The sequence below is a fragment of the Rhizobium sp. BR 249 genome (assembly GCF_047445895.1).
Classification (GTDB): Bacteria; Pseudomonadota; Alphaproteobacteria; order Rhizobiales; family Rhizobiaceae; genus Rhizobium.
The window spans coordinates 1-54,862 of sequence record NZ_JARWKX010000017.1 but is presented as its reverse complement, the minus strand read 5'-3'; the positions used below and the strand labels follow the sequence as shown (position 1 = coordinate 54,862).

The following is a 54,862-nucleotide window of genomic DNA, read 5'->3' as shown; positions in this document are numbered from 1 at the left end:
GTCCGGCCGCAAGGCCGGCGTCAAGGTCAAGTCGGTCGCCGAACTCGTCGACAAACTCAAGAACGAAGCCGGCGTGCTCTAATCGGGTTGGAATAGGAGTAATTATCAATGACCATTCTTCTTCTGGCCGATCATGACAATGCCAGCCTTTCCGACCAGACCGCCAAGGCGCTGACGGCTGCMAGCCAGATCGGCGGCGATATCCACATTCTCGTTGCCGGCAAGGGCGCCAGGGCTGCGGCCGATGCGGCGGCCAAACTYTCCGGCGTCTCCAAGGTGCTGCTCGCCGAAAGCGACGAGCTCGCCAACAATCTGGCCGARCCGCTTTCCGACCTGATCGTYTCGCTSGCCGGTTCCTACGACACGATCCTCTCGGCCGCGACTTCGGTCGGCAAGACGGTGCTGCCGCGGGTGGCCGCTCTTCTCGATGTCGCCCAGGTCTCGGAGATCATCGAAGTCGTTTCATCCGATACCTTCAAGCGTCCGATCTATGCCGGCAATGCCATCCAGACGGTGCAGGCAAGCGATGCCAAGAAGGTGATCACCGTGCGCACCGCTTCCTTTGCCTCCGCTGGTGAAGGCGGCTCTGCCTCCGTCGAAGCAATCCCGGCTGTCTCCGATCCCGGCCTGTCGCGTTTCGTCTCCGATGCGCTGTCGGCCTCGGAACGTCCGGAACTGACCTCGGCGAAGATCATCATCTCGGGCGGCCGGGCGCTCGGTTCTGCCGAGAAGTTCAAGGAAGTCATCCTGCCGGTTGCCGACAAGCTCGGCGCCGCCGTCGGTGCAAGCCGTGCCGCCGTCGATGCCGGCTATGCGCCGAACGACTGGCAGGTCGGCCAGACCGGCAAGGTGGTCGCGCCCGATCTCTATATCGCCGCCGGCATTTCCGGGGCGATCCAGCATCTGGCCGGCATGAAGGACAGTAAGGTGATCGTCGCCATCAACAAGGACGAGGAGGCGCCGATCTTCCAGGTCGCCGACTACGGCCTCGTCGCCGATCTCTTCGACGCACTGCCGGAATTGCAAAAGGCGCTCTGAGCGGGCTCCATGCTTTTCTTTCGCACTTGCGAATGACTGGAAAATTGTCTTTTATCTGCTGCCGGGCGATCTTTCGTCCGGCAGTAATGCTAAAATAATGCGGCAACGCGGGGGCGGCTGCCGAGCGGGGGTTTGGAGATGAGTGCGGTGTTGAAGAATATCGGGATTATCGGTGCCGGCCAGATGGGCTGCGGCATCGCGCATGTTTCGGCCGCCGCAGGTTACAGGGTTCACATCTACGATCTCTCGCAGGACCGCATCGAATCCGGCCTCGCCACCATCAACGGCAATCTCGCCCGCCTGGTGACGAACGGCAAGATGACCGACGAGGAACGCAAATCGACCTTGTCGCGCATATCAGGCTCCGCCGATGTCAACGATCTCGCCCCCTCCGATCTCGTCATCGAAGCCGCCACCGAGGACGAAAGCGTCAAGCGCAAGATTTATACCCAGGTCTGCCCCGTGCTGAAGCCGGAGGCGCTGCTTGCCACCAACACCTCTTCCCTTTCCATCACCCGGCTTGCCGCGGCCACCGACCGCCCCGAACGCTTCATGGGCATTCATTTCATGAACCCGGTTCCGGTGATGAAGCTGGTCGAACTCGTGCGCGGCATCGCGACCGATGAGAAGACTTTCTCCGCCGCCAAGGAATTCGTCGGCACGCTGGAAAAGACCATCACTGTCGCCGAGGATTTCCCCGCCTTCATCGTCAACCGTATCCTGCTGCCGATGATCAACGAAGCGATCTACACGCTTTACGAAGGCGTCGGCACGGTCGATGCCATCGACACGGCGATGAAGCTCGGCGCCAACCACCCGATGGGACCGCTTCAGCTTGCCGATTTCATCGGTCTCGACACCTGTCTCTCGATCATGCAGGTGCTGCATGACGGTCTGGCGGACTCGAAATATCGCCCCTGCCCGCTGCTGGTGAAATATGTCGAAGCCGGCTGGCTCGGACGCAAGTCCGGCCGCGGCTTCTATGACTATCGCGGCGAAGTGCCGGTTCCGACGCGCTAATGCACGTCATCGCCTAAAAAGGCGAATGGAACAAACGCCGGCGAAATGCTTTCCTTGCCGTGAACGGGAGGAAACGCCATGTCGACCGAAACACCCATGTTCCTGCTGCAATGCTGCGTCCTGATCGGAATCGCGGGCGTCTTCCTCATAAGGGGAGATGGGGACTCCTGAGCGATATCCTTACGATCCGATCGCCCCCTTGATCAGCGCCTTGGCATCTTCGCTGTCCCAGGCGGCGGGGCCGTTCATGGCGGAGATCAGGCATCCCTTGTCGTCGAGCAGCAGCGTCACCGGCAGACCGAAGGCGAGGCCTTCCTTCTTCAGGCTGTTGAAGACGCCGATCGCGTTGTCGCGATAGAGCTGCAGCGCGTCGACGCCGGTCTCGGCGAGGAAAGTCTTCGGCTTTTCGTCGTCGCCGCTGTCGATATTGACGGTTACGACCTGAAACTTTTCGCCGCCCATCTCCTTTTCCAGCGCGTTCAGCGCTGGCATTTCCTCGCGGCAGGGAACGCACCATGTCGCCCAGAGATTGAGAAGCACGGTCTTGCCGGCGAAATGATCGAGCGCCATCGGCTTACCATCAGGTCCGTTGAAGGAAACCGCGGTCAGCTTGCGCGGCTCATTGGCGGCAACCATGGCGGCAACCTGCCCCTTCATCAGCGGCGTCAGATTGGCGGCGCGCTCCTTGGCCAGCGAGCATTCGGCCGAAGCCGTATTGCCGGCACCATTGCCAATCCCCGTCTCCTTCACGTATACCGCTGCCGCACCGGCAACGACGCCTGCGACGGCGGCGATTGCGATTAGTTTTACGGACGGCAGGCCGAAAGGTTTTTTCGTCGTCATTTCATTCTCCAGGACGGGCATCTTCCATGGCCGAGAGCAACACGGACACCAAATCCTCCAACCAGATGTGGGGTGGGCGCTTCGCCTCCGGCCCGGACGCGATCATGGAGGAGATAAATGCCTCGATCGGTTTCGACAAGAAGCTATTCGCGCAGGATATCCGCGGTTCGATCGCCCATGCGACGATGCTCGCCCATCAGGGCATCATTTCTTCAGACGATAAGGACAAGATCGTTCACGGGCTAAACACGATCCTGTCAGAAATCGAAAGTGGCAATTTCGAATTCTCCCGCCAGCTCGAAGACATCCACATGAATGTCGAAGCGCGCCTGGCGACGCTGATCGGCCCGGCAGCCGGACGACTGCACACCGCCCGCTCGCGCAACGATCAGGTGGCGCTCGATTTCCGCCTCTGGGTGAAGGAAGAACTGCAGAAGACCGAACAGATGCTGACCGGCCTGATCGCGGCCTTCCTCGACCGCGCCGAGGAACATGCCGAAAGCGTCATGCCGGGCTTCACCCATCTGCAGACCGCCCAGCCCGTCACCTTCGGCCATCACTGCATGGCCTATGTCGAAATGTTCGGCCGCGACCGCTCGCGCGTGCGCCATGCCATCGAGCACCTGGACGAAAGCCCGATCGGTGCTGCCGCCCTTGCCGGCACCGGCTATCCGATCGACCGCCACATGACGGCCAAGGCTCTCGGCTTCCGTGAGCCGACCCGCAATTCCATCGACACGGTCTCCGACCGCGACTTCGCCATCGAATTTCTGTCGATCGCCGCGATTACGGGCATGCATCTGTCGCGCCTGGCCGAAGAGATCGTCATCTGGTCGACCCCGCAATTCGGCTTCGTGCGTCTCTCCGACGCCTTCTCCACAGGCTCCTCGATCATGCCGCAGAAGAAGAACCCCGATGCGGCCGAGCTGGTGCGCGCCAAGACCGGCCGCATCAACGGCTCGCTGGTGGCACTGCTGACGATCATGAAGGGCCTGCCGCTCGCCTATTCCAAGGACATGCAGGAAGACAAGGAACAGGTCTTCGACGCCGCAGAGAGCCTGGAACTCGCGATCGCCGCCATGACCGGCATGGTGCGCGACATGACCGTCAACACCGCGCGCATGAAGGCTGCGGCGGGCTCCGGCTATTCGACTGCGACCGACCTTGCCGACTGGCTGGTGCGCGAAGCGGGCCTGCCCTTCCGCGATGCCCATCACGTGACCGGCCGCGCCGTGGCGCTTGCCGAAAGCAAGGGCTGCGATCTTGCCGAGCTGCCGCTCTCCGATCTGCAGGCGATCCATTCCGCGATCACCGACAAGGTTTACGACGTGCTGACGGTGGAGGCCTCCGTCGCCAGCCGCAAGAGCTTCGGCGGCACCGCCCCCTCCGAAGTGCGCAAGCAGATCGCCTTCTGGCGCGCCCGTAACTGACAAATTGCGGGCGGGTGAAAGCCCGCCTCGCCCTTCCCGCCGACGCGGGAGGACCGCCCAACAATCAGGGTGCACAAGGCGGATAAACTTCGCTATGAAGATGCCCATCGTTCGAAATGAAGTCTGTCATACGCCGCACAAGAGGATATCCATGCAGAAGAGCTTGCCGCACCTCATCCGCCTGACGGCGGTGCTCGCCGTCATCGGCCTTGCCGTTGCCGGATGCGGGCGCAAGGGCGATCTCGATCCGCCGAGTGCTGCGGCAACGAAGGAAGGCGACGTTTCCAAACCGACGAAACAGCCCGGAACCGTCGACAAGCCCTTCCTTCTCGATCCCCTTCTTTAAGGCATGAGCCCGTGAACCATTTCGAGTACCGCGACGGCATCCTTCACGCCGAGAATGTCCCCGTTCCCGAGATCGCCAAGGCGGTCGGCACACCTTTCTACGTCTATTCCACGGCGACGCTGGAACGCCATTACCGCGTCTTCTCGGAAGCCTTCGCCGATGTCGACTCCATGGTCTGCTACGCGATGAAGGCGAATTCGAACCAGGCGGTACTGAAGACGCTCGGCCGCCTCGGCGCCGGCATCGACGTCGTCTCGGAAGGCGAACTGCGCCGCGCGCTCGCCGCCGGCATTCCGGCAAGCCGCATCATGTTTTCGGGCGTCGGCAAGACGCCGCAGGAAATGGATTTCGCGCTCGAGGCCGGCATCTACTGCTTCAACGTCGAATCCGAGCCTGAGCTCGAGATCCTCAACCAGCGCGCCGTCAACGCGGGCAAGAAAGCTCCGGTCTCCTTCCGCATCAATCCGGATGTCGACGCGAAGACGCATTCGAAGATTTCGACCGGCAAGAAGGAAAACAAGTTCGGCATCTCCTGGGAGCGCGCCCGCGCCATCTATGCCCATGCCGCCAAGCTGCCGGGCATCGAAGCCACCGGCATCGACATGCATATCGGCAGCCAGATCACCGAGCTGCAGCCCTTCGACGACGCCTTCAAGCTGTTGCGCGATCTCGTCGCGACGCTGCGGGCCGACGGCCACACCATCCATCACGTCGATATCGGCGGCGGCCTCGGCGTTCCCTATAAGGACGACAACAATCCGCCGCCGCTGCCGGATGCCTATGCGGCGATCGTCAAGAACCAGCTGCGCGGCCTGGATTGCAAGATCGTCACCGAGCCCGGCCGCCTGATCGTCGGCAATGCCGGCATCCTGGTGACCGAAGTGCTCTACGTGAAGGACGGCGGCGAGAAGACCTTCGTCATCGTCGACGGCGCGATGAACGATCTCATCCGCCCGACCCTCTACGAGGCCTATCACGAGATCCGCCCGGTGACGATTTCGGCGGCCAACGCCCCGCGCATCCGTGCGGACGTGGTCGGCCCCGTTTGCGAGACCGGCGATTACCTGGCGCTCGACCGCGAGATGGCGATGCCGAAGCCCGGCGATCTGATGGCCGTCAGCACCGCCGGCGCCTATGGCGCGGTGCAGGCCGGCACTTATAACAGCCGCCTGCTGGTGCCCGAGGTTCTGGTCAAGGGCAGCGATTTCCATGTGATTCGCCCGCGCAGGACCTATGCCGAACTGATCGGTCTCGACTCGGTTCCGGCTTGGCTCGACTGACAAAGCCATCACTTTTTGGCGAACGAACGTGAAAAGCCGGTATTGCCGGCCGCTCGCCCTCGCCTTCGCCATAAAGAGTGTTATCCTTGTCAATCATGAGCGTATTGCCCTGCAATCGCCGGAAGCGCCCTCTGTACCAGAACGCCAGATCGCGGAGACCGGACCGATGACAAGCCCCTCGAGGCAGAAGAAAGGTGCATTTGCGCTCCGCCCCTCGCTTGCCCGGCTGGTAACGACGAAACGCCTGCTGGCGCGCATCGTGCTCTTTTTCGAGCAGTTGCTGCCGCCGCTGATGCCTGTTTTCTCCGTCGTTGCTTTCTATCTCTCCGCCTCCTGGTTCGGCATCTTCCGCAGCGTGCCGGACTGGCTTCGCATCCTGCTGCTGATCGCCTTCGCCGCCGCCTTCCTCGTCTCGCTCGTCCCCTTCCGCCATCTGCGCTGGCCGAAAACCGCCGAAGCCGACCGTATGCTGGAAGAGCGCAACGGCCTGCCGCACCAGCCGGTTACCGTCCAGGAAGACGACCCGGCCTTCGATACGCCCTTTGCCCGCGCGCTCTGGCGCGAGCACCAGGCGCGCATGGCCGAGAAGATCGCGGCGCTCGATGCCGGCATGCCGAGGCCTGACATCGCCGCCCATGACCGCTTCGCTCTTCGCGCCATTCCCGCGCTGCTGCTCGTCACCGCTTTCGGCTACTCCCTGTCGATCAACGGCGGCTCGCTTGGTGATGCGTTGCAGTCAGCTCCCGAGCAGGTGACGGTCGATCCGGCGGTGCGCATCGATGCCTGGGTGACGCCGCCCCCCTATACCGGCCGTGCGCCCGTCTATCTCACCGCTGACGGCAGCGAGCAGGCACCGATCGGCATTCCGCAATTTTCAGGCCTCACCGTGCGCGTCAGCGGCGGAAAGACGGCCGAAAAAGTGGTCTTCCGCAAGGCGAACGGCGAGGCGCAGGATATATCAGTGCAGGCGGACACGAAACCGCAGCAGGCGGCAGCGCCGACAGGCGAGCAGCCGGCGGCGGGCGCACCTGCCAATAATGCCCTCGTCGCGCAGACGCATGTGATGAAGCTCGAGGAAAACGGCGCACTCGAAGTCAACGGCCGCCGCTGGAGCTTCGAGGTACTGCCCGATAAGGCGCCTGAGATCGCCTTTGACGGCATGCCGAAGCCGAGCGTCAACGGCGCGCTGGAAATCGGTTTCACCGTCAAGGACGACTACGGCGTCCAGGAAGCCCATGCGGAGATCGTTCCTCTGGAAAACGATCCAGCGGCGACGCCGCTCTATCCCCTGCCGGAATACCGCCTGGATATTCCGCGCCGCAACGCCCGCGATGCCAAGGGCGTGACCAGCCGGAACCTGACCGAACATCCGCTTGCCGGCAAGCGCGTGCGCATCACCCTCGTCGCCAAGGATGCCGCCGGCCAGACCGGCCGCAGCCCGCCTTATGAAATGATATTGCCCTCGCGGCCCTTCAACGAGCCGCTTGCCGCAGCCGTCGCCGAGGAACGGCAGGTTTTCGCGCTCGATACACGCAAGATGCCGCAGGCAATCGCGCTGAACGAGGCGCTGACCATCCGTCCCGAGGAGACGATCCCCAAGCTCACCAACTACCTGCTGCTGGAATCGGCCTTGGTGCGCATGAAGCTCGCAAAGGGCGAGGACGCGCTGAAGGATACGGCCCAGTATCTCTGGGAGATTGCGCTTGGCATGGAGGACGGCGATCTTTCGCTCGCCGAGCGCAAGCTGCGTGAAGCCCAGCAGAAGCTTGCCGACGCGTTGAACCGCAACGCGCCCGACGCGGAGATCAAGAAGCTGATGGACGAACTGCGCAAGGCGATGCAGGAGTACCTGACCGAGCTCGCCCAGCGCATGCAGAGCGCGCCGATGATGCAGCCGAACCAGAATGCGCAGAACATCCTGCGCCAGCAGGATTTGGAACGGATGATGGACCAGATCGAAAATCTCGCCCGCTCCGGCAATCGCGACGCGGCCCAGCAGATGCTCTCGGAATTGCAGCGTATGATGAACAACCTGCAGGCGGGCCGCCCGCAGCGGGGTCAGCAGGGCCAGGAGAACAGCGAAGCCCGCAAGCAGATCGACAAGCTCGGCGAGATCCTGCGCGACCAGCAGAAGCTGATGGAAGAGACCTTCCGCCTCGATCAGCAGCTCAAGGACCGCATGCAGCGCGGCGAATCCGATATGGGCGAAAACGATCCGCTGCTCGACGAGATGACGCCGGGAGAGAACGGCGAGCCGCAGGACCAGCAGCAAGGGCAGCAGGGCCAGGGCGAGCAACCCTCCGACCAGATGACGGCCGAGCAGCTCAGGGAAGCGCTGAAGCAGTTGCGCGCCCAGCAGGATGCGCTCGGCAAGCAGCTCGGCGAATTGCAGAAGAAACTCGGCGAAATGGGCATGAAGCCCGGCCCGGGCTTCGGCCAGGCCCAGCGTGAGATGGACGGCGCCGGCCGCGAGCTCGGCCAGGGCCGCGGCGACACGGCCGTCGAGAACCAGGGCCGCGCGCTGGAAGCCCTTCGCCAGGGCGCCCGCGACATGATGAACCAGATGATGCAGGCGCAACGCGGCCAGCAGGGACAGGGCCCGGGCGGGCAGGTGGGCCAAGGCGACCAGACCGGTCGCGACCCGCTCGGCCGGCTGCGGCGGACCACGGGGCCTCTCGAAGACGACGGCGTCAAGGTGCCCGATGAAATCGACGTTCAGCGCGCGCGCGAAATCCTCGATGCGATCCGCGAGAAGCTCGGCAACAATCCGCCGCAGGAAATGGAACGGCGGTATCTCGAACGGCTCCTGGACATCCAGTAGGCCTCGTACCGCCGTGCAGTGGTGAGAGCGTTGCTTTAAGCGACGAGCGCGCGGGCGACAGCCTTGCGTATATCGGGAAGCGCGAATGGCTTAGCGACGACGTCGATGATTTTTTCTGCCAGATCGTCGGCCCGCTCGCGTTGTTCGGCATAGCCGGTCATCAGCAGGATCTTCAGGCTCGGGAAAGCGTCTTTTGCCTGATGGGCGAGCTCGATGCCGTCCATCACGGGCATGCGGATATCCGAAAGCAGGAGATCGTAAACCCCGTCCTTCAGCTTCTCCAGCCCCTCGGCGCCGTCGGCCGCTTCATCGGTCTCATGACCGTCGAGCCGCAAGGCCCGGGCTACGAAAGACCGCAGGGAGTCCTCGTCTTCCGTAATCAGAATTCTTGCCATATGTGCATTGCTCCGTCTTCAGCCCCGCGACGGAAATCACCAGACTTTCCTTTTCGATCGGTAAAGATGACGAAGCGATGGACGGGATGGTTAACAACCCGTCTTGATCACCAATGGTCAGGCGTCGCCCGTAACGACGCCGACGAAGGGCAGTTCGCGGAAGGCATAAGCGACATCCATGCCGTAGCCGACGACGAAATAGTCCGGGCATTCGAAGCCGACATAGTCGGCCTCCAGCTTTTCCTTGCGCTTGACCCGCTTGTCGAGCAGCACGGCGATCGTGACGTTGCGTGCGCCGCGCTCGAAGAGCAGTTCCTTGGCAAAAAGCAGCGTCCGGCCGGATTCGAGGATATCGTCGATCAGGAGGACGTCGCGGCCATGCACGTCGCTGTCGATATCCTTGACGATGCGCACGCCCTGCGAAACCGTGCCGATACCATAGCTCGACAGCGTGATGAACTCGACCTCCGGGGCAAGCCCGGTGTCATGCAGGGCGCGGATCAGGTCGGCGGCGAAGATGAAGGAGCCCTTCAGCACGGCGATGACGAGCAGGTCCTTGGTCGGACCGTTGGCGATCTCCCGCGCCATCGAATGATTGCGCTCGGCGATCTGCTCGGCGGTGAAGAGCGGCTCGATGTTTTTTCCGCGCACGACAGGCATAGGGGCTTGCTCCATGAAAAAGAAGGGTAAGCCGTTAGCACATATGCGGGCCTGAAACAGCCTCGCCGGGCATGAAATTAACGCGATTGATGCAGCCTGTGGCCCGAAAGCCGGCCATCACTCGGCCCGATGCGCTAGGGCAGGAAGGACAGCCGGACCTCCGGCATCTTTCCGCCGGCATGCTGGACGCGGGCCGAGAAGCCTCGGCTTTGGCCGGCATAGACGACGTCGGCGGGCGGATCGATGACGATGCTTGCCGTCAGCCGTTCGTCGGTCACGAGATCGGCGCGGATCGGATGCACCGTCTGCGTGGTGCCGCTTTCGTTTTCAATGATGCCGTTGATGACGAGCACGCGCATGCCGTTCGCATCCCGCGGCGTCACGGTCACATGGGTGAAATGCAGCGGCGCTCCTGATGAGGCGCCCTCGGCGGAAAGGCCGGAAAAGCCGCCCGTGAGGCCGAAGACGAGCACGGCGAGCGCCAGCACCAGTATCGCGAAGCTGCGCAGCGAAGCGCGCTGCAGCCAGGATTCCGCCGTCCGCAGAGCGGAAGCAGCGATCGCCAACGGGAGCGGCGGGGGTGCGGCGGCCATGCGCCTGCGGTTGTCGTTATGGATCCTGGCGCTGAATTCCTTCGGCCAGGCTTTGCCCACCGTCACGAATTCGGCGTCGGAAATATCGGCAGGACGTGCCGAGCGATACTGGCGGCGTGCGGGCTCCGGCGGCAGGAAATCATAGGCCTGGCCCGGTGTCCGGCGGCTGAAGGAGGATGCTTCCATGGTGGCTGCCTCGCAGATGTCCACATGGTTTCGATGCCGCAAGCAATCTTGGCATTGAAACGAATCCTTCTCAGTCGTAAATTTTAATGGTTAATGCTTCGCAAAGATTGCCATCAAACGGGCGTCTTTCCGGCAAAATTTACCGGCTGTTAACGGTGTTGGTTAACAAGTCATGCGGTGAAACCAAGAACAGACTGAGCTGCCCGTTGATCCACTTCGAGAATGTCGGTTTGCGCTATGGCATGGGCCCGGAAATCCTCCGGGACCTGACCTTCGACATTCCGAAGAAATCCTTTCAGTTCCTCACAGGCCCGTCGGGCGCCGGTAAGACCTCGCTTCTGCGGCTGCTTTTCATGTCGCTGCAGCCGACACGCGGCCTGATCCGCATGTTCGGGCGCGATATTTCCGAAATCCCCCGTCCCGAATTGCCGCTGCTGCGCCGCCGCGTCGGCATCGTCTTCCAGGATTTCCGCCTGCTCGACCATCTCACCACCTATGAAAATGTCGCCCTGCCCTTACGCGTGCGCGGCAAGGAGGAAAGCTCCTACAAGACCGACGTCCTGGAACTGTTGAAATGGGTCGGCCTCGGCGAACGCATCAACGTGCTGCCGCCCGTCCTTTCCGGCGGCGAGAAGCAGCGCGCCGCCATCGCCCGCGCCCTGATGGACCGGCCGGAAGTCCTGTTGGCCGACGAACCCACCGGCAATGTCGATCCGCCGATGGCGAGACGCCTGCTCAATCTTTTCCTCGAGCTGAACCGGCTCGGCACCGCCGTGGTGATCGCCACCCACGACCTGGCGCTGATGGAGCAGGTGGAAGCCCGCCGCATGATCCTTTCGGGGGGGCACCTCGATATCTATGACTGAGCCCCCGTCCAGAAACAAGGAAACGGCGCCAGCCAAGGCTGAGCCAAAGCGGCCGGAAATGCGGGTGCGGCCGACCGCGCCGATCCTGCCGCCCTCCAACATCCAGGGCAATGCCCTGATGGTGGTCATATCGATCATGGCCTTTCTCGCCTGCCTGACGCTCGGCGGCGTCAGCATGGTGCGCTCGACGGCGGCAAGCTGGGAGAGCCAGATTTCCCGCGAGATCACCATCCAGATCAAGCCGGACGACAATCTGGACATGGAAAAGGCGCTGACGCAGGCGCGCGATCTGGCGCTGACCTTCGTCGGCACCAAGAGCGGCCAGATCGTCGACGAGGCGGCAACCGCCCGCCTGCTCGAACCCTGGCTCGGCCCCGGCCTCGATCTCAAGGATCTGCCCGTGCCCCGCCTTGTCGTCATCACCATCGACGAGAGCAATCCGCCGGATTTCGATGGAATGCGGGCGATGCTCAAGGACAGCATCCCCCAGGCCAGCCTCGACGACCACCGCACCTGGGTCGACCGGCTGGTGTCCATGGCGCACACGACGGTGCTGATCGGCACCGGCATCCTGCTGCTGGTCTTCTCGGCCATGGTGCTGACCGTCGTCTTCGCCACGCGCGGCGCGCTGTCGGGCAACCGCCACATCGTCGAAGTTCTGCATTTCGTCGGCGCCGAAAGCTCCTTCGTCGCCACCGAATTCCAGAAGCATTTCCTGAAGATCAGCCTCAAGGGCTCGGCGATCGGCAGCGCGCTTGCCGCTCTCTTCTTCGCCACCGCCGGCTTCTGGCAGAGCCGCACGCTGGCAACCCCGGAAACGGATCAGGCGACGGCACTTTTCGGCACCTTCTCCGTCGGCGTGCTCGGTTATGCCGGCATCTTCGCGACGATGATCGTCATCGCGCTGCTGACCACCTTCACCGCGCGGCTGACCGTCATGCGGACGATCTACGAAATCGATACATTGCGTTCGGACCCGACGCGCACCGACGGCATCGCAAGTTGATCCCAACCATGCCGTTTTGTCATGAAAGCGTCTGTTCTGCGCCGCAATCAGCGTATAATCACGATTCATGACCATGGGCCAGACGACACGCAACCCGATTCGGCAGGACCCGGAGCTTCATCGCCCGGCGGGTCTGCCGCCGCGGCGCGGCCCGATCCGCCGCCTGCTGCGCTGGGGCGGCTTTGCCTGCGTGCTGGCGATCGCCCTGGTCTTCGGCGGCTTCCTGCGTTTTGCCGATTCGGTGACGACGCTGAAGCCGCCGGTCGAGCCGAAGGCGGACGCGATCGTCGTGCTGACCGGCGGCTACCAGCGTATCGACCAGGCCGTGGAACTGCTGCAGAAGGGCGCCGGCAAGCGGCTTCTGATCTCAGGCGTCCACCCGACGACGACACCGGCGCAGATCCGCAGGATGACGCAAGGGTCGGCCGATCTCTTCTCCTGCTGCGTCGATATCGGCCACGACGCCATAGACACGATCGGCAACGCCGAGGAGGCCTCCAACTGGATCCACGCCAAGGGATACAGGAGCGTCCTCGTCGTCACCAACAATTACCACATGCCGCGAAGCCTCGCCGAGCTCTCCTATGTCGATCCCGACATCGAATTCATCCCCTATCCCGTCGTCAACTCGGACCTGAAGACCCGCAACTGGTTCACCGATCCGAATGCGATGCGCGTCATGCTCGCCGAATATGTGAAAGTGCTGCTGGCCGGCGCCCGCAACATCACAGGCTTCGGCCGCCACACCGGGCTGCGCTCGGCAAGCGTCGCCTCGGACTGACGCATTTACATCAAGCTATCATCAAACGCTTTTTATGACGGGCAATATCGTGTAGGCCGGTCGCGTGAGCATGCCTCGGGAAAATTTCATGATCGCCCTGCGTTCCATTCTCTTCAACACGGTCTTCTACGCCAACCTCATCATCCGGATGATCGTGCTCTCGCCCTATTATTTCGTGGCGCCGCGCCTGACCGCCTATGCGATCCCGAAGAACTGGGCGCGTTCCAACCACTGGCTGATGCGGGTCATCGTCGGCACGACCTTCGAGATCGAGGGTCTGGAGAACCTGCCGGACGGCAGTTACATCCTGGCGCCGAAGCACCAGTCCTTCTGGGACACCTATGCGCTGCTGCCCTGGCTGAAAGACCCGGTCTACATCCTGAAGCGAGAGCTGATGTGGATTCCGCTGTTCGGCTGGTATGCCAAGAAGCAGCGGGTGATCCCGGTCAATCGCGGCGCCCGCGGCAAGGTGATGGTGGAAGTGCTGAAGCGCACCAGGGAAGAGCTTTCGACCGGCCGCCAGCTCATCATCTATCCCGAAGGCACGCGCCGTCCGCCAGGCGCCGAGCCGGTCTATAAATACGGCATCGCCCGCATGTATCGGGACCTCAACATTCCCGTCGTGCCGATCGTCATGCATCCCGGCCTCTTCTGGCCGCGGCGGAGCATCCTTCGTTATCCCGGCCACTTCAAGGTGAAGATTTTGCCGCCGATCATGCCGGGGATGGATCCGGACGCTTTCTTCGCCCATCTGGTCGAGGTGACGGAAGGGGCAAGCGACGAACTCCTCATCGATACCGTCGAACGCAATCCGCATCTGCCCTTGCCGCCGACGGCAGTCGAAAGGTTGGCCGAGCTGCGCAAGGTGAAGGCGGCAACGGCGTGACTAGAGCATGTCGCGCAAAAGTGTGCAGCGTTTTTGCGATAACGACATGCGTAAAAACAAAGACCTAAAGCGCGAGGAGCGAATCTGAAAGATCGCGACGCGCTTTAGGCGGCGCGCAGCCGCTCCACTTCGTCGACGACCTGCTCCAGCCAATGGTCCCGGATGCCCATCTGCTTCAGATGGGCGAGCGTGTTGAAGACATAAGCATCGTTCGGGCCGGATTGCCCCTTGGCCTCGTTCACCACCCGCGCCGCCGCAAGCGCGTCGAGCGTACCGGCATATTGCTCGTGGTCGCGATCGGCAATGTAGGTAATCGCCTCCATCCTGCGGCCGCCGGCAAACTGCAATCGCACCCGGCGCTCCAGATAGACGTTGGTGACGAGTTCGCGGGCGCGGAGGTAATCGATCACCTCATCCCATTTTTCCGGGGAAATACGAAAAGCCATGCCGCGGCAGGCTCCACCCCTGTCGAGGCCGAGAACCAGGCCCGGATTGTCGCGCGTGCCGCGATGGACGAAGGAGCGAACGCACAGCGAACGCCTGTAACCATGCACCAGGGCCTCTGCCCGCTCCAGAAATTCGAAGCCCGGATTCCACATCAGCGAGCCGTAGCCAAACACCCAAAATTCGTCCATATCGCACGCCAGACCGGAATCACTTTGCGATTCACCATTGGAGAACATCATGGCAGCGTCAAGCCGATCCGGCAGCGGCCAATCAGGCAGTAGCAAGAAATTCTGGTTGCTGGGCGGAGGCATCCTCCTGGTGATCGCGCTTTATACCGGCGGCTGGTTCTATGCGGCGTCGGCGCTGAAGACCACGGTGCTGCAGGCGATCGCGCCAGGCAATCCGGCGGGCGTCAGCGGCGAATGCGCCGATATCGAATTCCGCGGCTATCCCTTCCGCATCGGCCTGTTCTGCTCGAAGGTCGATGTCGACGACAATGTCAACGGCGTCTCCGCCACCTTCGGCGCGCTGCGTTCGGCCGCACAGGTCTATGCGCCCGGCCATATCGTCTGGGAGCTCGATTCGCCGGCCGAAATCCGCACCACCAACGGCCTCTCGATCTCGGCTCAATGGGCGAACCTGCAAGCGAGCCTCACAACCAGGCTGAAAGGCATCGATCACAGCTCGACGGTCATCGAGGGCCTGAAGGCGACGGCGGTCTCCTCCTTCACCGGCCAAACCGTCAGCTTCGATGCGGCCCGCACCGAAATTCACCTGCGCCAGAACGGCGCCGATCTCGACGGCGCGATCTCGGTGCAGGATGCGAACACGGCAATCAAGGACTGGCCGCAGATCTTCCCGAAACTGTCCGCCAGCATCGATCTGACTGTCGCTGGCAAGGCCGGCCTCATCGACGGCAGCGATCCGAACGGCCTCAATGGTTCTGCCGGCGAACTGCGCCGCATCGTTGCCGATATCGGTGACGGCAAGGTGATGACGCTGACCGGCCCCTTCTCCTTCGACGAGCAGGGTCTCCTCTCCGGGAAATTCAAGCTGGAGATCGAACAGCTCGGCCCCTGGGGCGACAGCCTGAAGCAGGCCTTCCCCGATATCGCCTCGACCGTCAACACGGCGACGAAGCTCTTGAAATCGCTTGCCGGCGGCAAGGACAAAGTCTCGGTCGATCTCGTCGTCGATCGCGGCAACGCCACCGTCAGCGGCTTCATCCCGCTCGGCAAGATTCCGCCGATCTAACCGATCCGCTTGATGAAGAACACTTCTGGCACGGATTGCAGGCCAGGCAGATCGATCGCACCGGTTTCGGTAAATCCGTTGCGGCGATGCCAGTCCTGCGGCCGGCTCTCATCGCATTCGCTCGACGTCATCAGCAGCCGGGCGCCCTCGCCGCGCATGGCTGTTTCCCAGGCGAGAAACAGCGCGGTGCCGACACCCGACCGCCTGTGGCCGGGCAGAACGCGGATCATTTCCATATAGGGAACCCTGCCCCAGAAGCGGGAGAAGCGCAGGAAACCGACGATCTCGCCGGCCTCCCTGGCAACGAGATATTCGCCAAGCGCCACGCACCGCGAGACCCACGCCTTGCCGGCACTGGCATCCTCGCGAGCCAGCCAGTCGATATCCGCCTGACTTGCGCTCGCCACCTCCACCATCGCCAGAGGCTACTTCTTCTCTAGCGCGTGGGGACGGCCGAAATCGGGTGCGTCCACATCCTGGCCGGCCTGGATGATCGAACGGCGGATGGCGCGTGTGCGGGTGAAGAGTTCGAAAATCTTGTCGCCCTCGCCCCAGCGGATCGCGCGCTGCAGATAAGCGAGATCCTCCGAGAAGCGCGCCAGCATTTCTAGGATCGCATCGCGGTTGTGCAGGCAGACGTCGCGCCACATCGTCGGATCGGAAGCGGCAAGACGGGTGAAATCGCGAAAGCCGGAGGCCGAATATTTGATGACCTCGGACTCCGTCACCGTCTCCAGATCGTCGGCGGTGCCGACGATGTTGTAGGCGATGATATGCGGCAGATGCGAGACGATCGCGAGCACCTTGTCGTGGTGTTCCGCATCCATCTCGTCGACCTTCGAACCCAGCGCCTCCCAAAACCCACGCAGGCGCTTCAGCGCCGTTTCATCGGTGCCGACAACCGGCGTAAAGATGCACCAGCGGCCTTCGAAAAGGCCGGGGAAACCGGCATCCGGGCCGGATTTTTCCGTGCCGGCCAGCGGATGGCCGGGGATGAAATGCACGCTGTCGGGCATATGCGGCTGCATCTGCGCGATGACGGACGCTTTGGTGGAGCCGACATCGGTAACGATAGCGCCAGGCTTCAGGCTGCCGGCGATTTCCTTCGCCACGCTTTCCGAAGCGCCGACCGGCACCGAGACGATAATGAGATCGGCATCCCTAACGGCATCCGCCGAAGACGTCGTGTAGCGGTCGCCGAGGCCGAGTTCTTCCGCACGCTTCAGCGTATCGGCGCTGCGTGTCGCGACCACGATCTCTTTCGTAAGCCCGAGCCGCCTGATGTCGTGGGCGAGCGAGGAACCGATCAGGCCGATGCCGATCAGCGCGATGCGATCGAACAGCACGCTCATGCCTGCCGTCCCATGAATTCGCGCAGCGTGGCAATGACGCCGTGATTGGCGTCTTCGGGACCGATGCTCATGCGCAGCGCATTGGAAAAGCCGTAGCTGCGCACGGCGCGCAGGATGTAGCCCCGGCTCGTCAGGAGCTCGTCGGCATCGGCGGCGCGCTTGCCGTCGATGTCAGGGAAATGGATGAGGACGAAATTGGCGACGGAGGGCGTCACTTTCAGCCCGATCGCTTCGAGAGCCTCCGTGAGCGTCTCCACCCACATCTGGTTGAAGGAGACGGCCTGCTGGACGAAAGCCTGGTCGCGGATGGCCGCGGCACCGGCGGCAATCGCCGCCGCGTTCAGGTTGAACGGAGCGCGGACACGGTTCACGGCGTCGACGATCTCCGCGGGCGCATACATCCAGCCGACGCGCAGCGCCGCAAGACCGTAGGCCTTCGAAAAGGTGCGGGTCATCACCACGTTGGAATTGGAAGACACGACCTCGATGCCGGCTTCGTAATCGTTGCGGCGCACATATTCGGCGTAAGCCGCATCGAGCACGAGGACGACGTGTTTCGGCAGGCTGGCCTGCAGGCGGCGGATCTCGCTGACGGGAACGTAGGTGCCTGTGGGATTGCCGGGATTGGCGATGAAGACGATCTTCGTCCTTTCCGTCACCGCGGCAAGGATCGCGTCGACGTCGACGGTATAGTCCTTCTCCTTGACGACGACGGGCGTGGCGCCCGTGCCCAAAATCTGGATCTTGTAGACGAGGAAGCCGTGCTCGGTGATGATGCCTTCGTCGCCGGCGCCGAGATAGACATGGCAGAGCAGGCCGAGCAGTTCGTCGGAACCGTTGCCGCAGAGGATGTTTGCCGGATTGAGGCCATGCACGGCGGCAATCGCCTCGCGCAGTTCGATCGCCTGCCCGTCGGGATAACGCCCCAGATTGTCCGCGGCCGCCTTGAAGGCCTCGATCGCCTTCGGGCTGGCGCCGAGCGGCGTTTCGTTGGAGGAAAGCTTGTAGACGCGGGCGACACCCGGCGCATGTTCCTTGCCCGGCACATAGGCTGCGATATCGAGAATACCGGGACGCGGAACGGGCTTGCTCATCTCAACGCTCATGGGTCGACCTTGGATTTTCCGGAAAATGACCAAGTGGCATTAAAGCGGAATGCGGTTCTTGTCGAGAGCCGGGAGCGGTGTCACCGGTTGCGCGTCGTCGGTACGCCGTGAGGTGCCAGAACCGGCACGAAGACGCGGCGGGAGGCGCGCGCGGCGACCGGCAGGCCCTGATAGAGCCGCTTCTGCGCCTCGACGATGATGACGCCCGAGAAGGCCGGCCACAGCGTCCGGCCGATCCGCTCGAAGGCGCGGCGAAGACGCAGGATGGTTCGGAGCTTGGAGGGCGGGAAGAACAGCGCCTCGGCCGTCGCCCCCGGCGTGAAATTCGTCTCCCGCAGCAGATGCGTCAGCTGGCCGCGCGAATAGGGCCGGCCCGAACCGAAGGGCGTGTGCTCCATGCGGGCCCACACACCGCGCCGGTTCGGCACGACGATAACGAGCCGTCCGCCCGGCGCCAGCACCCGCCAGAGCTCTTTCAGCGTCTCGCGCGGGCTTTCGGCAAATTCCAGCGAATGCACCATCAGCACGCGGTCGATGGACGAATCCGGCAGCGGCAATTCCTCGTCGAAAACAAGCGTCGTCGAGGAAAGCGAGCCCATCGGCCAGTTCACTGCGCCCTGCCCGGCCGGCATGAAGGCGAAGGTGCGCTCGGTATCGGCCTGAAAGCGGTCGAGGAAGGGCACGGCATAACCAAGGCCGACGAGACGCTCCTGCGGCAGCCGCACCCAGAGCGAGGATAGCGCCATGGCGATCGATTGCTCGGCGAGACGCCCGAGATCGGAATGGTAGAACTGACGTAGGTCGACGATATCGGCGTGCATTGCGATAAATGTTATCAGCGGGCGGTTGGACTTCAAGGCCGGACCCTCTACATTCCCGCAAGACTCGCATGACAAAGGATTATTTGACGATGAAACCTTTGGAATTAGACGTTTTTCTCTGCCGCACCGACAATTTCGGCGTTCTCGTGCATGACGTGGAGACGGGCTTTACCGCGGCGATCGACGCGCCGGAGGAAGCGCCGATCCTGGAAGCGGCGACACGCCGCGGCTGGAAGATCACCCATATCTTCACCACCCATCACCACACCGATCATGTCGCCGCCAACCTGGCGCTGAAGCAGCAGTTCGGCTGCGAGATCATCGGCCCGATCAACGAGGCGGTCGCCATTCCCGGCCTCGACCGCACGATGGCCGATGGCGACAGGTTCCTCTTCGGCGACCATACGGTCAACGTCATCGAAACACCCGGTCATACCGCCGGCCACATCTGCTATCACTTCGCCGACGACAAGCTGCTCTTTGCCGCCGACACGCTGTTTGCGCTCGGCTGCGGCCGCCTGTTCGAACGCCCGGCCGCCGACATGTGGCATTCCCTGCAGAAGCTCGCCGTGCTGCCGGATGAGACCGCCGTCTATTTCGGCCACGAATATACGCTCTCCAACGCCCGCTTCGCGCTGACGGTCGATCCCGGCAATGAGCGCCTGAAGAACCGTGCCGCCGAGATCGAAGCCCTGCGGGCGGAAGGCAAATTCACCATTCCGACGACGCTGGGGCTGGAAAAGGAAACCAATCCGTTCCTGCGTGCCGCCGATCCGGCGATCCGCCGCAATCTGGTCATGGAAGGCAAGACCAACGAGGAGGTCTTTGCCGAGATCCGCAAGCGCAAGGATAATTTCTGATGTCTCCCGAGGAGATCATCCGCGAACTCGGCATGGAGCCGCATCCGGAAGGCGGCTGGTACGTGCAGACTTTCCGCGACACCTCGGGAGGCGCGCGTGGCCATTCGACGGCAATCTATTACCTGCTGACGCGGCGACAGCGCTCCCACTGGCACCGCGTCCATGACGCCGCCGAGGTCTGGCACTATTATGCCGGCGCGCCGCTTTCGCTGCACCGTTCGGAAGACGGAACGACGAGTGAAACGCTGACGCTCGGAACCGATCTTTCCGCCGGCGAGCGGCCGCAGGCGATCATTCCCGCCAATTGGTGGCAATCGGCCGAAAGCCGCGGCGATTTCACCCTGGTCGGCTGCACCGTCGCGCCCGGCTTCGAATTTTCGAGCTTCGAAATGGCGCCGCCCGGCTGGAAGCCCGGCGGCTGAAGCTACTCCGCCGCGACGGTCGACACCGCAGTCTTGCGGCGGAACATCTCCTGAGCCGCCAGCACCGCCCCGCCGGTGACGAGCAGGCAGGCCAGTGCGATCCGCCAGCTCGGCTCGGCAAATCCGAACAGCGTCAGGATGAGCGTCGAAAGCAGCGGCGCGGCATAACTTGCGGCGCCGAGGATCTGGATATCGCCGTTCTTGACGCCGTAATCCCAGGCATAGAAGGCGGCCCCGACCGGCAGAAGCCCGAGCCCGATGACGGCGATCCATTCGAAGCCCGTTGTCGGCCAGACCGTCGCCTCGAGGCCGAGATGGCAGAACAGCGACAGGATCGAGGTTGCAAGGCAGAAGCCGGTGACGACATCCGTAGAGACGGCCTCGAAACGCCGCGTCAGCAGCGAATAGCCGGACCATGTGAAGGCGCAGAGCAAGGCGGCGCCATAACCGATGGCATAAGCGCCGTCGAAGTCGATGCCGTTGCGGCCGACAATGAGGAAAGTGCCGCAAAGCCCGGCAAGCGCGCCCGCCACATGATACCAGCGCAGCCGCTCTCCCGGCAGAAGCGCCGAGCCGACGACGATCAGGAGCGGCCAGAGATAGGCGATCAGCCCCGCCTCCACAGCCGGCGCGTTCCTGAGTGCGGTGAAATAGAGGAAATGATAGCCGAAGAGCCCTGCGATGCCTGTCACCCAGACCCTGGCCGGCTGCTTCAGCAGCACGAACCGCGCGGGATTGCGGACGAGCACGACGAGGCCGGGAATGCTGCCGATCGCAAAGCAGATGGCCGAAAGCTGGAATGGCGGCATCTTGCCGGACGCCGCCGTCAAGAGCGCCAGGAACGACCACATCAGAATGGCCGTAAAACCGATCGCCGTCGCCCGAAGCTTCATCTGTCCCCCTTCACGGAGGCGAAAGCTCCGTCAGCTGACGCTGCCGTATTTGACGGCGGTGATCGTCACCATTCCATATTCTGTGGGAATGCGCACATAGACGGGAGCATATACATTTGCCGCCTGCGACTTGGCAAACCAGATTTCCATCCGGTCGCTCTTGCTGAGATAGTCGATATCCTTGCGGCCCTTCTTGTAGCCTGAGCGCGGCACGAATCGCACACCGCAGACGAGCGCCTTGCCCTTGAAGCCGTCCGTCGAGAAATCCTCGTCGCCCTTCGGCGAGAGCACCAGATCCATGCGCGTCTCGCCGTCGAAGATCGGCAGCGTCTGCGAACAGACCTTGGTATCCCCGGTGAAAACGAGGCCGGAGATCGGATCGAGCACCGAGCGCATGTCGCGCGGCGTGACGTCGATCCAGTTCTTCGGCCGCTTCGGCGTCGGGGTCGTGGTCGCCGATATGATGTCGCCGTTGCGGTAGCTGACCTCGTAGACGCGGGCCTTCTTGCCGGTCTTATAGTAGAGCGAATACTTCACCGCCTGCAGCCGGTCGTTGCGGACGACGCCGGTGACGCTGGTCTTTGCCGAGATGGTCTTGATGAGATCGGCAAGGCCGGCGGATTTGATATCGCCCGCGATCTTGTAGCTGTGATCGTCCTCGATCTGCGTCAGGAACGCGGCGCGCGCGATCGGCAGGCCGGCGAGCGTCACCCGATATACCGTCTGATGCTGGACCTCGGCCGCCGATGCCGGTATGGCAAGGAGTGCGGCGATGACCGAAATGAAAATGCGTCTGCCCGAATGAGCCATGAGTGAAGCCTTGTCTTGCCCTGCGCCGGCAGCCTTGCTGAGCGCTCTATACTCCTGCCATGAAGGGAAGAAAACAGCAGCTTTTTGACAGAATTGCGGGAAAGGCCAAGGTTTGGCTTGACGCGCGCGGCCTGTCTGACTATAGAACCGCAACTTTCCAATCATGCCTGTTGGATTGCGAGCCCGGTTTTGCCGGGGATGGCAATTCGATGGCCCGAGAAAAACAAGAATAGGTGTTCCATGTCCCGCGTGTGCGAATTGACCGGCAAGGCCGTCCTGACTGGTAACAATGTCAGCCATGCCAACAACAAGACCAAGCGCCGGTTCCTGCCGAACCTGTGCCAGGTAACGCTGATCTCCGACGCCCTCAACCAGCGTTATCGTCTTCGTGTTTCGGCTGCGGCTCTTCGCTCCGTCGAACATCGTGGCGGCCTCGATGCGTTCCTGATCAAGGCAAGCGAAAACGAACTGTCGATGCGCGCACGCCTGCTGCGCCGCCAGATCGTCAAGAAGACCGCCGAAGCCGCTGCTGCGTAAGCTTCTGCCCTTCTTCAATACGGCTTCGAAAGGCTTGCACGGATGATCTCCGTCAGGCCTTTTGCTTTGCCGGCCTGTCTCTCCAACTGGTGGCATCACCCAGGATAAAAAAATGCTGAAGACCCGCTATACTATTGCCTATGTCGCTCTGATGACGCTTGTCGTCGTCGCCTCCAACTTCCTCGTCCAGTTTCCGCTGAACGCCGAAGTCGCCGGCATCAATCTCGCCGACATCCTGACCTGGGGCGCCTTCTCCTATCCGGTCGCCTTCCTGATCACCGATCTGACCAATCGCCAGTTCGGCCCGCAGGCAGCCCGCAAGGTCGTCTTTGCCGGCTTCGTCGTCGGTGTGACGCTGTCCTTCTTCACCTCCGTGCCGCGCATCGCCATCGCCTCCGGATCGGCCTATCTCGCCGGCCAGCTGCTCGATATCGCCGTCTTCAACCGCCTTCGCCGCCAGGCCTGGTGGCGCGCGCCGCTCGTCGGCTCGCTGATTGGCTCGGCGCTCGATACGGTGATGTTCTTCTCGCTTTCCTTTGCCGCGTTCTTCGTCTTCCTCGGCCCGAACGAGCCTTTCGCGCTGGAAGCCGCTCCCGTCCTCGGCGTCTTCGCCACCGAGGCGCCTCGCTGGATTTCCTGGGCGCTCGGCGATTTCGCCGTCAAGATGATCGTCGGCCTCGTCATGCTGCTGCCCTATGGCGCGCTGATGAACGTGCTGCGGCCGATGCAGGCCGCGCGCGCCAGCTGAGCAACAAGATCACCGACGCCGCCGGACAGCACCGGCGGCGATCGCAGGATGCAGAAGCACCTCTGCCGTCAGATCGTCGATCTCTCGCGATGAATCGAGCAGCAAGACCGGCGCCGTCTGCGTTTCCAGCCATTGTCCATGGGCCGCAAGACTGCGCCGTTCAGGACCCGCAGTATCGTAGCTTGCCGCCCATTCCATGAACTCTCCGCTTTTGACTTCCATGTCGCCGCCAGGACCGATCCTCTCTCCATATCGGGCGATCTCCCGCGCACGGATACGCGCCATCCGAAGTTCCCGCTCGATTCTCAGGAACACGATCAGGTCATAGAACGGCTCGATCTGCCTCCCCCATTTCAGCGCGGAGCCGGAGAGGACCCAGCCGTCATGCCGCGCCGCCGCCTCAAGGAGCATGCGGATGCGCTCATCGGCGTCCCTCGGCGTCGTGAACGGCGGATCGGTCGGCATCCAGAAGAAATCGTCGGTGTCGAGATGGGCGATATCGAGCTTCTCGGCAAGCGCAAGGCCGAGCGATGTCGTGCCGGAACCGGACGCGCCCATGACATGGATATGCACCATGATTTCCCTCCGATAGCGGCTACGGGACGAAGGCTCAGATCGGCCGACTGCGGTTCAATCCGATAGCCAAAGCTTGTGACATCAGTCTGACGCAGCCTGCTTCACACTGTCGGAAAGTCGGAATTCCAGCATCAGATTGCGCTGCAGGATCGAATGGTTGTCGTCCGATATCAGGATGAGATGGGTCGTGCCGTCGGCGGCCTGGAAAGTGTCGAGCCCTTCCATATTGTCGATCTGCGAGTTGAAATCGCCTTCGAGCAGCAATTCGCCGTCGACGACGGCGCCGGGCCGGATATCGGCGCCCTTGATGCGCCGAAGGCGCATGCCGATGCCTTCGGCCATATTGAAACGCCGCTCCAGCAGCAGCAGGTCGCCGTTCGGCAGGAAGGCGCCGTCGGTGACATCGAAGCTGCCATCCCGCGCGACCGCGAACTGCCCTTTCAGCGGCCCGCTCAGAATGGCAGCCAACCGGTTGCCGTCGCTGTCGAGACCACGTTCCGAGACGATGACCACGCCGCCCTTGAGCGGGCTCGATGCCGGCGCGACAGCGATGGTTTCGATACCGCGGTTGTAGCTCAGCATCTTGCGCGGGATGAGGATCGGCAAAGTGGCGATCGCACGCGATTGGGCAAAGCCGGGATCGGGATAGACGTCGACGCGATGTTCCTGCTCGAAGGAGACCAGGATCCGGTCGCCGTCGAGCGCCAGGCCCTCCGCGTCCATATAGCCCTTGCCCTCGAGGCTGCGTCCGGCGCTGTTCTTCATCGGCGTGATCTCGACATTGGAAAGGCCTGAAAGCCTGCCCTTGACGTCGCGCTCGATGCTGCCGGTCAACCACTGGCCGGTATCGAGCACCACGACGAAATGTTTTTGATCCTGCCGGAAGCGGATGGAGGAGAGCGAGCCGAACAGCGCTCTGCTGGAGACCATCTCCAGCCCGCCGAGAAATTCCAGCGAGCCGAATTGCATCTGCGAAGAGCCGATCCTGAAATCGGATATTTGCCGGCTAATGACCGACACGTCGTCGCCGGCCCATGACGGGCAGGTGCCGGCGGCGATGCAGAGAAGGATCGACGCCACACGGCGGAGGCGCTTGCCTATCATCCCCGACGGTTCCCTGATTGGCGTCAGCCGGCGCGACGGAGCCGGCCGCCGCGTGGCTGGGTGGATTGATCTTCGAACAGAGAGGCAAGCTGCTCGGTCATCGCGCCGGCAAGCTCGTCGGCATCGACGATCGTCACGGCGCGGCGATAGTAGCGCGTCACGTCATGACCGATGCCGATCGCCAGCAGTTCCACGGGCGAACGCGTCTCGATCTGCTCGATGACGGCGCGCAGATGCCGCTCGAGATAGTTGCCCGGGTTGACCGACAGCGTCGAATCGTCCACCGGCGCCCCGTCCGAGATCATCATCAGGATGCGGCGCTGCTCGCGGCGTGCGAGCAGGCGATTATGGGCCCAGATCAGCGCCTCGCCGTCGATATTCTCCTTGAGCAAGCCCTCGCGCATCATCAACCCGAGATTGGCGCGTGCCCGCCGCCACGGTGCGTCGGCGGATTTGTAGATGATGTGGCGCAGGTCGTTGAGGCGGCCCGGCGTCTGCGGCTTGCCGCCGGCAAGCCAGGTTTCGCGCGCCTGCCCGCCCTTCCAGGCCTTCGTCGTGAAGCCGAGGATCTCGACCTTGACGCCGCAACGCTCCAGCGTACGGGCGAGGATGTCGGCGCAGGTGGCGGCAACCGTGATCGGCCGGCCGCGCATCGAGCCGGAATTGTCGATCAGCAGAGTGACGACGGTATCGCGGAACTGCGTGTCGCGCTCCATCTTGAAGGAAAGCGCCTGCATCGGGTCGATGATGATGCGCTGCAGCCGGGCCGGATCGAGATAGCCCTCTTCCAGGTCGAAATCCCAGGAACGGTTCTGCTGCGCCATCAGGCGGCGCTGCAGCCGGTTGGCGAGGCGCCCGACGGCGCCCTGCAGATGCGCCAGCTGCTTGTCGAGGAAGGCGCGCAGGCGCTCCAGCTCGGCGGCATCGCAAAGTTCCTCGGCGGTGATGATCTCGTCGAACTCTTCGGTATAGACGTGATAATCGACCTTCTCGTTGAAATCGGAAAAAGGCGTGTTCGGACGGCGGGTCTCGCCCGGCGTTTCCGAATCGTCCTCGCCCTCTTCCATCATGTCGTCGTCGGAGATCTCGGCGCCTTCGGTCTCGCCGTCCTCCATCTGCTCGTCGGAGACTTCGCTGTCCTCGACGGGGGCGGCATCGGTGCCGGCATCCTCGTCGACCTCGTCCTGGTCCTGCTCGTCGCCGCTCGGCTGGTCTTCCTGCTCCGACTGGTCGTCATTGTCGGCTTCGCTCTCGTCGTCGCCGTACTCCTCGGCCATCTCCATAGCCGACAGCATGTTGCGGACGAGCTTGGCGAAGGCCTGCTGGTCGTTGATCGCTCCCGACAGGGTATCGAGCTCGGCCCCCGCCTTGTCCTCGATGAAGCCGCGCCAGAGGTCGAGCACCTTGCCGGCGGAGGCAGGCGGGCGCTGACCGGTCAGCTTCTCGCGCACCATCATCGCCACGGCCTCGCCGATCGGCGCATCTTCCTGGCGCTCGATGCCGGTGAAATTCGCCTTGGAATATTTCTCTTCCGTCATGGAGCGCAGGTTCGCCGCCACGCCCTCCATGCGCAGTGTGCCGATCGATTCGACACGCGCCTGCTCGACCGCATCGAAGATCACGCGGGCGTCCGAGCCCTGCGGCGCCATCGTCGCATGCACCTTCTCATCGTGGCAGGCGAGGCGCAGCGCCATGGAATCGCCGAGCCCGCGAGTGACCGCCAGCTCATGCGCCGTCGGCCGCTTGGAAAGCTCCGGCAGCCGGATGCGTTCGCCGGTCATGCCAGGCCGTTCGTTGGCGAAGGTTACCTCGACATCGCCGTCGCCGGCGATCGAGCGTACGCAGCCCGATATCGCCCGGCGCAACGGCTCGACGTCGACGGGCGCACCGGGCTTTGCTTTCGAATTGTCACCGCGAGCTGCCATGATCGGTCGGGCCTCAGGCTCCGAGAACGATGTTGGCGGCACTTTCCTTCAGCTCGACGCCGAAGGCGCGCTGATAATGCTCGGCGACCAGCGGGCGCTCCAGCTCGTCGCACTTGTTGAGGAAGGTGACGCGGAAGGCGAAGGCGAGATCGCCGAAGATCTCGGCGTTTTCGGCCCAGGTGATAACCGTGCGCGGGCTCATGACGGTCGAGAGGTCCCCGTTCATGAAGGCGGCGCGCGTCAGGTCGGCAACCCTCACCATCTTCGAAACCGTCTCGCGGCCGTTCTTGTCCTTGCCGAGGCTCTTCACCTTGGCGGCAACGATGTTCACTTCATGATCATGCGGCAGGTAGTTCAGGGTCGTCACGATCGACCAGCGGTCCATCTGCGCCTGGTTGATCTGCTGCGTGCCGTGATAGAGGCCCGTGGTGTCGCCGAGACCGATCGTGTTTGCGGTCGCAAACAGGCGGAAGGCCGGGTGCGGACGGATGACGCGGCTCTGGTCGAGCAGCGTCAGGCGGCCGGAAGATTCCAGCACGCGCTGAATGACGAACATCACGTCCGGGCGGCCGGCATCATATTCGTCGAAGACGAGCGCGACATTGTGCTGATAGGCCCAGGGCAGGATGCCGTCCTTGAATTCGGTCACCTGCAGACCGTCCTTGACGACGATCGCATCCTTGCCGACGAGATCGATACGGCTGACATGGCTATCGAGGTTGATGCGCACGCAAGGCCAGTTGAGCCGCGCCGCCACCTGTTCGATATGCGAGGATTTGCCCGTGCCGTGATAGCCGGAGATCATCACGCGGCGGTTATGCGCGAAGCCTGCGAGAATGGCGAGCGTCGTCTCGCGGTCGAACAGGTAGTCGGTGTCGAGGTCCGGCACATAGGCGTCGCCCTTGCTGTAGGCGGGAACGCGGATGTCGGAATCGATGCCGAAGGTCTCGCGGACCGAAACGGTGGTATCGGGCAGTTCTGAAATATCGAGGTCGATCTTGCTCATCATGTCTCCAAGGCGGGTGAAACCACCCGGCCATACTGTCTCAGGCCATGTCGCAACCGTGACGCCGCGATTATCTCCGCGTCCGTCCAGGTCGGAACGTCGGCGATACTTCTCCGGGACTGAGACGAAACCTCGGCGGGATGATGACCGCTTGCGAGCATTCTTGAAAGAGTCCCGGACAAGAAACGCCGCGTCCGGAAGGTCGGCGGAGGCGATGTCAGGAAAACGCGCAAATATGAGCCGCGTTTGCCTGCGGCCTCAGCCGATTTGGACCATACCCGATTGAAGCCCAAGAGCAAGGACGGGAATTAACAAAAACCGTTCTGCTTCAACAATTGATAGGCCTGGATGACGGCGCGGAAGCGTTCTTCCGAACCGCGGTCGCCGCCATTGGCGTCCGGATGGTGCTTCTTGACCAGTTCCTTGTAGCGGCTCTTGATCTCCGCCGAGGTCGCATTGGCATGCAGGCCCATCGTGTCGAAGGCCTTGCTTTCCAGCGATTTCAGCTTGCGCGCCTGAGGAAAGCGCGGCCCGCTCCCCTTGCCGCCTTCCTTGACGAAGCCGAAGGGATCGCGAACACGCGAATAGGCGCCGGAGCGCACTTCCGAATGCAGCGGGCTGTCCTTGGCCGACTTGTTGACGCCGACGGTCCATGTCGGCCGATGGCCGGTGATCGCCTCTTTCTGGTATCGGGCAATCTCTCCGTCCGAAAGGCCGGAGAAATAATTGTAGCCCTTGTTGTATTCCTTGACGTGCTCGAAGCAGAACAGGAAGAACTGGCCCTCCGCATTGCGTCCCACGGGAGCGCGATGCGAGCCTTTCTTGTCGCAGCCGTCCCATTGACAGGTAGGCGGCGCCTGCTCTGTCTCCTGCTCGCGTTTGCGGCGTGTACGGATGCGGTCGAAGTATTTTGAATCAAGTCTCATGGCGGCGCTAATTATGAGGCTGTCGCAAGGCGACAACAAGAATTGACAAATGGGAATGTTGCTGGCTTGGTGGGAACCCTTTTCGCGAAGCAGCAAGACCGGATGATGACCCTGCGGACCCGCATCGAAGAAAAACTTGTCGAAGCCTTCGCGCCCGAACGCCTGAGCGTCATCGACGAAAGCCATCTGCATGCCGGCCATCAGCCCGACATCACGGGAACCGGCGAAACCCACATGCGGGTGAGGATCGTTTCGGCAAAATTCGCCGGCATGTCGCGGCTGGCGCGCCACCGGGCGATCACCGACCTGTTGAAACCCGAGCTCGATGCCGGCCTGCATGCGCTGGCCGTCGAACCGGCGGCACCTGATGAACCGACCCGCTGGTAGCCGCACAGCAGCCTATATGGATATAGGACGCCGGCAATCCAAGTCGGATCAGGCCGGTTTCGTATCGTCATCCTGTGCGGGACGGATGCGCAGCTTGGTGATACGGTTTTTCTCCCGCTTCATCACGACGAAACGCTTGCCGTAGAAGGTGAAGGCCTGGCGTTCCTCGGGAATGGTCATGGATTCGTGGATGACGAGGCCGGCGATTGTCGTCGCCTCCTCGTCGGGCAGGTTCCAGTCGAGCGCTCGGTTGAGATCCCGGATCGGCACGCCGCCGTCGACGACGACCGAGCCGTCCGCCTCCTGGCGCACGCCCTGCATCTCGATATCGTGTTCGTCGGAAATATCGCCGACGATTTCTTCCAGAATATCCTCCAGCGTGACGATGCCCTGCACCTCGCCATATTCGTCGACGACGACGGCGAAATGCTGCTTGCGGCGCAGGAAAGCGTTGAGCTGATCTTCGAGATTGGTGCTGTCGGGCACGAACCACGGCTTCTGCGCGATCTTCACGACATCGAGGTTCTGCGGCTCCATGTTCGGCTCGGCAAGCGCCCGCAGGAGATCCTTGGCATGGACGACGCCGATGATGTTGTCGATCGTGCCGCGCCACAACGGCATGCGTGTGTACGGGCTTTCCAGGATGGCGCGCACCACTGCTTCCGGCGGATCGTCGGCATTGATCGCCCGCATCTTGGTGCGATGGACCATGATATCGGACAGTTCCAGCTGGCTGAGGTCGAGCACGCCGCCGAGCCGGTCGCGGTCGGCCTTCACCACCGATCCCTCTCGGTGCAGGAGATCGACGGCGCCGCGCAGTTCCTCATGCGCCGTCAGCATCGATACTTCCCGCGAAAGATTGATGCCGAACAGCGAAAGAATTCGCCGGACGATCGCATTGACGAAGGAGGACACCGGGCCGACGACGGCAACGAAGAGCCTGACGGGAAGTGCGACGGCAAGCGCAAAGCGCTCCGGCGTCGAGATCGCCCAGCTTTTCGGCAGCACTTCCGCGAAGATGACCAGAATGACGGTCATGGCGAGAGTCGCCAGCGCCACGCCGGAACTGCCGAACAGGCCGAGGAAGAGGCTGGTGGCGATCGAAGAGGAAAGGATGTTGGCGAGATTGTTACCGATCAGCAGCGTGCCGATCAGCCGGTCGCGCCGTTCGATCAGTTGGCGCACGAGACCGGCGCGTTCGTCACCGTTCGCTTCGAGCGTATGGATGCGGCTGCGCGATACGGCGGTCAGCGCGGTTTCCGAGCCGGAAAAGAAGGCAGACAGGAACACCAGCGCGGCGATCGAGACAATCTCCGGCCAGTATGCCGCGAGAAATTCCAGAGCGCATTCGATCGTCATCAGCCGTGTTTTTCCCTGAGAAAGCTGACGACCTCGGAGGCCGGAACGTCGTCGGCGACGAAGGACTGGCCGATGCCGCGTGTGAGGATGAAGGTGAGCTTGCCGCTCTTGACCTTCTTGTCCTGCGCGATCGCCTCCATCAGCGTTTCGGCCGGCGGCAGTTCGCCCGGAATGTCGGACATGCGGGTCGGCAGGCCGACCTCCTTCAGATGCCGCTCGACGCGGTGCGCATCGTCGGGGCTTGCGAGGTTCATCCGTGCGGAGAATTCATGCGCCAGCACCATGCCGATCGAAACGCCTTCGCCATGCACGAGGCGACGGCTGTCATAGGCGGTCGCCGCCTCCAGCGCGTGACCGAAGGTGTGGCCGAGATTGAGCAGCGCCCGCTGGCCGTTTTCGCGCTCGTCGGCGACGACGACATCGGCCTTCGCCTGGCAACTCGTGGCAATCGCCTCGATGCGCGCGGAGCCACCTGAAAAGACAGCCTTCCAGTTCGTTTCCAGCCAAGTGAAGAAGTCAGGCTTGTCGATCAGCCCGTATTTTGCGACTTCGGCGTAACCTGCCCGGAATTCCCGCGCGCTCAGCGTATTCAGCACGTCCGTATCGGCGAGAACCAGGTCCGGCTGATGGAAGACGCCGACCAGGTTCTTGCCATGGCGGGAATTGATGCCCGTCTTGCCGCCGACGGAAGAATCGACCTGCGCCAGCAGCGAGGTCGGCAGCTGCACGAAACGCACGCCGCGTCGAACGATGCCGGCCGCAAAGCCGGAGAGATCGCCGATGACGCCGCCGCCGAGCGCGATGACGCAGTCGTTGCGCTCGACGCGGGCTTCGAGCACCTTGTCGCAGACATCAATCAGATGTTCGAAGCTCTTGGTCTTCTCGCCGGCCGGCAGAACGACCGCAGCCGAGACGATGCCTGCCGCATCGAGGCTTGCGACGAGCGCTTCGAGATAGAGCGGCGCCACATGCTCGTCGGTAATAATCGCAGCCTTTCGGCCCTTGAGGCGGGAGGCGATCTCGGCGCCGGCCCGCGCGATCAGCCCCGGCCCGATCAGAATATCGTAGGCGCGCTCGCCGAGCGGCACATGCACCGTCTGGACGGCGGGGGCGGAGGTTATGGCATTCATGACGCTGTACTTTCCTTCTGGGCTTCGATCACGGCCTTCAGCACCTCGTCGGCCATGATTTCCTTGCGCACGTCGCGCGAAAGCACGGTGAGGTCTGCCTGCGCATAGATCGGATAACGCGCGTTCATCAGGTTCTCGAGCGTCTGTTTCGGATTTTCGGTCTTGAGCAGCGGCCGGGTCTCGCGCTTGTTGACCCGCTCCCAGAGCACGTCGAGATCCGCCTTCAGCCAGACGGAAAGGCCGCCCTTCTTGATGTGTCTGCGCGTCCGCTCGTTGACGAAGGCGCCGCCGCCGGTGGAGACGACGCGCGGCCCGCCCTTTAAGAGCCGCTTCATCACCCGCGTTTCCAGCGCCCGGAATTCTTCCTCGCCATAGGCCGCGAAAAGCTCGGTGATCGTCATGCGCGAAACGCGCTCGATTTCATGGTCGCTGTCGATGAAGGGAATGCCGAGCTGGCTGGCGACGATGCGCCCGACGGAGGATTTTCCGGCGCCCATCAGGCCGACGAGGATCAGATTGCGTGAACCGAGCGCAGCGCGAGCGCTGTCTTTCAGGCTGTCAGCAACGGTCAGCAGTGGTTCACTCATCGGTCCATTCACACTTTGTTTGCAAACCGTATCGACAAATGCAGGTGGAGCGTCAAGTCGCGGACAAGGGAATCATGGCTTGAAGAGCGCTTCTTGCACTTGCGAATATGCTTCTTATAACAGAAGCACAGCATGAAGGAGTTGCCGGATGCCGACCCTGTTCCGTTTCCTGTTCTTCTGCGCGATCCTCGCCGGGACGGTCTACGGAGCGATGTGGGCGCTTGTGACCTTCGTCGAGCCGCAGCAGCGCGACGTCACGATCCGCATTCCGTCCGAGCGGGTCAACCCGCCGGCGACGGGCACGATCGACCCGACCAGGAAGTGAGAACATGAGGGATCTCGGCCGCGTCCATGTGGAATCCTTTCTGGAAATGATGAGCGCCGAGCGCGGCGCGGCCGCCAACACGCTGCAATCCTATGAGCGCGACCTCGACGACGTCAGGTCCTTCCTGAACGGCCGCAGCATAAGGCTCACCGAAGCTGCCTCCGCCGATCTTGCCGCCTATCTCTCCTCGCTCGCCGGCCAGGGCTTCAAACCCTCCTCGCAGGCGCGCCGGCTTGCCGCCATGCGCCAGTTCTACAAGTTCCTCTACGCCGAGGGCCTGCGCACCGACGATCCCACAGGCGTTCTCGACGCGCCGAAGAAGGGCCGCCCCCTGCCGAAGACGATGGGCGTCGAGGAAGTCAGCCGACTGCTTTCCCAGGCGCAGGCCGAGGCGGACGATCCGGCGGCCGGCCAGCTGCAGCGCCTGCGCATGCTGGCGCTTCTTGAGCTGCTCTATGCCACCGGCATGCGCGTCAGCGAGCTCGTTTCGCTCCCCGCCCGCGTGCTCGACCAGGAGGGCCGATTCCTGATGATCCGCGGCAAGGGCAACAAGGAACGGCTGGTGCCGCTGTCGCACTCGGCGATAGCAGCATTGAAATCCTACGGGCGCCGGATGGCTAGGGAAAACGCCGCCGCCAAGGAGCCGCAGGAAAGCCCCTGGCTGTTTCCCGCCGCCTCCAGGGAAGGCTACCTGCCGCGCCAGGTTTTCGCCCGCGACCTCAAGAATCTGGCGATCCGCGCCGGCCTGACGCCGTCGATGATCTCGCCGCATGTCATGCGCCACGCCTTTGCAAGCCATCTGCTTGCCAATGGCGCGGATCTGCGCGTCGTGCAGGAACTCCTCGGCCATTCGGACATTTCGACCACGCAGATCTACACACATGTGCTCGAAGAGAGGCTGCAGCAGCTCGTCCAGACGCATCACCCCCTTGCCAAACAGGCGAAAAAGCACGAATAGGACCGGCGACAAGGGGTGGAGCCAGGAAAACGCCCCGTGGCACAAGGAACGGAAACGCACCTCATGCACAATTATCTCGACTTCGAAAAGCCGATCTCCGACCTCGAAGGCAAGATCATCGAGCTGAAGAAGCTCGCAACGGAAGACGAGAGCATCGATACCACCGATGAAATCGGCCGGCTGGAGGTTCGCGTCCGCGAGGCGATCGTCGAAATCTATTCCAAGCTCAATGCCTGGCAGAAGACGCAGGTCGCCCGCCATCCGCAGCGCCCGCATTTCTTCGATTACGCCAAGACGCTGTTCCAGGAATTCACGCCGCTCGCCGGCGACCGCAAGTTTTCCGAGGATGCCGCGATCCAGGCGGGCCTTGCCCGCTTCCGCGGCCAGCCCGTCGCCGTCATCGGCCAGGAAAAGGGCAACGACACCAAGAGCCGCCTGAAGCACAATTTCGGCAGCCCCCGCCCGGAAGGCTACCGCAAGGCGATCCGCATCCTTGAAATGGCCGATCGTTTCGGTCTGCCCGTCATTTCGCTGGTGGATACGGCAGGCGCCTATCCCGGCGTCGGCGCCGAAGAGCGCGGCCAGGCCGAGGCGATCGCCCGCTCGACGGAAATGTGTCTCGGCGTCAAGGTTCCCCTCGTTTCCGTCGTCATCGGCGAAGGCGGCTCGGGCGGCGCGATCGCGATCGCTACCGGCAACCGGGTCTATATGCTCGAACATTCGATCTACAGCGTCATCTCGCCGGAAGGCGCGGCCTCCATCCTCTGGCGCGATTCCACCCGCGCCCGCGAGGCGGCGACCAACATGAAGATCACCGCCGAAGACCTGAAATCGCTCGGCGTCATCGACGGCATCATTTCCGAGCCGCTCGGCGGCGCCCATCGCGATCCCGACAGCGTGATCGCCGCGACCGGCGACGTGATCGCCAACGCGCTCGGCGAAATGGCATCGCGCTCCGGCGAGCAATTGCGCAACGAGCGGCGGCAGAAATTCCTCAATATGGGCCGTAATCTGTAGGGTAAGAACTGACGTCTCGTCGATTGGGGCCAAATCTTGGCCACATTGTTGTTATCTTTAACATTCGCGCTTGCAGGGGCGTCCCGGGCACGTCATAGGCTGTTAAGAATTTGTGAAGTATAAGCCGCTTATGATTCCGTTTCGTACCCGGACTCCATAGGCGGACCGGGTCGCATCATCTTTATGGGCTAGTTTGAATGCGCATACGTCATTTTGCCTATGTCTCCCTCATGGCGCTGGCTCTGGCCGGCTGCAACGACACGTTGGAGACGGCGCAGGTCGATCTTTCCAAGGTCAAGAACAAGGTCGAGCAGCCGCTTCCCTCCCATATCCTCACCGCCATGGCCGCCAAGGGCATGGACCGCAATTCGCCGATCATGATCCGCATCTTCAAGGAAGAAGGTGCCATGGAGATCTGGAAGGCGAAGGCCGACAACCGTTTCGACAAGGTCGCCGATTACAAGATCTGCGCCTGGTCCGGCCGTCTTGGCCCGAAAGTCAAGACCGGCGACCGGCAGGCGCCGGAAGGCTTCTACGAGTTGACGCGCGCCAACCTGAACCCGAACTCGAAATATTATCTGGCGATCAACACCGGCTTCCCGAACCGCTACGACGCGGCGAACGGCCGCACCGGCTCCGACCTGATGATCCATGGCGCCTGCTCGTCGTCCGGCTGCTATTCGATGACCGACCAGCAGGTGCTCGAGATCTACGCCTTCGCCCGCGACGCCTTCAAGGGCGGCCAGTCGACGGTGCAGCTGCAGGCCTTCCCCTTCCGCATGACGGCGGAAAACATGGTCAAGCATCGCCTCGACCCGAGTTACGACTTCTGGAAGATGCTGAAGGTCGGCTACGACAATTTCGAAGTGACGAAGCGCCCGCCCGAGGTGAACGTCTGCGAGAAGAAATACGTCTTCAACCAGCAGGCAACCGATGGCGGCGCCTTCAACGCCGCCGGCAAGTGCCCGGCCATGTCGACGCCGCCGGCGCTGACGGCCGCCCTTGCCTCCTACGGCAAGACCTATGACGCCGACTATGCCAAGGCGATGAGCAAATATGACGGCATGGCCTGGTACGACCCGTCCGAGGCCGAGCGCAAGGCCGTTGTCGCCAAGCTGCGCAAGGGCCGCGAACTCGCCTTCGCGCCGACAGGCACGTCGCTCGAAGCCGGCCGCATGGTCAAGGTCGCCGAACTCGAAGACCTGATGGTCAAGCGCACCGCCCAGAGCCTCACCGCCAATTCCGCAGCGGGCGCCACGCCCGCGGCACCAGCCCAGCCGCAGCCGCAGGCAACGGCAGTTGCCGCCGCGACACCCGCTGTCGTGCCGGTGCCGACGCAGAACCCGCTGGCCTACACGGCGCCCGAACCGCAGGAAACGGCGGACGCCACGGCAAAGAAGCCGTTCTGGAAGTTCTGGGCGCGGAACTGAGCGGCTTGCCCCCCGTTCTCTACGACCTTCGCGGCCTGAAATGCCCATTCCCCGTGATCAAGACACGCAAGAAGCTTGCCACCATGGCAAGCGGCGCACTCATTCGCGTCGACACCACAGATCCGATGGCTGTGATCGACATGCCGCATTTCTGTAATGAGGACGGCCACGAACTGGTCGAGACGGAAAAGACCGAAAACGGTCACCGTTTCCTGATCCGCAAGCGCTAAATTCGCAACCCCGGAATGGCGAGCGGATTGTCCGACAGCGCCTGACGGTCCGGCCTGTCGATGCGCGGCTTGCCGAGGAATGCATCGAAGAGATCCTTGACGAAAGCCTCCGGCAGGTCCTTGGTGATCAGCACCATGCGCGTGCGCCGGTCTTCCCCCGGCCAGGCGACAAGCCGCACCGGCGGATGAAAGATGCTTTGGACGCCATGCAGCACCAGCGGCCGGTCCGGCCGGTCGGAAACGGAAACGATCGCCTTCATCCGCAGCAGCTTCTCGCCATGGGCCGAGCGCAGGAGATCGATGAACATGTCGAGCGCCATCGGATCGATCGGCTTCTCCTCGATGATGGAGAAGGAGCGGATCGACGCATCGTGACGGTTGACGTCGTGCGGGTCCTGGTCCTCATGGCCGTGATGATGATGATGGTGGTGGTGGTGACCATGGTGTCCATGATCGCCACCGTGATGGTGGTCTTCATCACGACCATGGTCGTGATGGTGATGCGCCTCATGCGCATCCTCGTCCTGCAGCCAGCGGCCGACATCGGCGATCTTCGTCGCCGGATCGTAAAGCCCGTTGACCAGCACAGCTGAGGTGCCCGCCTCGGCGCCATCGGCATCCATGATCGCGGCACGCGGATTGAGCGCACGCAGGCGCCTTTCCAAGGCCTCGTCCTGCTCGGCTATCGACTTTTTCGAGATGATCAGCCGGTCGGCGACTGCCGCCTGCTTGCGCGCTTCCTCGTGATTGTCGAGCGTCTGCAGCCCGTTCACCGCATCGACGACCGTGACGACGCCGTCGAGATCGAAATTGGTGGCGATGACGGGATTTCCCATGATCGCCTGCATGACCGGCGCCGGGTCGGCAAGGCCTGTCGTCTCGATGACGACGCGCTTCACCGGCTTGACGCGGCCGGTCTGCACGGCATCCATGAGGTTCGCCAGCGTATCAACGAGCTCGCCGCGCACGGTGCAGCAGAGGCATCCGTCAGACAGCTCGATGATCGAATCGCCGGAGCTTTCGACCAGGAGATGGTCGATGCCGACATCGCCGAATTCGTTGATGATGACAGCCGCATCCTTCATCGCAGGATCTTTGAGGATACGGTTGAGCAGCGTCGATTTTCCGGCGCCGAGAAAGCCGGTCAGGATGGTGACCGGAATCCTGTCGTTGAGCCCGCTCATGTTACGTTACCTCAGGCAGCCAATCTATCTTAGAAGGTTGTCGCAGGGCGCGGCAGCGGCACCGGCACATTGGCGATCGTTCCTGCCGCATCGCCGCGCGCCATCTTTTCCGGCTTCTGAGCCGGTTGCGGGTCCTGCCCCGGAATGAGGCCGGCAAAGACGAATTGCGGCTCGTGATCCATTTCCTGGATATAGGGCGACTGCACCTTCATGCGGCCGACCTCGTCGCGCGTCTCGCTGCGGATCTTGGCGCCCTTGGCGCTGCAGATATCGGCGGTGATGTCGGCAACCTGATCCTGTCCCGGCCCGTAAGGCTTCAGCGAGCCTAGCGTGTCGCCGTTGGACGGCTGCGTGGTGAAACCCTTCTGCAGGAGGTTCGCCGTCGCGTCGGCGCGTGCCGCAAGGCTGTCCGTGCCGAGCACGACGGAGACGAGCGTGCGGCCGTTGCGCGTCGCCGAACCGATCTGGTTGAAGCCCGAGGCACAGATGAAGCCGGTCTTCATACCATCAGCGCCGGCGAAACGGCCGATCAGCATGTTGAGGTTCGGCACGTTCTGCTGGCCGGTGGTGAACCCCTCGAGCGAGAAATAGCCGGCATATTGCGGAAAATCGCGGCGCAGCGCCACCGTCAGCACGGCAAGATCGCGCGCCGTCGTATATTGGCCCTTGCCGGGCAGGCCGTTCGGGTTGACGAAATGCGAATCGGTCATGCCGAGCTTCAGCGCCTCGCCGTTCATGCGCGTCACGAAGCCTTCCTGCGTGCCGCCGACGGCTTCGGCGACCGCAACGGCGATGTCGTTGGCCGACTTCACCAGCAGGATCTTCAGCGCGCTGTCGAGCGTCAGCTTCTGGCCCGGCTTGAAATACATCTTGGCGGCCGGCTGCGCGGCGGCGCGCTTGCTGATGACGATGGGCGTGTCGAGGCTGATCTGACCGGCGCGGATCGCGTCGAAGACGGTATAGACGGTCATCAGCTTGGTGAGCGAGGCCGGATACCATTTGCGGAAGGCTTCTTCATGCTCGAGCACGCGGCCGGTCTGCACGTCGACGAGAATATGCGGATTGGCCTCAGCTAGCGGAACGGAGGCAAATAAACCGGCAGTCGCGGCGACTAGGAAGCTAAACGGCCGCACTGCGGCAAATAAACCAAAGCGGCTCGTCGACACGGCTCATCCTTCAGATATCAGGAAATCTCGAAAGCTTCCCCTATCTAGCCTATATGGCTATGACATGGCAAAGGTCATTGACGAAGTAATTTGCATGAGCCTCACGCCCTTGTGAAGCGATCAACGATTGCCGGGATTTTCATAACAGGAACGCCAATATGCCGATTTTGAACAGAGCCGCCGAATTGCAGGACGAAGTCGCCGAATGGCGCCGCCATATCCACGCCCGGCCCGAGCTTCTTTTCGCGGTGGAAAACACGGCCGCCTTCGTGGCCGAAAAGCTCAAGGAATTCGGCGTCGACGAGATCGTCACCGGCATCGGCCGCACCGGTGTCGTCGGCCTGATCAAGGGCAAGGGCGAAGGCAGCCGCACGATCGGCCTGCGCGCCGACATGGACGCCCTGCCGCTGACCGAAATCACCGGCAAGCCCTGGGCCTCGAAGACGCCGGGCAAGATGCATGCCTGCGGCCATGACGGCCACACCGCCATGCTGCTCGGCGCGGCGAAATATCTGGCCGAGACCCGCAATTTCAACGGCAATATCGCCGTCATCTTCCAGCCCGCCGAAGAAGGCGGCGGCGGCGGCAACCTGATGGTCCAGGACGGCATGATGGAGCGCTTCGGCATCGAAGAGGTCTACGGCATGCACAACCTGCCCGGCCTGCCTGTGGGACAGTTCGCCATCCGCAAGGGCGCCATCATGGCGGCGACCGACGAATTTACGATCACCATCAAGGGCCGCGGTGGCCACGCCGCCCAGCCGCACCGCACGATCGACCCGATCGCCATCGGCGCCCAGATCGTCACCAACCTGCAGATGATCGCTTCGCGCACGATCGATCCCCTGGCCTCGGTCGTCGTCTCAGTCACCAAATTCAACGCCGGCTTCGCCCATAACGTCATTCCGAACGACGCCACCTTCGCCGGCACGGTCCGCACCCTCGATCCCGATGTCCGAACGCTCGCCGAGACGAGGCTCAGGCAGGTCATCGAAGGCGTGGTCGCGGCCCACGGCGCGGAAGCCGAGATCAGCTTCCACCGCAACTATCCCGTCACCATCAACCACCCTGACGAAACTGAACATGCCGTCGCCGTCGCAAGCGCCATCGCCGGTGAAGCCAACGTCAACCCCGAGATCGATCCGATGATGGGCGGCGAGGATTTTTCCTACATGCTGAACGCGCGCCCCGGCGCCTTCATCTTCATCGGCAACGGCGACAGCGCCGGCCTGCACAACCCGGCCTACGACTTCAACGACGAAGCCATCGCCCACGGCATCTCCTACTGGGTCCGCCTCGCCGAACAACGCCTCGGCGCCTAAAGCGCGCCGCGATCTTTCAGATTCGCTTCTCGCGCTTTCGATTTTTGTTTTACGCATGTCGTTACCGCAAAACCGCCGCACACTTTTGCGCGACATGCATTGGCAATAATTAAGGCTTGGCTTCGCGCCAAGCCTTTTGTATGCATGGCATGCAAGTGGTCCCGTAGCTCAGCAGGATAGAGCACCAGATTCCTAATCTGGGGGTCGCGCGTTCGAATCGCGCCGGGATCACCAGTGAAATCAACTAGTTACCCGCTCAAAGCTCATGTCGCAGTCATGTTGCAGCCACTTCCCTTGATTTCCAAGCGTTTCAAATGAGTAGCGGCGAATCCATGCAACATGGACTGCAACATGCGACACGATCTGCGGGGAGGTTTAGGATGGCTTTCAAAGATCTACCGCCAGAGGGCCAGGAAGCCATGCTCAACTTGGTGCGGGCCTAGCCCGGAGACGGGCGCGTCTGGACTACGCGAACGAGCTCGCCAGACTTAACGCACTGCCCGATCTACCGAACACTGAAGGCGACGAACCTATAAGACCCCGGTCGACTAAGCCCTTCCAAATTTCTTATGGCACGACGCCGCTTTGGCTGAGCCGTCCTAAGATGAATCGTATCTTGTGCTCTGACACCAAGGCGGCTTGGACTAGAGTGTCTCCGGAACGACGATCACGCACAACTCAAAGAGCATCTCGCCGACTTCATCAACGCCTACAATTTTGGGCGCAGGCTCAAGCCATTAGAGGGCCTCACACCCTACGAGTTCATCTGCAAACGGTGGACTTCCGAGCCAGATCGATTCATCCTCGACCGTATCCATCAAATGCCGGGACTAAACAGCTAGGGAGCGCTCAAAAAAACAGATTTCTCTGTCGCCCGACTCCGTGTTCAAGCTGATAAACAACGCTGTATCCCGCGCTCTACTCAAGTTTGTTCGCGACGATATAATTTCGGCGATGTGCCTGGCTGTCGTGGACGGGCAATTGTTTATCGAGAATATCGGTAAGGAAGCGAGCAAATTTGTCGTGCCTACAATCGCGAGTACGACCACTTCGAGGCTACGGAGCTAGTTCGTGGATTCCGGAAAGCTGCCGCTTATCACAACAGAGAGATGCCAGCTTCGCGCTATCGGCGTTGTTCCGAGCCCGACAGCCCCTGCGGCGAGGCAGGTTTTCCGCTTATGCGGCTTATGCCGCACTTGGCCTTGGCAGCTTGCCACGCGCGTTGGAAGAAACGGATTTCTGTGGCGATGGTTTCGCGGAACGGATCGGTTTGGTTGAAGTAGTCGCGGTCCAGACCGAGCTTTGCACCATCTGCATCGCCCTTGTAATAGGTGCCGAACAAATGATCCCAGATCGGGAAATAATTCGCGAAATTCTTGTCGTGATGTTCCGGCACTCGGGAGTGATGGATGAAGTGGTCGCGTGCTGACTGGATCACGTACTTGCCAAACCAGCCATGCCAGGGAATGGCACTGTGCTTGACCAGACCAATGGCGCCAAAGGTGATGGTCACGATGGCGAATTCGGCCGTTGGCAGGCCGATTAGCAGCGCCGGAACGACCATAATGGCGATGTTTATGGCCTTCTCCAGCGGATGCTCCCGCGACGAAGTCAGCGCGTTGAACTCTTCGGCTGCGTGGTGAAATTCGTGCAGCCGCCATAGTACGGGCAGCCGGTGCATCAACCGATGCTGCCAGTAGCTCAAGAAGTCTGACAGCACCAGGAACAAGAGAACATGTGCCCAGCCTGGCAGCATCCGGGCAAGGTCCAGGTGGGGGGCATCCTGAGCCGCGTGGGTGATGGCATAGGACAGACCAAATGATGCGAGCGCCGCGAATAGCGTAATCATTCCCGTCGCCTGAAGGACGAAATAGACGAGGTCGGTGATTGTGGATTTGCTGCGCTCGAAGAAAACCCGACGGAACCCGGAATTGCCGAACCCCACATAGGTGAGTTCCACCGCGAAAACCGTCAGAACCAGGCCAATGGAAATGGCGAAACTGAGCGCCATTGCCTTACCATTCAGATAGTAAGTGTTGTAAAAAAAGCTTCCAAGCTTGTGCAGGCAGTATTCGACCAGCCCCATGGTTTGCTCCAAACACGAACCCGTATATCTTAGTCCTGACGATGCGCTTATTGCGAGATTGCTCAAAGGACGATCGGGGCGTCCTTTTGATGTATTACCGGCGGTGGAAGTGCAGTCCCGGAGGCATGCAGGAGGGTCGAGGAGCACTGCGAAAAAACTACAACTGACCGAAAGGCTCATAAAAAGAACTATCAGGTGGGGAACAATACGCACGGAAGCTGGCGCTGAAAAAGGGATTGAGGGTAATTTCAGCGGTGCGGTAGACCGTACGCCATCGCACCGCCCGCTTGTGGTGTGAGTAGGTCCTCAGTACGAGACCGTACGTGGAACCTTACCAATCCCATCTCGTTGTGTCAGTAGGAAAGCACGGGTGTCCTCCTGTGCGTTCCGTCTTTACCAAAGACCTTGCCCCGTCTCGGCGGGGCCTTTTTTAGCGAACGGAACCACGCAATCGATCAGTTGATCTTTAGCCAGTGCCGCAGCCAAGCCACAGCTTCGTCGCTCATCCATGTGATGATAGCGCCTGTCGTCAAGCCCGCAATAGCGATAAGAGCTGAGATGCCGTAGCCGATCATCTTTATGCGTTTCCAATCCTCAAGGGCGGCACTCTACCATTGCGATGACCATGGATACCTATGGTCACCTGTTCCCGAAGACCGACGACGCCGACGAATTGGCCGCAGCCGGGGCGGTATTTCTTGCGTGACTGCAACATGAAACGCATCCCCTGCGCCGCAAGGATTCGTATCGGTTTCCTAATCTGGGGTCGCGCGTTCGAATCGCGCCGGGATCACCGGTCTTCAAGTGCTGGGCAGATGGAAGCGGATTGCCGTTGGTAGCTTGAGCTCATTCCTTCATGGGAATCCCAGCTTCAATCGCAGCCTCTATGAAAGCCTGCCGCGCCTCTTCCCGGCTTCGTTTCCCGGACATGACATCCGCGCAAACGGCGCAAGCGCGATCCAGGGCGGGACCCTCGTCTGTCGGCCAGTCTTCAATCAACGCCCATGTTGCAGCCTGGGTGGTTTGGATCACCACCCATTGATCCGGCCCTTCAAGGGCGATCGTTACCGGCTTTTTCCAAATGGTTTGCATTGTCTTTGGCCTTCCTCGCGTGCTGCGGGAGTAGTTAGAATGACCGGCCTCGTTTTGCAAATCGGTGCCGAGCGACGTTGCCTCCCGTGCTGACTTACGGCGCCTGGCGATAGGCTCGTCGCCGCCTCGCAACCCGTCGCGCGCCCAATCCCAGCACCGCCGCGACGGCCCACCCGCCGATAAATCCGATCGCACCCCAGACGAAACCCGCAAAGCTCACCGGCACGCCGGGCACGAAATCGCGCCAGGTATTGGCGAAGACGACGTCATCGGCATTGCGCAACAGCACGAAAGGTTTTGCGACGGGAGCGGCGGTGCCGAGTTTCAGCTGCTGCGACAACAGCGTTTCGTAGCGCGTGATCGTGTTCTGCATCGAGACCCCGCGGTCGCGCAGGAAATCGTCGGAGGATTGCGCATAGGCGTTGAGCGCCTGCTGGCGGTCGAGATGGTGCTGGGCGGCCTGGGCATTGAAGTCCTCGACGATGACGCGCAACTCGTCGAGCGCACCGCCGATCCGTTGGCGGTATTGCTGCGCAAATTCCGGCGCCTGCGAGAAAATCGTGCCGCCGGCAAGCCCGGCGGTGATGGCGACTATTCTTGCAATCGGTCCCATGATCGATGCCTCCGGCTATCCCCTGCGCTAACGAGCGGGCGGACGAAAGGTTTCTCCGTTCGACACAATCGGTAACGCTATGTGATTGAACCGACATTGCTTCCGGCGAGTTGATGGCGTGACCAACTGAGAAAAGAGAGGCTCGTCATGAAACAGCTTATCCTCGCCTGCACGCTCGCCGCAGCGTCCGTCTTTTCCGCCATGCCGTCTCAGGCGGCCAGCGTCACCATCACGACGGACGACGCCCGTCCCTATTACGGCGATTCCGAACGCCCGTACTATCGTCATCGTCCCTACTATCGCCATCATGGCATGACGCAGCGCGTATCGCGCGATTGCTTCACCAAGACGGAAAAGATCCGCCGTCACGGCCATACGGTCATCAAGGAAACCCGAATCTGCCGATAGGACAACCCCCTGCATGAAAGCCCGGCCGATCCTCCCCGGCCGGGCTTTTCATCTGATTTCGCCATCAGGAACTTCGCGATATCAACCGCGTTTATCGCGAAACAGGAGTATCGATCATGCGTATCAAGATGACTCTTCTCGCGATCGGCTACGTCGCCGTCAGCGCCCTGCTGCTGGCGATCGCTCATCAGCCGCAGGGGCCGGTCACCACTGGGAAGACCGACCGATTGGCGGGGTCGTCCTTCCTCGTCGAGCGCTTCGCCGGCTGATCAGCGCCGGCTTGGCCGGCGCTCGATATGCGCTTCATGCGCTGATATCAATGTGGGTCGCCGACGGAAGGCCCGCCCAGCAGAATCCGGTTCTGTACCGCATTGACGCCTTCGACGGCCCTGGCGACCGCGGTTGCCCGTTCGATCTCGCCGACCGTACCGACGGTGCCGCTCAGCAGGACCTGACCATTTTCCATCGTCACCTCGACATCCGACGCATCGATACCGCCGGCGATCGCCAGGGCGTTGGCGACTGCGGCTTCCACCGATGCACGATTGGCGATTTCCAATTCCATTTCAGGCTCGAGCCCGTGAAATGTCGGCTCTTTGAAAACCATCGTCCATTCCTCCGTAAAACCTGAGGAAGAAACGCCACCGGCCCCGTTTGGTTTCGTGGCGCTACCACCGCACGCGATAGCGCAGATTGACGCCGCCAGTCTCGGCGGGCGAAAACGGATTGCTCACCGAGGCATCGAGGTTGAGGTTCGGCAGGATGGCCTGGTTGACCGCGACCGTGCTCGAAAAGTCGCCGCTGGCGTTGCTCACGCCCGCACCCGCCGAAAGCGAGGTCCCCGTCCAGGGATAGATGAGTTTCAGCGCCTGCGACGCCGTCACCGAGGACTGCCTGGTATCGACCGGGTCGTAACGGACGCTGACGGAGCGGCTCGACTGCATGTCGAGCGAATCCGACAGTATCCAGCTGCGCGAGCGGCTGAGCGTCAGGGCGCCGCCGCCGCGCAGCGTATCGACGCTCACCTTCGCGCCCTGCTGCGATTGGCCCGCCGGTGTGACGGTTGTCCTGCTGATCCTGCCCCAGAGCATCGCCTGTTCGGAATCGGGCAGCAGCGCGCCGCCCTTGGTCGAGGCGAGGGCGAGATCGGCGCCGGCGCTCGTTTCCCACTCCGCCGGCAGACGAAAACCCATCGTCGCCTTGTAGGACCGGTCGGAGAGCTTGGCCGGCGACCAGATCAATAGGTCGTCCGCCTTTGCAACCGCCGTGACCGAAAAGAAAATGGTAAAAAGGGTGAGTGCTGTTTTGAATATCGTCATGACATCCGATGTTTGATTCGATAGAGCGCCGCCGCGCCGAAACCGACGCGGCAACGCACATGAAAGCGCGCAGCGAACACGATGAGGGATCGCGGCCAAGCCGCCCATCCCGGTTTCATCCTCGATTTAATGTTCGGCCGGAAAGGCCGGGGCACTCGAGTGCCTGTTCTCAGGACGCCGCAGCACCCCGATTTCCATGCGGCCGTAACCGGCCGCGGCGGAAGCTTGATTCCTCTCGGAATGTCATAAGGATCACATCCTGACGGCGCTCTGTAAACCCCTCAAAGGCCGGAAATCTGCTGCACCGCACACTTGCCGCTCCTTCCAAAGCCTAGTAGAGCCTGGGCCTACGAGAGAAATTTTTCGCGAAATACCACATGATAACAGGCAACACCGCGCCGCGGCGCCTCAGCATCTTCGGCTCGACCGGGTCGATCGGCCGCAACACCCTCAATGTCGTCGAACATCTGGGCGGACGGGAGATGTTCGAAATCTCCGTTCTGACGGGCAACGGCAATGTCGAGCTGCTGGCCCGGCAAGCCAAGTCCTTCGGCGCGCGGTTGGCGGTCACGGCGAACGACCGGCATTACGAATCCCTGAAAAACGAACTTGCGGGCAGCGGCATCGCCGTCGCGTCGGGAAAATCCGGCCTCCTGGAAGCGGCCGACCGCGAAGCCGACTGGGTAATGGCGGCAATCGTCGGCACGGCGGGTCTCGCGCCGACGCTCGCAGCCGCAAGGCGCGGCGCCGATATCGCCCTTGCCAACAAGGAATGCCTGGTCTCGGCGGGCGATCTCTTCATCAAGGCGATCCATGAAGGTGGCGGCAGGCTGCTTCCGGTCGACAGCGAGCATAATGCGATTTTCCAGGTGCTGGAAGAAAATCAGCGCCACGCCATCGAGCGGGTGATCCTGACGGCATCGGGCGGCCCCTTCCGCACCGCATCTCTGGAGGAAATGGCAGGCGTAACGGTGGAAACCGCGCGCGCCCATCCGAACTGGTCGATGGGGTTGAAGATTTCGATCGACAGCGCCTCGATGTTCAACAAGGCGCTGGAGATGATCGAGGCCCGCCACCTTTTCGGCCTGAAGCCCGAGCAGATCGAAGTCATCTTCCATCCGCAGTCGATCATTCATTCCATGGTCGGTTATACCGACGGCTCGGTTCTGGCTCAGCTCGGCGCGCCCGATATGCGCACCGCCATCGGCTACGCGCTGTCCTTTCCGCGCCGGCCGAACCTGCCGATCGAAAGGCTGGATTTCGCCAAGCTCGCGCGGCTCGATTTCGAGGCGCCCGACGAGCGGCGCTTTCCGGCTCTGCGGCTTGCGCGGCTTGCAATGACGCGCGGCGGTGTTCAGGGCGCGGTTCTGAACGGCGCCAAGGAAGTGGCGCTCGAAGCCTTCATCGAGAGACGGCTGTCCTTCCTTGCCATGGCCGACATCACCGAAAGGGTCATGGACGATCTCGCCCACCTGCCGCCGGCAGCCGGCATGGACGATGTCTTTGCCGCCGACAGGCAGGCTCGGCAAAGAGCGGCCGAACTCATGAAGTTGGATGCCGCCGGCTGACGATCCCGGCGGGGCGATTACCGCAGCCGCTTGCCGCCTTCATCGAACAATCTGCAATCCGATGGCTCGAACAGCAGGCTGACTTCTTCGCCCGCCGCAATGCTGACCGGTGAACGATGCTCGACGGTCAGCGACTGGCCGTCGGCCAGCTGGCAATAGAGATATTGCGTTCCCCCGAGATATTCGGAAAAATCGACCCTCGCCGTCAGTCTGCCCGACTGGCCGGACGCCACCTTCAGATGCTCCGGCCGCAGCCCGAGCGTCACGGCGCTTGCCGCCGGCCCGTCTGTCCTGGCTAAGCCGCTTTCGATACGAGAGCCGGCGACTTCGACAAGGCCTTTCCCGCTCCAGCGGGCGTTCAGCAGGTTCATCCGCGGCGAGCCGATGAAGCCCGCCACAAAAGTATTGGCGGGATCTTCATAGATTTCCCGTGGCGTTCCCGCCTGCTCGACACGGCCATCGCGCAGCACGACGATCTTGTCGGCGAGCGTCATCGCCTCGGTCTGGTCGTGCGTGACATAGATCATCGTATTGCCGAGTTCGCGGTGAAGGCGGGCGATCTCAATGCGCATGGAAACGCGCAGTTCCGCATCGAGATTGGAGAGCGGCTCGTCGAACAGGAAGACGTCGGGCTTGCGCACGATCGCCCGGCCGATCGCCACGCGCTGGCGCTGGCCGCCGGAGAGCTGCCCGGGCCGCCGGTCGAGAAGATGGTCGATCTTCAGGATCGCGGAAGCCGCCGTGACGCGCGTCTCTATGTCGGCGGGACTGGTGCGCGCCATCTTCAGCCCGAAGGCCAGGTTGTCGCGCACGCTCATATGCGGGTAGAGCGCGTAGGACTGGAAGACCATGGCGATGCCGCGCTCGGACGGATCGAGATCGGTGACGAGGCGTCCCTTGATCTCGATCTCGCCATCGGTCACGTCCTCCAGGCCGGCGATCATGCGAAGCAGCGTCGATTTTCCGCAGCCCGAAGGGCCGACGAAGACGACGAATTCGCCTTCAGCAATCGTCAGGTCGATCCCGTGGACCACCTGCAGACTGCCATAGCTTTTCCGCACGTCCTGGAGCACGACGCTCTTGTTACCCATACCGTTCGTCATCCCCAAGCGACCTATTTGCCCGACTGAACCCAGACGAGCATCTCTCCGGGCGCGCGGTTGTCCCAGAGATGATAGGGCACGAAACGCGCCATGGCGACCTGCCTTTCAGCCGGCGCCCCGCGATAAAGCGGCGTGCCCCAGCCCGACGTTTCCTCGCGCTGGACCTTGAGATCGAGGGCGACGGCATCGTTGAGCTCCTTCAGCACGACGGTTTCGGCGGCCGGCAGTTCGCGGGGCAGCACGATGGCGTTGAGGTCTTCACCATTATCCGTCGTTTCCACGCAATAGACGAGCGGGCCGCGCATCAGTGCAACACGGCCGGCATCCTGGCGCACTTTCGGATTGGCATATTGCGGGCGCAGCGCCAGCGGCACGGAAAGGGCGATGCGGTCGCCGTCCGCCCACTCGCGATCGATCCTCGCATATCCGTCGCGGAGATGAGCGCCGAGATCGAGCATTTCACCGTTGACGCTGAGGGTTGCACCTTCCGCCCAATCCGGAATGCGCAGCGACAGCGCGAATCGAGCCGGCTTTCCCAGCCTGGTGGTGAAGGCGACGGCGCCATCCCACGGATAGTTGGTGGCCTGCTCCAGCGTTACCTCGGCGCCGTTGGCAAGCTTCAGCCGGGTGGTGCTCTCGCCATAGAGATGCACGGCGATCTCATCATCGGCAACGGCATACATGTATGAGCCGATCGAAGTCACCAGGCGCGCGATGTTCGGCGGGCAGCAGGGGCAATGGTGCCATTTCCAGCGGTGGTGCTTGCCGGCACTTTCGAGCGGATTGTCGTAGAAGAAGGTCTTGCCGTCCGTGGAAAGGCCGGGCAGCGCGCCGTTATAAAGCGCCTGCTCCATGATGTCGGCATAGCGCCGGTCCGGCCCGCGCCCGAGCATGCGGCTTGCCCAGAAGACCAGGCCGACGGAAGCGCAGGTTTCCGCATAGGCCGTATCGTTGGGCAGGTCGTAATAGTCGGTGAAGCCTTCGTTGGACGCGGCCGGGCCGATGCCGCCGGTGATATACATCTGCTTGGTCGTGAGATCGTCCCAGAGCGTTTCCAGCGCCGCCGTCAGGCTGTCGTCCTTATATTCGGTGGCGATGTCGGCCATGCCGGAATAAAGGTACATGGCGCGCACGGCATGGCCGACGACCTTCGTCTGTTCACGCACCGGCTGGTGCGCTTGCCCATATTCATAGGTCTTCTGATGGAAGTCGGCAGCGCTCCGGCCGTCGCGAGCGGCCTCGGCCGTGAAGAAATGCGGCTCGGTGCCGCGCTCGTCGATGAAGAATTTCGAAAGGTCGAGATATTTCTTCTCGCCGGTCACACGGGCGAGCTTGACCAGCGCCAGTTCGACTTCCTCATGGCCGCAATAGCCAGGAATCTGGCCCTCGCCATGGCCGAACACCTTGATCATGTAATCGGCATAACGGCACATGATGTCGAGCAGCTTGCGCTTGCCCGTTGCCTGATAATAGGCGACGGCGGCTTCCATGAGGTGGCCGGCGCAATAAAGCTCGTGATGATCACGCAGGTTGGTCCAGCGCCGGCTTGGCTCCACGCGCTGGAACCAGGCGTTCAGATAGCCGTCCTCGTCCTGCATCTTCTCATACATGTCGATGATCTCATCAGCGCGCGCCTCCAGCTTCGGGTTCGGCCGGCGATAGAGCGAATAGGCGATCGTCTCGATCGACTTGCCGAGATCGGAATCCCAGAACATCTGCGTCGTCCCGCCCCATGGCTGAATGGGAATGACGACGCCGGGGCTCGGCTGGCTGACATCGATCGCCTTGAGCATGCCGGCTTCGACGCAGCGGTCGAGCAGGGTCTCAGCGGTCGAATTACAGACGGCATCCTGCCATTTGCCCCAGAACCCGCCGAGTTCGACATCGGGAACGGCGACAGGACGAAACTGGCGGTCATTACGTGAGTTGGTCATGGGCTCTACCTTCTTGGGATCATTTCACCGCGCCGGCCATCAGCCCGCGCATGTAGTAGCGTTGCAGGAGCAGGAAGACGATCAGGCAGGGGATCGTCATGACGACGACGCCGGCCTGCACCGCTCCCCAATTGATCGCACCGAGCCGTCCGGCGCGAACCGCTGTCATCAGCACCGGCAGGGTGTATTTCTCATTGCTGGAGAGCAGCACGAGCGCGGCCAGAAACTCGTTCCAGGCATTGAGGAAGGCAAAGATCGCGACCGTGGCGACACCCGGAAGCACCAGCGGCAGGAGAACCCGCGCCAAGAGCCTCAGATCGCGCGCGCCGTCGATGCGCGCGGCCTCCTCGATTTCCTTCGGTACGGCGTCGAAGGCGTTGCGCATCATGAAGACGGAGAAGGGCAATTGCAGCGTCACATAGACGAGCGTCAGCCCGAGCAGCGAATTGTTGAGGCCGAGCTTTGCCAGGATGATGAAGAGCGGCGTCAGGATCGACTGGAACGGGATCATCAGCGTCGCAATGATCAGCACGAAGAGCGCATTCTTCATCGGGAACCGGTAACGCGAGAAACCGTAGCCGGCGAGCAGGCTGACGAGAACGGTGAGCACCACGGTGGCGGCCGAAACGAACAGCGAATTGATCATATGCTGCCAGATGCCGGCGCCGAACGTATCGAGCAGCGCATAGGCATCGAAGCTGACGCCCGATGTCGGCCATGGCGGCAGGGGCGGCAGGCTGGCCTCGGCGCCCCGCCGGAAGGAGGCGAGCAGCGTGATCACGAAGGGCGCGAGAAAGAAGATCGAAATGGCGATGCCGGTGACGTGGTAGGCCGATTTCGCACGGATGGCCTTGCGTGCGCGGCGCTCTCTTGACGTGGTCATGGGCGCTCCTCCCCGACACGAAGCAGCCAGAGTTGCACGATGCTGATGGCGACGAGGATGGCGAGAAGCGCGATCGAAAGTGCTGCGCCATAGCCGAGATTGAAGGAGACGAAGGACTGGTTGAAGATGTAGTAGACCACCGAGATCATCTTGTTCTGCGGCCCTCCCGACGTCATGATGTAGAACTGGTCGAAAGCCAGGATCGAGCCGGTGACGGAGACGATCAGCGCCAGCGCGATCGTCTTGCGCATCAGCGGCAGCGTCAGATGCCGGAAGCGCTGCCAGCGGCCGGCGCCGTCGATGCGGGCGGCCTCCGTCAATTCCGACGGAATGGCCTGAAGCCCGGTCAGAAGAATGATCATGGTGAAGCCGGCGATCTTCCAGACGACCATCACCACGATCGTCAGAAAGGCGGTGTCGAAGGTCGCAAGCAGGTTGGGGCTTTTTTCGACAAGACCGAGCGCTCTCAAGGCCGGGCCGATGAAGCCGCTGTCGACATTGGCAAGCCAGACCCAGAGCAGCGAGGCTGTGGCAAGGCCGACGACGACGGGCAGGAAGATGATCGTGCGGTAAGCGCTGACGAACTGCCGTTCCTTTTCGACGAAGATCGCCAGAGGAAAGGCGACGGCGAAGATCGCGATGGTGACGATCACGGTGTAGTAGGCCGTGAAATTCAGCGCCGCCATGAAGCGGGTGTCGTTGAACATGCGGAAATAATTGTTGAAGCCGATCCAGCGCGACGCCCCCATCAGCGGCCAGTTGTGAAGGCTCATCCATCCCGTGAAGAGAACCGGCATGACGAAGAAGACGATCACCAGCGCCATGGCAGGCGCGATGTAGAGAGGGCCGCGCCAGTTCGATTTGCGCCGCCGCTTTCGCCGAGGCAATAGGATATTCGAACCGGAACCGGTCATCGAAACACTCCGCATCTGTCCATTGAAGTGAAGTTGGCCGGGAAGCTGCCACCGCTCCCCGGCCGCGGCCTTGGGAGAGTTATTGGCCGCTATCGATGATCGACTGCATTTCCGACTGGGCGCTGGAGAACGCACCGTCGACGTCGTCGCCGAAGATCGCGGCGTTGGTAAAGGTTGCCCAGGGACCGTTGGCGCTGTTGATCAGGTCGTTGAACTGCAGCGTATAGGGCGTCTTGGCCACACTGATCGCCTTGAGGCCGACCTGCATGCGCGGGTCGAGACCTTCGAGCACCTTGTCGGCGATGTCGCCGCGTGTCGGCAGGCTGCCATATTTAGCCATGACCTTCTGGCCGTCTTCCGAATAGATATATCCGAGGAAGTCCTTCACCGCGTCGATCTTCTTCGTGCCCTTGGTGATGACGAAATTGTCGCCGCCGGCAAAGGACGACGGCTTTCCGTCGACGCCGGGGATGAGGGTCACGCCGAAATTGATCTCGGGATGCTGGGTCACCAGCGTGCCGATGGCGAAGGCGCCAAGACTTTGCTGGCCGATCTTGCCGTTGGTAAAGGTCAGGAAGTTCGTGCCGTTGTCGCTGGCAGCACCCGCCGGCACGAGGTCCTTCTTGACCATGTTGCGGTAGATGTCGACAGCCTTGCGCATCTGGGGCGTATCGAGCGTCGCCGTCTTGCTGTCGGCCGACAGGATGTCGGCGCCCGCCCCCCAGGTGAGCGGCGTGAAGGTGAAGATCATGCAGCCGCCGCAGCCGCCGCCGGAGAAATAGAAGCCGTAGGTGTCGTCACCGAGCGCCCGGATCTTCTCCGCATTGGCGGTGATTTCCTCCCAGGTCGCCGGCGCCTTCTCCGGGTCGAGGCCGGCCTTCTTGTAGAGATCCTTGTTCCAGGCAAAGACCGATGTTTCCACAGAGAGCGGCAGGCCGTAGATCCGGTCCTGATAGGTGCCGAGTCGGACATGCGACGGCGAAAGCGAGTTGAAATAGGGCAGCGACTTCGCCCAGTCCGTCAGATCTTCCAGCTGGCCGGCCGCGGCAAAGGCGGGATTGTAGATGAGGTCCATCGAGAGCGCGTCGGGCGCCTGTCCGCCGGCAATCGCCGTCGCATATTTCTGCACCAGTTCGGAGAACGGCACCTCGGTCACCACGACCTTGTTCTCATGGCTGGAATTATAGGATTCGACGACCTTCTTGAAGGAGTCGCCGATCCCCGTGCGAACCCACATTTCGACGTTTTCGGCGGCCGATGCAGCCGACACCAGGCACAAGGTAGCGATGCCGGTCGCCGCCAATAGACGCTTGATCATGACACTCCTCCCAATATGGCGCATCTCCTTGCGCCTTTGCTCATTTCCCTGATCTCATTCTTCGGGGGGCTTACCCCCGCATGACCGCCGGACGACGAGCCGGCAGGGCAATTTCCTCACTCCCGGCTCGACAGGCCGTCCTTCCGCAAGCGCCAGCACCGTCAATCCGGCCTGCCGCCCGAGCTCCTTCAGCTCCATATCCACCGTCGTCAGCGGTGGCCGCGTCTGGGCTGCGACAATCTCCCAATTGTCGAAGCCGATCACCGAAACGTCCTGCGGCACCTTGATGCCGCGCTCGCGCAGCGCATCCACCGCTCCGCGGGCGATTTGGTCGTTGCCGCAGAAGAGCGCATCCGGTTTTTCTCCCGGCCTCTTCCAAAGCTGTTCGACCGCGTCATGCCCCCAGCTTTCCGACCACACGCCGTAGAGCACCGGTTCGCGATGACCTGCGACTTCGTGATAGGCGCCGGCACGTTCCCGCACCGAGAAGAAATCCTCCGGCCCGGTGATGTGGGCAATCCGCCGCCGCCCGACCTTCACGAGCCACTCGACAGCCAGTCTCGCACCCTGTTCGTCATCCGAACGGAACGTAACGCTGTTCTGCGTCCCCTCCGTGAAGGCGTAGACGACGGGCACATGCAAATTCGACAGATCGACGGGCAGACGCCTGTCCAGCCGCTTGCCGGTCGCGATGATACCGTCCACCTGCTTGTCCAGCATCGCATCGACATGGGTCTGAGCGAGCGCCGGATCGTCTTCGATGGCGCACAGGAAAACCGAAACGCCATGATCGACGAGAGCATCCGAAATGCCCGCCATCACAGGCAGCGTAAAACGGCCGTAAGTGTCGTTCGTCAGCAGCCCGATGGTGAAACTGCGCTTGCTGAGAAGACCTCTCGCCAGTGCATTCGGCCGATATCCGATCTCGCCGGCAATCCGTTTCACCCGCTCGCGTGTTTCCGCCCCCATCCGGCCGGTGTCGTTGAGCGCCTTCGACGCCGTCGAGATGCTCACCCCGGCAGCCGACGCCACCTCATGGATGGTGATCCTGCCTCTTTTTCCTCCCGAGATGTTCAGGCCTTCCTCCTTCTGAAGTGGCTTGAGAAAAGCTTTTACCAATCTCTCTGTCAAGTGAGAAAAGGTTTTCTCATGCAATTCGAAAGATGGAGCGACGAGACGTGGACCGCAGGGAGGAGGCATGGGAAAGCCGGCGCGAATCCAGGAGACAGGATTGCAATGCGTCATTCGTCCGCGCAACGGCAGACAATCTCAATGCAAAGCACAGATAACCATTATCTGGCTAATGGACGAGGAACAAAACCAATGGCCGTCAGAACCTCCGACGGAGGTTCTGATTCGCGGGTTAGAACCCAGGTGATCGTTGAAAGATCAGGCGACGTGCCTTGCCAGCGCGCAACGCGACCAGAGCGAATGCAGGGCGTCGACGAGATGGGCGATATCGGCGTCGGAATGCAGCGGCGTCGGGGTGATGCGCAGCCGCTCGGTCTTCTTCGGCACGGTGGGATAGTTGATCGGCTGGACGTAGACGCCGCAATTGTCGAGCAGCAGATCGGAGATCCACTTGCACTTG

Annotated in this window: 59 protein-coding genes, 1 tRNA gene and 1 pseudogene (1 of these 61 cut by a window edge); 28 read left to right on the top strand and 33 right to left on the bottom strand. The window is 62.2% G+C overall.

The features are described 5' to 3' along the window. The 3 genes from QD408_RS17065 to QD408_RS17055 all read left to right on the top strand — a co-directional run. Positions 1–82, top strand: partial view of an electron transfer flavoprotein subunit beta/FixA family protein gene (locus QD408_RS17065; RefSeq protein ID WP_414140110.1) — the 3' portion only. The gene continues 668 nt to the left of window position 1, outside the view; only the last 82 of its 750 coding nucleotides appear in the window; its start codon lies off the left edge, out of view; the stop codon is at positions 80–82. 26 nt (positions 83–108) lie between these two features. Continuing rightward, positions 109–1,038, top strand: a complete 930-nt coding sequence (locus QD408_RS17060; protein WP_414140109.1) for an electron transfer flavoprotein subunit alpha/FixB family protein — start codon at positions 109–111, stop codon at positions 1,036–1,038. Between the two features lie 138 nt (positions 1,039–1,176). Next, positions 1,177–2,058 carry a 3-hydroxybutyryl-CoA dehydrogenase gene (locus tag QD408_RS17055; RefSeq protein WP_088682923.1) on the top strand — a complete coding sequence of 294 codons (882 nt, stop codon included), beginning with the start codon at positions 1,177–1,179 and terminating at the stop codon, positions 2,056–2,058. A 180-nt stretch (positions 2,059–2,238) separates the two neighbouring features. On the opposite strand, the gene tlpA is transcribed toward QD408_RS17055, so the two are convergent. Next, complete coding sequence (gene tlpA, locus QD408_RS17050; RefSeq protein ID WP_414140108.1) at positions 2,239–2,901, bottom strand: thiol:disulfide interchange protein TlpA; 663 nt, start codon at positions 2,899–2,901, stop codon at positions 2,239–2,241. A 26-nt stretch (positions 2,902–2,927) separates the two neighbouring features. Between tlpA and argH the strand changes: the two genes are divergently transcribed. The 4 genes from argH (at position 2,928) to QD408_RS17030 (ending at position 8,778) form a co-directional block, all read left to right on the top strand. Further along, the gene (argH, locus tag QD408_RS17045; protein WP_414140107.1) at positions 2,928–4,331 is read left to right on the top strand and encodes an argininosuccinate lyase; all 1,404 of its coding nucleotides are present in this window, start codon (positions 2,928–2,930) and stop codon (positions 4,329–4,331) included. Between the two features lie 151 nt (positions 4,332–4,482). Beyond that, on the top strand, positions 4,483–4,677 hold the full coding sequence (lptM, locus tag QD408_RS17040) for an LPS translocon maturation chaperone LptM (protein WP_003582619.1): 195 nt from the start codon (positions 4,483–4,485) through the stop codon (positions 4,675–4,677). Between the two features lie 11 nt (positions 4,678–4,688). Beyond that, the gene (gene lysA, locus QD408_RS17035; protein WP_088682877.1) at positions 4,689–5,957 is read left to right on the top strand and encodes a diaminopimelate decarboxylase; all 1,269 of its coding nucleotides are present in this window, start codon (positions 4,689–4,691) and stop codon (positions 5,955–5,957) included. Between the two features lie 166 nt (positions 5,958–6,123). Further along, the gene (locus tag QD408_RS17030) at positions 6,124–8,778 is read left to right on the top strand and encodes a TIGR02302 family protein (RefSeq protein WP_414140106.1); all 2,655 of its coding nucleotides are present in this window, start codon (positions 6,124–6,126) and stop codon (positions 8,776–8,778) included. 35 nt (positions 8,779–8,813) lie between these two features. On the opposite strand, the gene QD408_RS17025 is transcribed toward QD408_RS17030, so the two are convergent. The 3 genes from QD408_RS17025 to QD408_RS17015 form a co-directional block, all read right to left on the bottom strand. Beyond that, the gene (locus QD408_RS17025) at positions 8,814–9,173 is read right to left on the bottom strand and encodes a response regulator (RefSeq protein ID WP_018495840.1); all 360 of its coding nucleotides are present in this window, start codon (positions 9,171–9,173) and stop codon (positions 8,814–8,816) included. A gap of 117 nt (positions 9,174–9,290) precedes the next feature. Then, on the bottom strand, positions 9,291–9,833 hold the full coding sequence (gene hpt / locus QD408_RS17020; RefSeq protein ID WP_088682879.1) for a hypoxanthine phosphoribosyltransferase: 543 nt from the start codon (positions 9,831–9,833) through the stop codon (positions 9,291–9,293). Between the two features lie 134 nt (positions 9,834–9,967). Next, positions 9,968–10,612 carry a hypothetical protein gene (locus QD408_RS17015; RefSeq protein WP_414140105.1) on the bottom strand — a complete coding sequence of 215 codons (645 nt, stop codon included), beginning with the start codon at positions 10,610–10,612 and terminating at the stop codon, positions 9,968–9,970. A gap of 206 nt (positions 10,613–10,818) precedes the next feature. Here QD408_RS17015 and ftsE point away from each other — a divergent pair, with 206 nt between their 5' ends. The 4 genes from ftsE to QD408_RS16995 all read left to right on the top strand — a co-directional run bounded on the left by ftsE (position 10,819) and on the right by QD408_RS16995 (position 14,151). Then, positions 10,819–11,478: a cell division ATP-binding protein FtsE gene (gene ftsE, locus QD408_RS17010; protein WP_008527718.1), complete on the top strand. Its 660-nt coding sequence runs from the start codon at positions 10,819–10,821 to the stop codon at positions 11,476–11,478. Then, positions 11,471–12,484, top strand: coding sequence for a cell division protein FtsX (locus QD408_RS17005; protein ID WP_088682880.1), 1,014 nt, complete (start codon positions 11,471–11,473; stop codon positions 12,482–12,484). Before ftsE ends, QD408_RS17005 begins: the two co-directional genes overlap by 8 nt. A 67-nt stretch (positions 12,485–12,551) precedes the next feature. Then, positions 12,552–13,265, top strand: coding sequence for a YdcF family protein (locus QD408_RS17000; protein ID WP_414140104.1), 714 nt, complete (start codon positions 12,552–12,554; stop codon positions 13,263–13,265). 88 nt (positions 13,266–13,353) lie between these two features. After that, complete coding sequence (locus QD408_RS16995; RefSeq protein ID WP_088682882.1) at positions 13,354–14,151, top strand: lysophospholipid acyltransferase family protein; 798 nt, start codon at positions 13,354–13,356, stop codon at positions 14,149–14,151. Between the two features lie 104 nt (positions 14,152–14,255). Here the strand turns inward: QD408_RS16995 and QD408_RS16990 are convergent, their stop codons facing one another. Next, the gene (locus QD408_RS16990) at positions 14,256–14,786 is read right to left on the bottom strand and encodes a gamma-glutamylcyclotransferase (protein WP_414140103.1); all 531 of its coding nucleotides are present in this window, start codon (positions 14,784–14,786) and stop codon (positions 14,256–14,258) included. Positions 14,787–14,835: 49 nt separating this feature from the next. Here QD408_RS16990 and QD408_RS16985 point away from each other — a divergent pair, with 49 nt between their 5' ends. After that, positions 14,836–15,852 carry a DUF2125 domain-containing protein gene (locus QD408_RS16985; protein WP_414140102.1) on the top strand — a complete coding sequence of 339 codons (1,017 nt, stop codon included), beginning with the start codon at positions 14,836–14,838 and terminating at the stop codon, positions 15,850–15,852. Here QD408_RS16985 and QD408_RS16980 read toward each other — a convergent pair. The 4 genes from QD408_RS16980 to QD408_RS16965 all read right to left on the bottom strand — a co-directional run bounded on the left by QD408_RS16980 (position 15,849) and on the right by QD408_RS16965 (position 19,167). Then, complete coding sequence (locus QD408_RS16980; RefSeq protein WP_414140101.1) at positions 15,849–16,268, bottom strand: GNAT family N-acetyltransferase; 420 nt, start codon at positions 16,266–16,268, stop codon at positions 15,849–15,851. The genes QD408_RS16985 and QD408_RS16980 overlap by 4 nt on opposite strands. Before the next feature lie 9 nt (positions 16,269–16,277). Further along, positions 16,278–17,204 (bottom strand): prephenate/arogenate dehydrogenase family protein, encoded by a 927-nt coding sequence (locus tag QD408_RS16975; protein ID WP_414140100.1) that lies wholly within the window; start codon positions 17,202–17,204, stop codon positions 16,278–16,280. Next, a complete protein-coding gene (gene hisC, locus QD408_RS16970; RefSeq protein ID WP_414140099.1) occupies positions 17,201–18,298 on the bottom strand; it encodes a histidinol-phosphate transaminase in 1,098 nt (365 codons plus the stop codon). The genes QD408_RS16975 and hisC overlap by 4 nt, the downstream gene beginning before the upstream one ends. A gap of 92 nt (positions 18,299–18,390) precedes the next feature. After that, positions 18,391–19,167 carry a class I SAM-dependent methyltransferase gene (locus QD408_RS16965; RefSeq protein ID WP_088682887.1) on the bottom strand — a complete coding sequence of 259 codons (777 nt, stop codon included), beginning with the start codon at positions 19,165–19,167 and terminating at the stop codon, positions 18,391–18,393. Between the two features lie 53 nt (positions 19,168–19,220). Here QD408_RS16965 and gloB point away from each other — a divergent pair, with 53 nt between their 5' ends. Next, complete coding sequence (gene gloB / locus QD408_RS16960) at positions 19,221–19,991, top strand: hydroxyacylglutathione hydrolase (protein WP_414140098.1); 771 nt, start codon at positions 19,221–19,223, stop codon at positions 19,989–19,991. Then, positions 19,991–20,413, top strand: coding sequence for a cupin domain-containing protein (locus QD408_RS16955; RefSeq protein ID WP_414140097.1), 423 nt, complete (start codon positions 19,991–19,993; stop codon positions 20,411–20,413). Before gloB ends, QD408_RS16955 begins: the two co-directional genes overlap by 1 nt. Before the next feature lie 2 nt (positions 20,414–20,415). Here QD408_RS16955 and QD408_RS16950 read toward each other — a convergent pair whose 3' ends face one another. Continuing rightward, positions 20,416–21,306: a DMT family transporter gene (locus QD408_RS16950; RefSeq protein WP_414140096.1), complete on the bottom strand. Its 891-nt coding sequence runs from the start codon at positions 21,304–21,306 to the stop codon at positions 20,416–20,418. Between the two features lie 30 nt (positions 21,307–21,336). Continuing rightward, on the bottom strand, positions 21,337–22,116 hold the full coding sequence (locus QD408_RS16945) for a DUF3108 domain-containing protein (protein ID WP_414140095.1): 780 nt from the start codon (positions 22,114–22,116) through the stop codon (positions 21,337–21,339). A 240-nt stretch (positions 22,117–22,356) separates the two neighbouring features. Here QD408_RS16945 and rpmB point away from each other — a divergent pair, with 240 nt between their 5' ends. Both rpmB and QD408_RS16935 read left to right on the top strand, forming a co-directional pair. Continuing rightward, a complete protein-coding gene (rpmB, locus tag QD408_RS16940; protein WP_008527777.1) occupies positions 22,357–22,653 on the top strand; it encodes a 50S ribosomal protein L28 in 297 nt (98 codons plus the stop codon). A gap of 112 nt (positions 22,654–22,765) precedes the next feature. Beyond that, on the top strand, positions 22,766–23,401 hold the full coding sequence (locus QD408_RS16935; protein WP_088682891.1) for a VUT family protein: 636 nt from the start codon (positions 22,766–22,768) through the stop codon (positions 23,399–23,401). Positions 23,402–23,410: 9 nt separating this feature from the next. Here the strand turns inward: QD408_RS16935 and QD408_RS16930 are convergent, their stop codons facing one another. The 5 genes from QD408_RS16930 to QD408_RS16910 form a co-directional block, all read right to left on the bottom strand. After that, positions 23,411–23,977 carry an adenylate kinase gene (locus tag QD408_RS16930; protein ID WP_414140094.1) on the bottom strand — a complete coding sequence of 189 codons (567 nt, stop codon included), beginning with the start codon at positions 23,975–23,977 and terminating at the stop codon, positions 23,411–23,413. Positions 23,978–24,058: 81 nt separating this feature from the next. Then, the gene (locus tag QD408_RS16925) at positions 24,059–25,081 is read right to left on the bottom strand and encodes an esterase-like activity of phytase family protein (RefSeq protein ID WP_414140093.1); all 1,023 of its coding nucleotides are present in this window, start codon (positions 25,079–25,081) and stop codon (positions 24,059–24,061) included. A 23-nt stretch (positions 25,082–25,104) separates the two neighbouring features. Next, positions 25,105–27,006 (bottom strand): cobaltochelatase subunit CobT, encoded by a 1,902-nt coding sequence (gene cobT / locus QD408_RS16920; protein ID WP_414140092.1) that lies wholly within the window; start codon positions 27,004–27,006, stop codon positions 25,105–25,107. A gap of 13 nt (positions 27,007–27,019) precedes the next feature. Then, entirely contained in the window at positions 27,020–28,012 is a 993-nt protein-coding gene (cobS, locus tag QD408_RS16915) for a cobaltochelatase subunit CobS (RefSeq protein WP_088682895.1), read from the bottom strand. A gap of 308 nt (positions 28,013–28,320) precedes the next feature. After that, a complete protein-coding gene (locus QD408_RS16910) occupies positions 28,321–28,938 on the bottom strand; it encodes a J domain-containing protein (protein WP_088682896.1) in 618 nt (205 codons plus the stop codon). 102 nt (positions 28,939–29,040) lie between these two features. Between QD408_RS16910 and QD408_RS16905 the strand changes: the two genes are divergently transcribed. After that, complete coding sequence (locus QD408_RS16905; protein WP_190237457.1) at positions 29,041–29,325, top strand: BolA family protein; 285 nt, start codon at positions 29,041–29,043, stop codon at positions 29,323–29,325. 48 nt (positions 29,326–29,373) lie between these two features. Here QD408_RS16905 and QD408_RS16900 read toward each other — a convergent pair whose 3' ends face one another. Genes QD408_RS16900 through QD408_RS16890 form a run of 3 tightly spaced genes read right to left on the bottom strand, consistent with a single transcriptional unit; the run spans position 29,374 to position 32,401 of the window. Then, positions 29,374–30,684: an HlyC/CorC family transporter gene (locus tag QD408_RS16900; protein WP_414140091.1), complete on the bottom strand. Its 1,311-nt coding sequence runs from the start codon at positions 30,682–30,684 to the stop codon at positions 29,374–29,376. Beyond that, positions 30,684–31,814: a 3-dehydroquinate synthase gene (gene aroB / locus QD408_RS16895; protein WP_414140090.1), complete on the bottom strand. Its 1,131-nt coding sequence runs from the start codon at positions 31,812–31,814 to the stop codon at positions 30,684–30,686. The genes QD408_RS16900 and aroB overlap by 1 nt, the downstream gene beginning before the upstream one ends. Further along, positions 31,811–32,401: a shikimate kinase gene (locus tag QD408_RS16890; protein WP_088682899.1), complete on the bottom strand. Its 591-nt coding sequence runs from the start codon at positions 32,399–32,401 to the stop codon at positions 31,811–31,813. Before QD408_RS16890 ends, aroB begins: the two co-directional genes overlap by 4 nt. A gap of 148 nt (positions 32,402–32,549) precedes the next feature. Between QD408_RS16890 and QD408_RS16885 the strand changes: the two genes are divergently transcribed. From QD408_RS16885 to QD408_RS16865, 5 genes are all read left to right on the top strand, one after another. Then, entirely contained in the window at positions 32,550–32,726 is a 177-nt protein-coding gene (locus QD408_RS16885; RefSeq protein WP_414140089.1) for a hypothetical protein, read from the top strand. 4 nt (positions 32,727–32,730) lie between these two features. After that, positions 32,731–33,684, top strand: a complete 954-nt coding sequence (gene xerD, locus QD408_RS16880) for a site-specific tyrosine recombinase XerD (RefSeq protein ID WP_414140088.1) — start codon at positions 32,731–32,733, stop codon at positions 33,682–33,684. A 63-nt stretch (positions 33,685–33,747) separates the two neighbouring features. Continuing rightward, positions 33,748–34,701 (top strand): acetyl-CoA carboxylase carboxyltransferase subunit alpha, encoded by a 954-nt coding sequence (locus QD408_RS16875; protein WP_414140158.1) that lies wholly within the window; start codon positions 33,748–33,750, stop codon positions 34,699–34,701. A gap of 197 nt (positions 34,702–34,898) precedes the next feature. After that, complete coding sequence (locus QD408_RS16870; RefSeq protein WP_414140087.1) at positions 34,899–36,131, top strand: L,D-transpeptidase family protein; 1,233 nt, start codon at positions 34,899–34,901, stop codon at positions 36,129–36,131. Positions 36,132–36,136: 5 nt separating this feature from the next. After that, positions 36,137–36,361: a sulfurtransferase TusA family protein gene (locus QD408_RS16865; protein ID WP_088682904.1), complete on the top strand. Its 225-nt coding sequence runs from the start codon at positions 36,137–36,139 to the stop codon at positions 36,359–36,361. Here the strand turns inward: QD408_RS16865 and QD408_RS16860 are convergent. Continuing rightward, a complete protein-coding gene (locus tag QD408_RS16860) occupies positions 36,358–37,545 on the bottom strand; it encodes a CobW family GTP-binding protein (protein ID WP_414140086.1) in 1,188 nt (395 codons plus the stop codon). The genes QD408_RS16865 and QD408_RS16860 overlap by 4 nt on opposite strands. 29 nt (positions 37,546–37,574) lie before the next feature. After that, positions 37,575–38,711 (bottom strand): D-alanyl-D-alanine carboxypeptidase family protein, encoded by a 1,137-nt coding sequence (locus tag QD408_RS16855; RefSeq protein ID WP_414140085.1) that lies wholly within the window; start codon positions 38,709–38,711, stop codon positions 37,575–37,577. Positions 38,712–38,869: 158 nt separating this feature from the next. Between QD408_RS16855 and QD408_RS16850 the strand changes: the two genes are divergently transcribed. The 3 genes and pseudogenes from QD408_RS16850 to QD408_RS16840 all read left to right on the top strand — a co-directional run. Then, positions 38,870–40,033 (top strand): M20 aminoacylase family protein, encoded by a 1,164-nt coding sequence (locus QD408_RS16850; protein ID WP_414140084.1) that lies wholly within the window; start codon positions 38,870–38,872, stop codon positions 40,031–40,033. A 157-nt stretch (positions 40,034–40,190) separates the two neighbouring features. Beyond that, positions 40,191–40,267: transfer RNA gene (locus QD408_RS16845), tRNA-Arg, on the top strand. A gap of 428 nt (positions 40,268–40,695) precedes the next feature. Next, positions 40,696–40,875, top strand: a pseudogene (locus QD408_RS16840) (IS481 family transposase); the annotation flags it as partial. Between the two features lie 281 nt (positions 40,876–41,156). Here the strand turns inward: QD408_RS16840 and QD408_RS16835 are convergent. From QD408_RS16835 to QD408_RS16825, 3 genes are all read right to left on the bottom strand, one after another. Beyond that, positions 41,157–42,119, bottom strand: coding sequence for a sterol desaturase family protein (locus tag QD408_RS16835; protein ID WP_088682909.1), 963 nt, complete (start codon positions 42,117–42,119; stop codon positions 41,157–41,159). A gap of 846 nt (positions 42,120–42,965) precedes the next feature. Further along, positions 42,966–43,211, bottom strand: coding sequence for a DUF982 domain-containing protein (locus QD408_RS16830; protein ID WP_088682910.1), 246 nt, complete (start codon positions 43,209–43,211; stop codon positions 42,966–42,968). 94 nt (positions 43,212–43,305) lie between these two features. Next, positions 43,306–43,824 (bottom strand): DUF2937 family protein, encoded by a 519-nt coding sequence (locus QD408_RS16825; protein ID WP_088682911.1) that lies wholly within the window; start codon positions 43,822–43,824, stop codon positions 43,306–43,308. A gap of 147 nt (positions 43,825–43,971) precedes the next feature. Between QD408_RS16825 and QD408_RS16820 the strand changes: the two genes are divergently transcribed. Together QD408_RS16820 and QD408_RS16815 are read left to right on the top strand one after the other, a co-directional pair. Further along, positions 43,972–44,232 carry a hypothetical protein gene (locus QD408_RS16820; protein WP_088682912.1) on the top strand — a complete coding sequence of 87 codons (261 nt, stop codon included), beginning with the start codon at positions 43,972–43,974 and terminating at the stop codon, positions 44,230–44,232. 116 nt (positions 44,233–44,348) lie between these two features. Next, positions 44,349–44,501: a hypothetical protein gene (locus QD408_RS16815; RefSeq protein WP_190237458.1), complete on the top strand. Its 153-nt coding sequence runs from the start codon at positions 44,349–44,351 to the stop codon at positions 44,499–44,501. A 47-nt stretch (positions 44,502–44,548) separates the two neighbouring features. Here QD408_RS16815 and QD408_RS16810 read toward each other — a convergent pair whose 3' ends face one another. Beyond that, positions 44,549–44,839 carry a BON domain-containing protein gene (locus QD408_RS16810; RefSeq protein ID WP_088682913.1) on the bottom strand — a complete coding sequence of 97 codons (291 nt, stop codon included), beginning with the start codon at positions 44,837–44,839 and terminating at the stop codon, positions 44,549–44,551. Between the two features lie 61 nt (positions 44,840–44,900). Beyond that, complete coding sequence (locus QD408_RS16805; RefSeq protein WP_088682914.1) at positions 44,901–45,551, bottom strand: hypothetical protein; 651 nt, start codon at positions 45,549–45,551, stop codon at positions 44,901–44,903. Positions 45,552–45,928: 377 nt separating this feature from the next. Between QD408_RS16805 and dxr the strand changes: the two genes are divergently transcribed. Further along, positions 45,929–47,119 carry a 1-deoxy-D-xylulose-5-phosphate reductoisomerase gene (dxr, locus tag QD408_RS16800; RefSeq protein ID WP_414140083.1) on the top strand — a complete coding sequence of 397 codons (1,191 nt, stop codon included), beginning with the start codon at positions 45,929–45,931 and terminating at the stop codon, positions 47,117–47,119. A gap of 17 nt (positions 47,120–47,136) precedes the next feature. Here dxr and QD408_RS16795 read toward each other — a convergent pair whose 3' ends face one another. From QD408_RS16795 to QD408_RS16765, 7 genes are all read right to left on the bottom strand, one after another. Further along, the gene (locus QD408_RS16795) at positions 47,137–48,222 is read right to left on the bottom strand and encodes an ABC transporter ATP-binding protein (RefSeq protein ID WP_414140082.1); all 1,086 of its coding nucleotides are present in this window, start codon (positions 48,220–48,222) and stop codon (positions 47,137–47,139) included. Between the two features lie 11 nt (positions 48,223–48,233). Then, complete coding sequence (locus tag QD408_RS16790) at positions 48,234–50,156, bottom strand: glycoside hydrolase family 127 protein (protein WP_414140081.1); 1,923 nt, start codon at positions 50,154–50,156, stop codon at positions 48,234–48,236. 19 nt (positions 50,157–50,175) lie between these two features. Continuing rightward, positions 50,176–51,039, bottom strand: a complete 864-nt coding sequence (locus tag QD408_RS16785; protein ID WP_088682918.1) for a carbohydrate ABC transporter permease — start codon at positions 51,037–51,039, stop codon at positions 50,176–50,178. Then, positions 51,036–51,953, bottom strand: coding sequence for a carbohydrate ABC transporter permease (locus QD408_RS16780; RefSeq protein WP_414140080.1), 918 nt, complete (start codon positions 51,951–51,953; stop codon positions 51,036–51,038). Before QD408_RS16780 ends, QD408_RS16785 begins: the two co-directional genes overlap by 4 nt. A gap of 79 nt (positions 51,954–52,032) precedes the next feature. Continuing rightward, positions 52,033–53,271 (bottom strand): ABC transporter substrate-binding protein, encoded by a 1,239-nt coding sequence (locus QD408_RS16775; protein ID WP_088682920.1) that lies wholly within the window; start codon positions 53,269–53,271, stop codon positions 52,033–52,035. A gap of 54 nt (positions 53,272–53,325) precedes the next feature. After that, the gene (locus QD408_RS16770; protein ID WP_088682929.1) at positions 53,326–54,303 is read right to left on the bottom strand and encodes a LacI family DNA-binding transcriptional regulator; all 978 of its coding nucleotides are present in this window, start codon (positions 54,301–54,303) and stop codon (positions 53,326–53,328) included. Between the two features lie 357 nt (positions 54,304–54,660). Continuing rightward, a partial coding sequence (locus QD408_RS16765) for an aminotransferase class I/II-fold pyridoxal phosphate-dependent enzyme (RefSeq protein WP_414140079.1) occupies positions 54,661–54,862 on the bottom strand: 202 nt, incomplete at its 5' end.

Coding starts and splice junctions, on each gene's coding strand:
- QD408_RS16890 (WP_088682899.1), bottom strand. CDS start 32,401: ATGAGTGAACCACTGCTGACCGTTGCTGACAGCCTGAAAGACAGCGCT.
- QD408_RS16870 (WP_414140087.1), top strand. CDS start 34,899: ATGCGCATACGTCATTTTGCCTATGTCTCCCTCATGGCGCTGGCTCTG.
- QD408_RS16995 (WP_088682882.1), top strand. CDS start 13,354: ATGATCGCCCTGCGTTCCATTCTCTTCAACACGGTCTTCTACGCCAAC.
- QD408_RS16810 (WP_088682913.1), bottom strand. CDS start 44,839: ATGGTTTTCAAAGAGCCGACATTTCACGGGCTCGAGCCTGAAATGGAA.
- QD408_RS16975 (WP_414140100.1), bottom strand. CDS start 17,204: ATGAGCGTGCTGTTCGATCGCATCGCGCTGATCGGCATCGGCCTGATC.
- QD408_RS16820 (WP_088682912.1), top strand. CDS start 43,972: ATGAAACAGCTTATCCTCGCCTGCACGCTCGCCGCAGCGTCCGTCTTT.
- xerD (WP_414140088.1), top strand. CDS start 32,731: ATGAGGGATCTCGGCCGCGTCCATGTGGAATCCTTTCTGGAAATGATG.
- QD408_RS16785 (WP_088682918.1), bottom strand. CDS start 51,039: ATGACCACGTCAAGAGAGCGCCGCGCACGCAAGGCCATCCGTGCGAAA.
- QD408_RS16910 (WP_088682896.1), bottom strand. CDS start 28,938: ATGAGACTTGATTCAAAATACTTCGACCGCATCCGTACACGCCGCAAA.
- QD408_RS16985 (WP_414140102.1), top strand. CDS start 14,836: ATGGCAGCGTCAAGCCGATCCGGCAGCGGCCAATCAGGCAGTAGCAAG.
- QD408_RS17055 (WP_088682923.1), top strand. CDS start 1,177: ATGAGTGCGGTGTTGAAGAATATCGGGATTATCGGTGCCGGCCAGATG.
- QD408_RS16830 (WP_088682910.1), bottom strand. CDS start 43,211: ATGCAAACCATTTGGAAAAAGCCGGTAACGATCGCCCTTGAAGGGCCG.
- QD408_RS16860 (WP_414140086.1), bottom strand. CDS start 37,545: ATGAGCGGGCTCAACGACAGGATTCCGGTCACCATCCTGACCGGCTTT.
- QD408_RS16990 (WP_414140103.1), bottom strand. CDS start 14,786: ATGGACGAATTTTGGGTGTTTGGCTACGGCTCGCTGATGTGGAATCCG.
- dxr (WP_414140083.1), top strand. CDS start 45,929: ATGATAACAGGCAACACCGCGCCGCGGCGCCTCAGCATCTTCGGCTCG.
- lptM (WP_003582619.1), top strand. CDS start 4,483: ATGCAGAAGAGCTTGCCGCACCTCATCCGCCTGACGGCGGTGCTCGCC.
- argH (WP_414140107.1), top strand. CDS start 2,928: ATGGCCGAGAGCAACACGGACACCAAATCCTCCAACCAGATGTGGGGT.
- gloB (WP_414140098.1), top strand. CDS start 19,221: ATGAAACCTTTGGAATTAGACGTTTTTCTCTGCCGCACCGACAATTTC.
- QD408_RS16900 (WP_414140091.1), bottom strand. CDS start 30,684: ATGACGATCGAATGCGCTCTGGAATTTCTCGCGGCATACTGGCCGGAG.
- QD408_RS16815 (WP_190237458.1), top strand. CDS start 44,349: ATGCGTATCAAGATGACTCTTCTCGCGATCGGCTACGTCGCCGTCAGC.
- QD408_RS17015 (WP_414140105.1), bottom strand. CDS start 10,612: ATGGAAGCATCCTCCTTCAGCCGCCGGACACCGGGCCAGGCCTATGAT.
- QD408_RS17000 (WP_414140104.1), top strand. CDS start 12,552: ATGACCATGGGCCAGACGACACGCAACCCGATTCGGCAGGACCCGGAG.
- QD408_RS16780 (WP_414140080.1), bottom strand. CDS start 51,953: ATGACCGGTTCCGGTTCGAATATCCTATTGCCTCGGCGAAAGCGGCGG.
- QD408_RS16850 (WP_414140084.1), top strand. CDS start 38,870: ATGCCGATTTTGAACAGAGCCGCCGAATTGCAGGACGAAGTCGCCGAA.
- QD408_RS16775 (WP_088682920.1), bottom strand. CDS start 53,271: ATGATCAAGCGTCTATTGGCGGCGACCGGCATCGCTACCTTGTGCCTG.
- QD408_RS16790 (WP_414140081.1), bottom strand. CDS start 50,156: ATGACCAACTCACGTAATGACCGCCAGTTTCGTCCTGTCGCCGTTCCC.
- tlpA (WP_414140108.1), bottom strand. CDS start 2,901: ATGACGACGAAAAAACCTTTCGGCCTGCCGTCCGTAAAACTAATCGCA.
- QD408_RS17025 (WP_018495840.1), bottom strand. CDS start 9,173: ATGGCAAGAATTCTGATTACGGAAGACGAGGACTCCCTGCGGTCTTTC.
- QD408_RS16905 (WP_190237457.1), top strand. CDS start 29,041: ATGATGACCCTGCGGACCCGCATCGAAGAAAAACTTGTCGAAGCCTTC.
- QD408_RS16835 (WP_088682909.1), bottom strand. CDS start 42,119: ATGGGGCTGGTCGAATACTGCCTGCACAAGCTTGGAAGCTTTTTTTAC.
- QD408_RS16930 (WP_414140094.1), bottom strand. CDS start 23,977: ATGGTGCATATCCATGTCATGGGCGCGTCCGGTTCCGGCACGACATCG.
- hpt (WP_088682879.1), bottom strand. CDS start 9,833: ATGCCTGTCGTGCGCGGAAAAAACATCGAGCCGCTCTTCACCGCCGAG.
- cobS (WP_088682895.1), bottom strand. CDS start 28,012: ATGAGCAAGATCGACCTCGATATTTCAGAACTGCCCGATACCACCGTT.
- QD408_RS16795 (WP_414140082.1), bottom strand. CDS start 48,222: ATGACGAACGGTATGGGTAACAAGAGCGTCGTGCTCCAGGACGTGCGG.
- QD408_RS17005 (WP_088682880.1), top strand. CDS start 11,471: ATGACTGAGCCCCCGTCCAGAAACAAGGAAACGGCGCCAGCCAAGGCT.
- QD408_RS16955 (WP_414140097.1), top strand. CDS start 19,991: ATGTCTCCCGAGGAGATCATCCGCGAACTCGGCATGGAGCCGCATCCG.
- cobT (WP_414140092.1), bottom strand. CDS start 27,006: ATGGCAGCTCGCGGTGACAATTCGAAAGCAAAGCCCGGTGCGCCCGTC.
- aroB (WP_414140090.1), bottom strand. CDS start 31,814: ATGAATGCCATAACCTCCGCCCCCGCCGTCCAGACGGTGCATGTGCCG.
- rpmB (WP_008527777.1), top strand. CDS start 22,357: ATGTCCCGCGTGTGCGAATTGACCGGCAAGGCCGTCCTGACTGGTAAC.
- QD408_RS16875 (WP_414140158.1), top strand. CDS start 33,748: ATGCACAATTATCTCGACTTCGAAAAGCCGATCTCCGACCTCGAAGGC.
- hisC (WP_414140099.1), bottom strand. CDS start 18,298: ATGAGCAAGCCCGTTCCGCGTCCCGGTATTCTCGATATCGCAGCCTAT.
- QD408_RS16945 (WP_414140095.1), bottom strand. CDS start 22,116: ATGGCTCATTCGGGCAGACGCATTTTCATTTCGGTCATCGCCGCACTC.
- QD408_RS16825 (WP_088682911.1), bottom strand. CDS start 43,824: ATGGGACCGATTGCAAGAATAGTCGCCATCACCGCCGGGCTTGCCGGC.
- QD408_RS16805 (WP_088682914.1), bottom strand. CDS start 45,551: ATGACGATATTCAAAACAGCACTCACCCTTTTTACCATTTTCTTTTCG.
- QD408_RS16950 (WP_414140096.1), bottom strand. CDS start 21,306: ATGAAGCTTCGGGCGACGGCGATCGGTTTTACGGCCATTCTGATGTGG.
- QD408_RS17030 (WP_414140106.1), top strand. CDS start 6,124: ATGACAAGCCCCTCGAGGCAGAAGAAAGGTGCATTTGCGCTCCGCCCC.
- QD408_RS16925 (WP_414140093.1), bottom strand. CDS start 25,081: ATGATAGGCAAGCGCCTCCGCCGTGTGGCGTCGATCCTTCTCTGCATC.
- QD408_RS16935 (WP_088682891.1), top strand. CDS start 22,766: ATGCTGAAGACCCGCTATACTATTGCCTATGTCGCTCTGATGACGCTT.
- QD408_RS16885 (WP_414140089.1), top strand. CDS start 32,550: ATGCCGACCCTGTTCCGTTTCCTGTTCTTCTGCGCGATCCTCGCCGGG.
- QD408_RS16980 (WP_414140101.1), bottom strand. CDS start 16,268: ATGGTGGAGGTGGCGAGCGCAAGTCAGGCGGATATCGACTGGCTGGCT.